Here is a 55,929-nt window from a genome sequence, read left to right as displayed (position 1 = left end):
GAGGCCGGCCACGCCGTGGTCGGCCTGGACAACTTCAACGACTACTACGACCCGCAGATCAAGCGCGACCGCGTGGCCGCGCTGTGCCCGACGCTGGACCTGCGCGCACTGGACCTGACCGACCGCGAGGGCCTGGCCGCGCTGTTCGACGAAGTGCAGCCGACCGCGGTGATCCACCTGGCCGCGCAGGCCGGCGTGCGCTATTCGCTGGAGAACCCGCAGGCCTACGTCGACAGCAACCTGGTCGGCTTCGTCAACATGCTCGAGCTGTGCCGCCACCGTGGCGTGCAGCACCTGGTGTATGCCTCCAGCAGCTCGGTCTACGGCGATTCGGCCACGCCGCCGTTCTCCGAGGACCAGCGCGTGGACCAACCGCGCTCGCTGTACGCGGCGACCAAGGCCGCCAACGAACTGATGGCCCATACCTACGCGCAGCTGTACGGCCTGCGCGCCACTGGCCTGCGCTTCTTCACCGTGTATGGACCGTGGGGCCGGCCGGACATGGCGCCGCTGCTGTTCTCGCGCGCGGTGCTGGCCGGGCGGCCGATCGACGTGTTCAACGAAGGCCGCATGCAGCGCGATTTCACACATGTTTCCGACATCGTATCCGGTATTCTCGGCGCCCTCGCGCATCCGGCCGACGGTCCGGTGCCGCACCGGGTGTTCAACCTCGGCAACCATACGCCGGTCGAGCTGGAACGCTTCATCAGCGTGATCGAGCAGGCCGCCGGCCGCCCCGCGCAGAAGGTCTACAAGCCCATGCAGCCCGGCGACATGGTGCGCACGATGGCCGACACACGGCGCGCACATGACGTTTTCGGCTTCGATGCGGTGACCCCGATCGAAGAAGGCCTGCCACCTGTGGTGCAGTGGTGCCGCGAGTATTTTGGCGATCGCGCCTGAGGATGGATCCTCACGCCGCGGGGTTCATCTTCGGATAACCTTGGTTTCGGAGAATGCGCGGTCTTTGTCCCCCCTTTGGCCGAGTGCCTTATGAGCCAACCCGAGCTTTCCGTCGTCGTCCCGGTATTCAACGAGCGCGACAATGTCGCCCCGCTGGTTGCCGAAATCACCGCTGCGCTGCGTGGGCGGTTGCCGTTCGAGATCGTCTACATCGACGATCACTCGCGCGATGACACCCTGGCGGTGCTGCAGGGCCTGAAGGCGACCACCCCGGAACTGCGCGTGCTGCACCATGTGAACCAGAGCGGGCAGAGCACCGCCGTGCGCACCGGCGTCAAGCACGCGCGCGCGCCGTGGATCGCGACCCTGGATGGCGATGGCCAGAACGATCCGGCCGATATCCCCAGGCTGCTCGCCGCGCGCGACGCCGCCGAGGCGCAGGTGAAGCTGTTCGCTGGCTGGCGCGTCAACCGCCAGGACAGCGGCAGCAAGCGCTGGGCCAGCAAGTGGGCCAACGCCATCCGCGCACGCATGCTGCGCGACGATACGCCCGACACCGGTTGCGGCATCAAGCTGTTCGAGCGCAGTGCGTTCCTCGATCTGCCGTACTTCGACCACATGCACCGCTACCTGCCGGCGCTGATGCAGCGTGCCGGCTGGAAGACCACCAGCGTGCCGGTCAACCATCGCCACCGTACCGCCGGTGTCTCCAAGTACAACAACCTGGGCCGCGCGCTGGTGGGCATCCGTGACCTGCGCGGCGTGGCCTGGCTGATCACCCGCAGCAAGCGCACCGCGGTGGAGGAGCGTTGATGGATCTGGAGCTGCACTGGCTCGACCAGCCGCTGACCTGGCTGTACTGGACCGGCCTGCATGTGACCGGCTGGAAGCTGATCGGCTACACCGGTGCGCTGATGTTCGGTGGCCGCTGGCTGGTCCAGTTCATTGCCTCCAAGCGTGCGGGCAAGCCGGTGATCCCGCGCCTGTTCTGGTACATGAGCGTGGTCGGCAGCCTGATGACGCTGAGCTACTTCCTGTTCTCGGCCAAGCAGGACTCTGTGGGCGTGCTGCAGAACCTGTTCCCGGCGTTCACCGCGCTGTACAGCCTGCACCTGGACATCAAGCACCGGGGCTGGAAGCGGGACAGGGCCAGCCACTAGGCGCCGGGGGCCCCATCCGGTAGCTGCCGACCTTGGTCGGCACATCTGTATCCCGGCCTGGCCCATCCACGCATGGCGTGGATCTACCGCATGCCCAGGCAGGACCTTCGTCCCATGCCACGGGCCGTGGGCGGTGCCATCATCGGGGTCTGCCTTCCCGGGAACCTGTGCTCGTGAAAACCCGTCTTGCCGTTGCCCTGCTGATCGCCCTGTCCGCCCCCGCCGTAGCCCTGGCCGCACCGCCCGCCGCCGCCGCGCCGGCCAGCGTGGCCACCGAATCGCCCGCCGACGCCGCCTTCCGCGCGCTGTACGAGAAGGAATGGAAGTGGCGCCAGCAAGGGGGCGGCGAGGCCAGCGAGGATGAGGACGCCCCTGCAAACGCCACCCGCATGCCCGACGTCGGCCCGGCCGCGCAGCAGGCGCGCCTGAAGGTGTGGGACGAGACCCTGGCTGCACTGAAGAAGATCGACCCGAAGACGCTGTCGCCCGACAACCAGATCAACTACGCGATCTACCACGACCAGGTGTTCAACCTGGCCGAAGCGACGCGCCTGCGTGGTTACGAGATGCCGTTCAACGCCGACTCCTCGTTCTGGTCCAACCTGTCCTTCATGGCCCGGCGCGAGATGAAGACCGTGCAGGACTACCAGAACTACATCGCACGCCTGAACGATGTGCCGCGCTACTTCGGCCAGCAGACCGAGAACATGCGCGCCGGCCTGAAGCGCGGCTTCAGCGTGCCGCGCGCGGTGCTCGATGGCCGCGAAGTGTCCATCGCCACCGTCGCCGAGCTGAAGGACCCGACCGATTCGCCGCTGTACGCGCCGTTCAAGAAGCTGCCCAACAGCATCCCGGCCGCAGAGCAGGCCAGGCTGCAGGCGCAGGCGCGTGAAGCGATCAGTGCCAAGGTAGTGCCGGCGTTCCAGCAACTGCGCACCTTCTTCGTCAACGAGTACGTGCCGCAGGCGCGTACCACCCTGGCCGCCGAAGCGATGCCGGACGGCAAGGCGTACTACAAGCAGCAGATCCACGAATACACCACGCTGGACCTGTCGCCGGACGAGATCCACCGCATCGGCCTGGATGAAGTCGCGCGCATCCAGAAGGAAATGAACGACATCATCAAGCAGGTGAAGTTCAAGGGCAGCTTCGCCGAGTTCCTGGCCTTCCTGCGCACCGATCCGCAGTTCTATGCGAAGACGCCGGAAGAGCTGCTGTCGCGTGCCGCGTGGATCTCCAAGCGGGCCGATGGCCAGCTCGGCAAATACATGACGCTGCCGCGCGCGCGCTTCACCATCGTGCCGGTGCCGCCGGACATCGCCCCGTTCTGGACCGCCGGCCGCGGTGGCATGGGTACCTACTGGCTCAACACCTACAACCTGCCGTCGCGCCCGTTGTACAACCTGCCGGCGCTGACCCTGCATGAATCCGACCCGGGCCACTCGCTGCAGGGGGCGATTGCCGCCGAGCAGAAGAACCTGCCCGAGTTCCGCCGCAACACCTACATCTCTGCCTATGGCGAAGGCTGGGCGCTGTACTGCGAGAAGCTGGGCGTGGAGATGGGCATCTACGAAACCCCTTACGAGGATTTCGGTCGCCTGACCTACGAAATGTGGCGTGCGGCGCGCCTGGTGATCGATACCGGCGTGCACAGCAAGGGCTGGACCCGCGAGCAGGCGCTGGCCTACCTGCGTGACCACACTGCGCTGAGCGAGCATGAAGTGACCACCGAAGTGGACCGTTACATTTCCTGGCCGGGCCAGGCGCTGAGCTACAAGCTGGGCGAGATCGCCATCGTGCGCCTGCGTGCGCAGGCAGAGAAGGAGCTGGGCGACAAGTTCGACATCAAGGGTTTCCACGACACCCTGCTCAAGCAGGGCTCGGTGCCGCTGCCGGTGCTGGAACAGCAGATCCAGGCGTACATCGCCGAACGCAAGAAGGCCTGACCGTTGTGTGATCGGGTCAGAGCCCCGCCCGTCGGGCGGGGATCCGACCCGCATGGGGTCGGATCCCTTTCCCACGGAAAGGGCTCCGACCCCGGCATCACATCATCCCACCGCCCGCGGCTTGGCCACCCGTGCCGCGAAGGTCGGCAGCACCAGCAGGGTCAACACGGTGGCGGTGATCAGGCCACCGATCACCACCGTGGCCAGTGGCTTCTGCACCTCCGCACCGGAACCGCTGGCGATCGCCATCGGAATGAAGCCGACGATGGCCACCAGCGCCGTGGTCAGCACCGCGCGGATGCGGCTGGAGGCGCCGTTGATCGCCGCCTGCAGCGGCAGGTCACCGGCATCCAGGCGCTCGCGGATCGCCTGCATCAGCACCAGGCCGTTCAAGGTGGCCACGCCGGAGACGGCGATGAAACCAACTGCCGCCGACACCGAAAACGGCATGCCACGCAGCAGCAGCGCGAGAATGCCGCCAACCAGCGCCAACGGCACGCAGCTGAACACCAGAATGGCTTCCTTGCCGCTGCGCAGCGCCATGAACAGCAGGCTGCCGATCAGCAGGAACACCACCGGCACCACCGTTGCCAGCCGCTTCTCGGCACGCTGCAGGTTCTCGAACTGGCCACCCCAGGTCAGGTAGGCGCCCGGCGGTAGTGCCACGTCGGCCACCGCCGCCTGCGCTTCACCCACGAAGCCGCCCAGGTCACGACCGCGCACGTTGGCCTGCACCACCACGCGGCGGCTGCCGTTGTTGCGGCTGATCTGGTTCGGCCCTTCGCTGACCGTGATGCGCGCGACCGACGACAGCGGAATCACCAACCCCGACGGCGTAGCGATCGGCAACGAAGCCAACTGGTCCGGATCGTTGCGCGAGGCATCGTCCAGGCGCACCACCACGTTGAAGCGGCGGTCGCCTTCGAAGATCTTGCCGGCCGCGGTACCACCAATACCAGTGGACAGTGCATCGCTCACGTCCGCCGCGGTCAGCCCATACTGCGCAGCCGCCACGTGGTCGATGGCCACGTTGAGCGTGGGCAGGCCGGAGATCTGCTCCACCCGCACGTCGGCCGCGCCATCCACTGCGCGCAGCTTCAGCGCTACCTGGTCGGCCACCTTCTGCAGCTGGCTGAAGTCATCGCCGAAGATCATCACCGCCAGGTCGGTACGCACGCCGGAAATCAGTTCGTTGAAGCGCAGCTCGATCGGCTGGCTGAACTCGAAACTGTTGCCCAGCTGCTGCCCGGCCAGCTTCTCGAAGCGTGCCACCAGTGCATCCTTGCCGAGCTTCGGATCCGGCCAGTCCTTGCGTGGCTTCAGCACGATCACGCTGTCGGAGATGTTGGTCGGCATCGGGTCGATCGCTGCCTCGGCGGTACCGGTACGCGAAAACACGGTTTCCACCTCCGGCTGTTTGGCAATCGCCTTTTCCAGTGCCAGCTGCATTGCCAGCGACTGCTCCAGCGACGTCGACGGCACGCGCAGGGCCTGCATCGCCACGTTGCCTTCGTCCAGCGTCGGCATGAACTCGCGGCCCAGCAGCGAGAACGAACCGATACCCACCACCACCATCATCACCGCACCGGCCAGCACCGTGCGCGGATGCGCCACGGCCTTGCGCACCACCGGTTCGATGCGCGCACGCAGCACGCGGATCAGTTTCGTCTCGTGCTCGCCATCATCGGCATGCGTATCACCGTCCTTCACCTTGGGCTCGCGCACCAGCAGCGCGGCCATCGCCGGCACGAAGGTGAAGGAGAAGATGAAGGCACCGACCAGGGCCAGCATGAAGGTGGCTGCCATCGGGTGGAAGGTCTTGCCCTCCACGCCTTCCAGGGTGAGGATCGGCGCGAACACCAGCAGGATGATCAGCTGGCCAAAGGCCGCGGGGCGCGCCATCTTCATCGCCGAATCGGCGGCCACGCGCAGGCGTTCCATCGCGGTCAACGCACGGCCCAGTTCGGCGCGGCGCTGGCCCAGCATCAGCAGCGTCGACTCGACCACGATCACAGCGCCGTCCACCAGGATGCCGAAGTCCAGCGCACCCAGGCTCATCAGGTTGCCGCTGATGCCGAAGCGGTTCATGCCGATCACCGCGAACAGGAACGACAGCGGAATCACCAGCGCGGTGATCGTCGCCGCACGCAGGTTGCCCAGCAGCAGGAACAGCACCACCACCACCAGCAGCGCGCCTTCGGTGAGGTTCCTGGCCACGGTCTTGATGGTGGAATTGACCAGCACGCTGCGGTCCAGCACCGGCGCGGCCACGATGTCGGCCGGCAGCGATTTGTTCACCTGCTCCAGGCGCGCCGCAGCTGCCTGGGCCACGGTGCGGCTGTTGCCGCCGGCAATCATCAGCGCGGTACCCAGCACGGCTTCATGGCCGTTGCGGCTGGCCGCACCCAGGCGCGGTGCGCGGCTCAGCTCGACCTCGGCCACATCGGCCACGCGTACCACCACGCCATTGCGGGTGGCTACCGGGGCCTGTGCCAGATCGTCGGTGGTCAGCGCCAGGCCGTCGGCACGTACCACCAGGCCCTCGCCGGCACGCTGCACGAAACCGGCACCGGCCTGCACGTTGGAACGCTGCAGGGCAGTGACCAGATCGGCCAGGCCGAGGCCGTGCGCGGCCAGCTTGGCACTGTCCGGATGCACGCCGTATTCCTTGACGTAGCCGCCGACCGTATCGACGCCGGCCAGCCCCGGGCTGGAACGCATCTGCGGCGCGATGATCCAGTCCTGCACGGTGCGCAGGTAGGTGGCACGTTCTTCCGGCGTGCGAAGCAGAGTGCCTTCCGGCGTGCGGTAGACCTCGCCGGCCTGCCAACCCGCTTCACCGGGCTTTGCCAGCCTGGCCGGATCGAACGCGGTGAAGTCCACCGTCCACATCAGCACCTCGCCGAGGCCGGTGGTGACCGGCGACAGCATCGGCGACGCGCCATCGGGCAGGTCTTCCGATGCCTCGCGCATGCGTTCGGCCACCTGCTGGCGGGCGAAGTAGATGTCGGTCGCATCGGTGAAGATCGCGGTGACCTGCGAGAAGCCATTGCGCGACAGCGAACGCGTGGTGGTCAGGCCGGGAATGCCGGCCAGCGCGGTTTCCAGCGGGTAGGTCACCTGCCGCTCGATCTGTTCCGGCGTCAGCGCCGGTGCCACCGTGTTGATCTGCACCTGGCGGTTGGTGATGTCCGGCACCGCGTCAATCGGCAGCTTGCCCAGCTGGAACAGGCCCACGGCGGCGATCAGCGCCGCCATGAACACCACCAGCCAGCGGTGGCGCACCGCTGTTTCAATGATCAGCTTGAACATGGTCGCCTCCTCAGTGGCCGTGCTCGGCTTCGCCCTTGGCCAGTTCGGCCTTGAGCAGGAAGGCGTTGGCACCGACGATGCGCTCGTTGCCGGTCAGGCCACCGAGGATCTCGATGCGGTCGCCGGCACGGCGCCCGGCCAGCACCGGCTGCGCCTTGAAGCCGCCATCGACGGCGACGAACACCGCGCTGCTGCCATCAACGTTCTGCACCGCATCGGCGGGCACGCTGAGCGAACCGTCCTGGCCTTCGGTGACCACCACCGCCGAAACCGGCGAACCGGCCGGCGGCAGCGAAGCGTCCACCGGCGCGGCGCGGATCACCGCGACGCCGCCCTGCTGGCGCACGTCGGCGGCCGAACCGGTAACGGTGGCGGTGAAACTGCCACCGGGCACGCTCACTTCCAGCTTCATGCCGGGCGTGACCTGTGCGGCCAGCGCGGGCGGCGCGGTGAACACCAGTTCGTTCATCGACGGGTCGGCGACATCGGCCACCGCACTGCCGGCGGCGACTACGCCGCCCGGGGTGACCTGCACGTTGCCGACGATGCCGGCCACCGGACTGGTGATGCGCACGCGGCCGTTGGCATCGGGTGCCCCGTTGGCAGCGGCCTGGGCCTGCGCGGCGGCGGCCTGGGCCTGTGCCGCCAGCGAGCGGGCGCGCGAGGCCTCCAGTTCCTGGCGGGCGACCACGCCCTGGTCGACCAGCGCCTTGTCGCGGCCATAGGCCAGGCGCGCGGCTTCGGCTTCGGCCGAGGCGGCCAGCGCATTGGCGCGGAACACCGCGGCCTCGCCACTGACCACGATGGCCAGCGCCTGGTTCTGCTTCACCGCGGTGCCCGGCGCGACCAGCACGCGCTCGACGCGACCGGTCACCGTGGAGGCGACCGAGGCGCGGGCGCCCACCGACGGTTCGACCCGGCCGGACAGGCGCGTGGAGCCACCGCCACCGCGACCGATCGCGACCACTTCGATACCGGACGCCTTGATCTGCTCAGGGGTCAACTGCACGACACCCTCATCCGCATCGGGGGGTGCCTTCGCGGATTCGGCCTTGGCTTCCTTGCTGTCGGTCGCGTGGCCATGGCCATCGTCGGCGCCCGCCTTGGCCGCGGCGGGGTCTTCATTTGCAGGTGTCTGCGCGTTGCCAGCGCAACCGGCCAACAGCACGGCCAGCAGCACGGCGCCGATCAGCGTGAAAGTACGGGAGAGAGTCATGGGGCCTCCACAAAAGGCGCGCGCCCTTCAAGGCGGGCAAGATCGATTTCCGCGCCGACGCGCGACAGGCGCGCGTCCACGGCAGTGCCGCGGGCGGCGATGAGGGCGCTGCGCGTGCTGCGCAGTTCCAGCTGCGAGATGCGTCCGGCGTCGAAGCCGACACGGGCCAGGCGATACGCCTCCTCGGCGGCGGCCACGCTTTCATCGGCGGCCCGGGTACGGCTGCCGGCGGCCTTCAGCCCGGCCACGGCGGCAAGGCGTGCGGCCTCGCTGTCGCGGCGCTGCTGGTCCAGGCGTGCCTCGGCCGCGCGCTGGTCGGCATTGGCGGCGCGGATGCCACCGCGGTTGCGGTCGAACAGCGGGATACTGAGGCTGACCCCGAGGGTGTAGGCACGCTCGCCGCCTTCGCGGAAGCGGGTCTGCGCGGCGGTGACGCTGAGATCGGGCAGGGCGCGCTTGCGCTCCACGTCGACCAGCTTGCCGGCCGCATCGGCTTCGGCTTCGGCGATGCGTACCGCCAGCGCCACATCGGTCGCACCCCGTGGCAGCGGCGGTGCACGGTCGAGCAGGCTGTTGTCGATCGACTGCACCGGCGTATCCAGCAGCGCGGCACCGACGAGGCGTGCCAGCGCGGCGTCGCGGAACGCCTGCGCCTCATCCAGCGCGGCGCTGGCGTTGGCCACTTCGCTCTGCGCCTGCACCGCGCGCAGTTGCGGTTCGCGCCCCTGCTTGACCATCGCGTTGACGGCGTTGGCGTCATCGCGGGTAAGGGTCAGCGCCTCTTCGGCCAGGGAATAGCGGCGCAGTGCACTTTCCGCCTGTGCGTAGACCACCGCCAGCTGGCTGGCCACGTCGCTGCGGCTTTGGGCACCACGCAGGTTGGCGGCCTGTGCCTCGGCACGGGCGGCACGGACACGCGCGCCACGCTGGCCCCAGACCTCCAGCGGCTGGGACAGGGTGAGTACGGTATCGGCCTTGCCCATGCCGCCATAGGAGCCGGTGCCCCAGGCGTTCTCGGCCGAGTAGGAGAGAGAAGGGTTGGGCAACGCACGGGCCTGGTCGGCGCGCGCGTCGGCCGCCTCGGCCAGCGCCGTACCGACGCGGGTGCCGGGCAGCTGGTCCAGGCGTTCAAGCAGGGTGTCGTAGGAAGGGGCGGCTTGCGCCATCACCGAAGCCGCCGGGGCCAGGCCCAGCAACACGGCGACGACCAGCCCGGCCGCGCGCGGCGACCGAGGTGTCAGGATCGACATAGGGGGATTCCGGTTGTGAGTGAAACGGGAGCCCGCGATTGCGGGACGCGCTCAACTCACGCCCGGGGGGGACGTGTCAATTCATCCTGGGCGACCGCATAGGTCGCCACGTCGCCGGCATTCATCCAGCGCGCCGGCAGTGGCGTACCGAAGACGGCGAAATCATTTGCTGGCAGGCTCAGCGTGGAGTGATGGCAGTGGTTATGCGTGCAGGCACCGGTGTGCTTGCTGTCGCTGTCGTCGCCTGCATCGTCCGCCAGGGACTCGACATGGGCGCTGCTGGCATGCGGTTCCACCGCACACACCAGTGCGTCGGCCACCGGCACGACCACGAATGCCGCCATCAGCAGCATCATCAGGTACGTACGCAGTTGGCGGGTGATCCGGCGCATGGAGGGGAGGCTAGCAAGCGGTTTTCGCCGGATACAATATCAATGGCCACCTCGGGAATCCGTCGGAATCTCCCGTTCAGGTGGGCGACTTGGGGGCCTCCTTCTGCCTTGGTGGGTGCTGAACTTCTGCTCTGGTGGGTGTCGACCTTGGTCGACACGCTTTTCGACCCCCGACACATCGCCGGCCAGCGGCCGGCACTACCGCCGGTCTGCGGGCAGCTTCGCGATCACCTTGATCTCGAACTGGAACCCATACAGCCAGGTCACGCCGATACCGGTCAGGGTCGGGTGCGGCGCCTCGCCCCAATACCCGGGCACGATCGCCCAGGCCTTCTCGAAGTTCGTTTCCGGATCGACCAGGAACACGGTCACGTCGACCACGTCATCGAAGGTGCAGCCGGCGGCGGCCAGCACCGCGTTGAGGTTCTCGAAGGCGCGGCGCACCTGGGTTTCGAAATCCGGCTCGGGCGAGCCGTCCTCGCGGCTGCCGACCTGGCCGGAAACGAACAGGAAGCCATTGGAACGGATCGCCGGCGAGTAGCGGTTGCGTTCGTACAGGGCCTGGCGCCCGGCGGGGAAAACGACATCTCGCTGTGACATGGGGAAGATCCCGTGGGAGAAAATGCCATCCTCCTCGTCGCCGCTGTCTGGATAAACCGCGATGATCGGCCTAGATTGATTGCCAATCCCAAACAATCATGGCCCGCCATGGACCGTTTCGAGGCGATGCGGGCCTTTGCCCGCGTGGTGGAAACCGGCAGCTTCACCCGCGCCGCGCAGACCCTGCAGATCAGCCGTACCACGGCAACCCAGCTGGTGCAGCAACTGGAGGCGCACCTGCGGCTGCGCCTGCTCAACCGCACCACCCGGCGGGTCAGCGTCACCGCCGACGGCGCGGCCTATTACCCACGCATCGCCCGCCTGCTGGCCGAGCTGGAAGAGGTGGAGGGCGGGCTGGGCGACGCGGCCACCCAACCGCGCGGACGCCTGCGCGTGGATGTGCCGGGGCCGTACGCGCGGTTGCGGCTGGTGCCGGCGTTGCCGGATTTCCAGGCGCGCTACCCGGAGATCCAGCTGGACATCGGCGTCAGCGACCGCGAGGTCGATGTCATCGCCGACAACGTCGACTGCGTGATCCGCGGCGGTACCCCGGCCGACCCGGCGCTGGTGGCACGGCCGTTGGCTGCGCTGCCGATCGGTTTCCACGCCAGCCCGGGCTATGTGCAGCGCTTCGGGTTGCCTGCCGACCCGCGCGCGCTGGACGGGCCCGATCACCACATGGTTGGCTTCCTCAGCCCGCGCAGTGGCCGGGCGCGGGTGTTCAGTGCGCAGCGCGGCGATGAGCGCACCGAGGTGCAGGGCCGCTACGCGGTCGGCTTCGATGATGGAAACGCTTATCTGGCCGCTGCGCTGGCCGGCCTGGGCGTGGTCGCGCTGCCCAGCTACATGGCCGATCCGCACGTGGCGCGCGGTGAGCTGCTGCCGGTGCTGCAGGACTGGCAGCTGCCGCCGATGCCGATGCACGTGATGTTCCCGCCGAACCGGCACATGAGCCAACGGCTGCGGGTGTTCATCGACTGGGCGGTGGAAACGCTGGGGTGAGTGCATCGGTCGCGTGCGAAAATCCGCGTGCACGTACTGGAGAACGCAGTCCCTGATGAGCCGCATCGTTGCACTGGATACCGAAACCACCGGCATCTCCTACCGCCTGGGGCACCGGGTCATCGAAATCGGTGCCGTCGAACTGATCGATGGCCAGCTCAGCGGCCGTCAGTTCCACACCTACCTGCAGCCGCAGCGCAAGGTCGACTGGGGCGCGCAGCGTGTGCATGGCATCAGCGATGCGATGCTGGTGGGCAAGCCACTGTTCTCCAGCAAGGCCGCTGAACTGCTGGATTTCCTGCGCGGCAGCGAGATGGTCGCGCACAACGCCACCTTCGATGTGGGCTTCCTGGACAACGAGCTGCGCCTGGCTGGTATCCCCGGCACGCTGGCCCAGCATTGCCGCATCACCTGCAGCCTGAAGCTGGCGCGCGGGCGCTGGCCGGGCCAGGGCAACAAGCTGGACGATGTGCTGCAGCGCCTGCGCATTCCCGGCAACCGGGGCCTGCACGGCGCGCTGAAGGATGCCCATCTGCTGGCCCAGGTGATTCCGCACCTGCGTTGAGGCCTGGCCGCTGTTACATCGGCCGCAACCAGCGCTCGATCATTGCCACGCCACCTGCCACCCCGTCCTCATCGCCCATCGCTACGCCCAGAGCCGCCGCGCGTGCGCGTGTTGCTTCGGTTTCAGCGAAGGCGATGGCTGCTGCCAGCGTTGCTGCATCCAGTCGTTTCGGTGACAACGGTGCCGGTGCCACGCCCAATCGATACAGGCGATCGGCCCAGAAGAACTGATCCGCGGCGAACGGCATCACCAGCGAGGGAATGCCGGCGCGGCAGGCCGAATGCGTAGTGCCGCTGCCACCATGGTGGATGGCGAGTGCGCAATGCGGGAACAGTGCTTCGTGTGGCGTCGGGCCGAGCACGAAGACCGAATCGGGCAAGGTCATCGCAGGCAGTCCCATCCAGCCGGGGAACAGCAGGACACGCCGCGGTGCCAGCGCCTGCAGCAAGGCCGGCAGCACGCGATCGCGATCAAAGCCGGTCATGCTGCCAAAACCCAGGTAGACCGGCGGCGGGCCGGCATCGAGGAAAGCCTGCAGGCCGGCCGGGGGTGTCCACGGGGCATCCGGAAGCCGCCATTGGCCACAGACGATGTGGTCGGCTGGCCAGTCCGCCGGTGGCGGCAGCAGCTGTGGCGAGATGCCATAGAGCATCGGCAGGCCGGACCACAGCGAGCGGCGCGGCGATTGCCCCAGCTGCTTGCGGGCCTCGTTGATCGGCCGGCGGAACTGTCGCCAGATCAGGCCGTTGACCAGACCGTAGCTGGCCCGGTTCAACCAGCCCGGCGATCGTCCAGGTGGCAGGAACGGGGAGCGGAAGGCACGCGTCGGGGTCAGCGGAATCATGCCGGTGCCGATCACCGGCAGACCCCGGTGTTCGCCCACGCTCATGCCGACAAAGGCCGCCAGCCCACCCGTCAGAATCGCGTCGCAACCCTCGGCCGCCGCATCCGCCTGGCGCATCCAGCCACTGACATGCTGCACCGCCATCCGTGCCAGGCCGGTACTGGCGGCGGCGACACCGTTGCCACGCGAGACCAGTGCGACCACTTCGTCATGGATGTCACCTTCCAGGGCCGCATGGGGCACATTCAGCGCCCGCGCGCTGCCCAGGGTGCCGCCGTCGGCCAGCAGTGTCACCTCGTGGCCTGCGCCAATCAGGCCATGGCAGAGCATGGCCAGGGGGCGTGTATCGCCTTCGGTTCCGTAGGTCAGGGCCAGCAGCCGCATGGAATGCTCCGCAGTGGACGGCGCCAGTATGGAGGCTGGCGAGAAGGGCTGGCACTGTCGCGTTCAGCCGCAGCCTGTGGGTAACTTGCGCAAGTGCTTGAACCCGTGCATAATGCGCGGCTCGCTGTGTCCGGTTTTCTACCGGGCGGCGCCCCCGGGAGCACGTCCCCGGCCGCCCAACGCCAGCGTAACCCTTTGATTCTCTTGACGTGTGGTGGGCAACCATCGAGGCCGCCGTCTCCCGGGCTACGGGCTGACAACTACTACTATCGAGGTGCGCAATGTCCCGCGTATGCCAGGTTTCCGGCAAGCGAGTGCAGACGGGTAACAACGTCTCGCACGCCAACAACAAGACCCGTCGTCGTTTCCTGCCGAATCTGCACGAGCGCCGTTTCTGGGTGGCCAGCGAGAACCGCTGGGTCAAGCTTCGTGTTTCCGCGCATGCACTGCGCACCATCGACAAGAACGGCATTGATTCCGTTCTGGCTGAGCTGCGTGCGCGCGGCGAAAAGGTCTGAGGAGTAAAGCATCATGGCAGGCAAGCGCGATAAGGTCCGTATGATTTCCTCGGCCGGTACCGGCCACTTCTACACCACGGACAAGAACAAGAAGAACACCCCGGGGAAGATGGAATTCCTGAAGTACGATCCGGTCGTGCGCAAGCACGTCCTGTACAAGGAAGGCAAGATCAAGTAATCCGCAAGGATGGCTGGTCCCCGCGAAGAAACCCGCCCTTGTGGCGGGTTTTTTCATGTCTGGCATCCGGATGGTGGGTGCCGACCGTGGTCGACACGCGGGTTCAAGGCAGTCGAGCGCGGCTCGACTCTACAAAGGCCGGTGGGCAGAATGGCCCATCACCTCCCGACGGGCGACACGATGCTGTTCGAGTGGTTGCTGGGTTCGTACCTGCTGCTGATCGACTGGCTGATCCGGCTGGTCGCGCTGTGCTGGATCCCCACCCGCACCACGCCTGGTGCGGCGCGCAGCTGGTTGCTGCTGGTCGGTTTCGTGCCGCTGCTGGGCCTGCCGCTGTACCTGTTGTTCGGCCACCCGTGGCTGTCGCGTGAGCGCATCCGCCGCCAGGCCGAGGCCTCGCAGGTCATCCGCGAGGAACAGGCGCTGCAGCATCGCCTGCGCTGGACCCCGCGGCCGGACACCGCCTGCGCCGAAATCGTGCCGCTGGTGCAGCGCCAAGGCGACTTCATGCCGGTGCATGGCAACGCGGTCGACCTGCTGACCGACTACGACGAATCACTGCACACGCTGATCGCCGACATCGATCAGGCCGAAGACCGCGTGCACCTGCTGTACTACCTGATGTTCGATGACGCGGTGGGCGAGGCGGTGGCCGAGGCATTGCAGCGTGCGGCCGCACGTGGCGTGCAGTGCCGCGTGCTGCTCGACGCGGTCGGTGCCAAGCGCGGCCTGCGCGCCTACCGCAAGCGCCTGCAAGCGCGCGACATCGAAGTGCGCGCGATGCTGCCCGGTGGCCTGCGCTGGCGCCGCAGCGGGCGCATGGACCTGCGCAACCACCGCAAGATCGCGGTGATCGACAACGAAGTGGCCTATGTCGGTTCGCAGAACCTGGCGGGCCCGCAGTTCGTGCCCGGCCACCCGAACCGCGAGCTGGTGGCGCGCGTGCGTGGCCCGGCGGTCGCGCATCTGGAGGCCGTATTTGCCAGCGACTGGTACATGGAAACCGGCCAGCGCCTGGACGTGATCGCCGATGTGCCCGAGTGGAGCGACGACATCGCCACCCAGCTGCTGCCCAGCGGCCCGGCCTATCCCTACAGCAACGCACGCGATGCGGTGGCGGCGCTGATCCACCTGGCACGGCGCCGGCTGGTGATGGTCACCCCGTACTTCGTGCCCGACGAAGCCACGCTGAGCGCCTTGCGCATTGCGGCGTTGTCCGGCGTGGACGTGCAGCTGATCCTGTCGGCCAGCAACAACCAGCGGCTGACTTCGTGGGCGCAGGAGGCGTACTACGACGAGCTGCTGCGCTGTGGTGTGCGCATCGCCCTGTACGAACCCCAGTTCCTGCACGCCAAGCACATGAGCGTGGACGAGGACATCGCCGTGCTCGGCTCGATCAACATGGATATCCGCTCGTTCGCGCTGAATGCCGAAATCGGCCTGATCTGCTACGACCGCGCGCTGGTCCAGCAGCTGTGCGCGATCGAGGACGGCTACCTGCGCGAGTCACGACAGCTGGACCTGCAGCAGTGGCGCAGCCGCCCCACGTGGCGGCGCAGCCGCGAAGGCATCGCACGCTTGGCCGATGCGTTGATGTGAGGCAAGGCCGGCCGCCCACTTCGGCAATCCGGCCTGTCATCGCCGATGACCTACAATCAGCACATGACTGATTCACCGCGTAATGGCGAACTGGACCTGGCGATCATCGGTGGCGGCGCGGCCGGGGTGCTGGTGGCGATCCAGGTGTTGCGCCAGGCCCAGGCGCCGTTGGTGCTGGCGATTTTTGAGCCGGCCTCGCAGCTGGCGCAGGGCATCGCCTATGCCACACCGTGGCCCGAGCACCTGCTGAACGTGCCGGCGGCGAAGATGAGTGCGTTTGCCGACCAGCCCGGCGATTTCCTCGACTACCTGATGGTTGCCAATGCCTACCCGGGCGAGGCGCGCGAGGTGCTGGGCGAGCGCTACGTGTGCCGGCACTATTTTGCGGCCTACCTGCAGCAGCGCCTGCAGGAGGCCGCCGCGGCCAGCCCGGCGCAGCTGCAGGTGATCGCGCAGCCAGTGCTGGGCCTGCAGCCGGATGACCGCGGCTACCGCCTGCAGCTGGGCGATGGCCACACGCTGCACGCTGCGCAGGCGGTGCTGGCCACGGGCAACAGCATGCGCCCGCTGCCGGTGGCCGGTGCCGATGCGCTGCCTGCCGACGATGTGATCGAGGCCTGGGACTACGACGGCGTGCGCACCCTGGCCGGCGAGCAGGCCGTGGCCATTGTCGGCTCCGGCCTGAGCATGGCCGACACCGTGCTGGCGCTGGTCGCCGCCGGCCACACCGGCCCGCTGCACGTGATCTCGCGCCATGGCCTGCTGCCGTTGCCGCATGCGCATGGCGGCCTGCCCACGTTCGACCCGGCCACGCTACTGCCGATGAACCTGCGCCAGCGCTTGCGCGCATTGCGCGGGTTCGCGCGTCAGGCGCAGGCCGACGGCCTGCCGTGGCAGGGCGTGATGGACCGCATCCGTCCGCACGGGCAGGCGCTGTGGTGCAGCCTCGATGAGGCCGACCAGCGCCGCTTCCTGCGCCATGTGGTGCGCTATTGGGACGTGCATCGCCACCGCATCGCCGAAGAGGTCGACGCGCAGCTGCAGTCCCTGCAGGACAGCGGCCAACTGCGTATCCATCGGTCCCGCCTGCAGCGCGTCTGCCGCGAAGGCGATGCCCTGCAACTGTCCGGCCGCGATGCCTCGGGCAATGAACAGCAGTGGACGATCGGCGGGGTGATCAACGCCACCGGCGTGGAAACCCGTGCCAGTGCCTTGCGCAATCCGTTGCTGCAGCAGCTGCAGGCTGATGGGCTGGCACGCTCCGGCCCGCACGGGCTGGGCCTGGACAGCACGGTGCCGGGCGACCGCCTGTGTGCCGCCGGTGGCCAGCCGCAGGCACGGCTGGGCGTGCTTGGCAGCCTGCGCATCGGCAGCCTGTGGGAAAGCCTGGCGGTGCCTGAACTGCGTCAGCAGGCGCAGGCACTGGCCACCCAGGTGGTCGCAGGAGCCGCGACGGCGATGCCGTAAAATGGGGGCATGGATGTCTCCCACCTGCTTGATGGCCTGAACCCGGCCCAGCGCGAAGCCGTCTCCGCTCCCCCTGGCCACCACCTGGTGCTGGCCGGTGCCGGTTCCGGCAAGACCCGCGTTCTCACCCACCGCATCGCCTGGCTGCATGAAGTCGATGGCGTGCCGACCCACGGCATTTTCGCGGTGACCTTCACCAACAAGGCGGCCGGCGAAATGCGCCACCGCATCGATGCCCAGCTGCCCAACGGCAGCCGTGGCATGTGGATCGGCACCTTCCACGGCCTGGCCAACCGCCTGCTGCGCCTGCACTGGCAGGACGCGAAGCTGCCCGAAGGCTTCCAGGTGATGGATTCGGACGACCAGCTGCGGTTGGTCAAGCGCGTGGTGCAGGCGCTGGAACTGGACGACGGCAAGTACCCGGCCAAGCAGATCGCGTGGTGGATCAACGCGCAGAAGGACGAGGGCCGTCGCCCGCAGCACATCCAGCCCGAGCCGCACGACGCCTGGCTGGAAACCATGCGCCAGGCCTACATCGAGTACCAGGCACGCTGCGACCGCGCCGGTCTGGTCGACTTCGCCGAGCTGCTGCTGCGCGCGCATGAACTGCTACGCGACAACCCGGCGCTGCTGGCGCACTACCGCGTCCGCTTCCGCGAAATCCTGGTGGACGAGTTCCAGGACACCAACGCCATCCAGTACGCCTTCGTGCGCGTACTGGCCGGTGATTCCGGCCACGTGTTCGTGGTCGGTGACGATGACCAGGCCATCTACGGCTGGCGCGGTGCCAAGGTCGAGAACGTGCAGGGCTTCCTGCGCGACTTCCCGGGCGCGCAGACCATCCGCCTGGAGCAGAACTACCGCTCCACCGCCAACATCCTCGGCGCCGCCAACGCGGTGATCGCGCACAACCCGGACCGCATCGGCAAGCAGCTGTGGACCGACAGCGGCGACGGCGAGCCGATCGACCTGTACGCGGCGTACAACGAGATGGACGAAGCGCGCTACATCGTCGAGCGTGCCCGCCAATGGGTGCGCGATGGGGGCAGCTACACCGAAGTGGCCGTGCTCTACCGCAGCAACGCGCAGTCGCGCGCGCTGGAAGAAGCGCTGCTGAGCGAACAGGTGCCGTACCGCGTGTACGGCGGCATGCGCTTCTTCGAGCGTGCCGAAATCAAGGATGCGCTGGCCTACCTGCGCCTGTTGTCCAACCGCAACGATGACGCCGCCTTCGAGCGCGCGGTCAACACGCCGACGCGTGGCATCGGCGACCGCACGCTGGACGAGGTGCGCCGCGAGGCGCGCGCGCAGGGCATCTCGCTGTGGGAAGCGACCATGCTGGTCACCCAGGGCAGCGCGCTGGCCGCACGTGCGCGCAATGCGCTGGCCGGCTTCCTGGTGCTGGTCAACGAGCTGCAGGCGCAGACCGTACACATGACCCTGGCTGAGCGCGTGGACCACGTGCTGGCCCGCTCGCAGCTGCGCGAGCACTGGAGCAAGGAAAGCCGCAACGCGCTGGACTCCGAATCGCGCACCGACAACCTCGACGAACTGGTCTCGGTGGCCTCGCGCTTCGTGCGCCGGGCAGATGATATCGAGGAAGTGGGCGAGGACATGGACGAGCTGGTCGCGTTCCTGGCCTATGCCGCGCTGGAGGCCGGCGAGGGCCAGGCGCAGGCGGGCGAGGACGGCGTGCAGCTGATGACCCTGCATTCGGCCAAGGGCCTGGAGTTCCCGCTGGTGTTCCTGGCCGGACTGGAGGAAGGCCTGTTCCCCAGCGCACGCTCGCTGGAGGAAAGTGGGCGGTTGGAAGAAGAGCGCCGCCTGGCCTACGTCGGCATCACCCGCGCGCGCCAGAAGCTGGTGCTGAGCTACGCCGAATCGCGCCGCATCCACGGCCAGGACAACTACAGCCTGCCGTCGCGCTTCCTGCGCGAGATCCCGCGCGAGCTGCTGCACGAAGTGCGCCCGAAGGTGCAGGTCTCGCGGCCGGCCTCGATGGGCGCCAGCCGGGTGATGGGCCACGCCTCGATCGAGGCACCGCCGATCAAGCTTGGCGCACTGGTCACCCATCCGAAGTTCGGCGAAGGCATGGTGACCGACTACGAAGGCAACGGCGCCCACGCCCGCGTGCAGGTCGAGTTCGCCGACGCCGGCAGCAAGTGGCTGGTGATGGCGTATGCCAACCTGACGGTGATCTGATCACCGTCGAGGGGCGGATCCCTCCCGCAGGGAGGGCTCTGACCCCGGTGCGGAAAACGCTGCCGAGCATGGTTCGGCTCTACAAAGGCGAGTATCCATGACCCGCAACGTGCTCTTCCTCTGCAGCCAGAACCGTCTGCGCAGCCCGACGGCCGAGCAGGTGTTTGCCGATTGGCCAGGCATCGAGACCGCCTCGGCCGGGTTGCTGGCCGATGCCGACGAAGTGCTCAGCCCCGAGCTGCTGCAGTGGGCCGACCTGGTGTTTGTGATGGAGAAGGCGCACCGCAACCGGCTGTCCAGCCGCTACAAGGCATGGCTGAACGGCAAGCGGGTGATCTGCCTGGATATTCCAGACGACTACGACTACATGGACCCGGTGCTGGTGGAGCTGCTGAAACGCAAGGTCACGCCGTTTCTGCGTTGACCGCGGTGTTGTACAGTCGAGCCCATGCTCGGTGGCTTCTGGTGGGAAAGGCAGTCGAGCATGGCTCGACTCTACAAAGGCAGTCGAGCAAGCTCGACTCTACAATGGGGCCTGACATCTTCCAGGAACGCCCCCATGACCGAACCCACGCTGCACGTCACCGTGAAATTGAACGCCCGGCTGCAGCCGGAGCATCGACACGAACTGTTCGAGGATCCGCTCGATGCGCTGCTGCAGGCGGCCCAGGTGGGCGAGCTGACCGGCGGCGGCACCGCGATCTCCGACCTGGGTGAAGTCGAGTACGGCGATATCGAAGTAGCGCTGGTCGATGCGGCCGGCGTGCCGAAGCTGATCGATCTGCTGGAACAGCTGGGTGCACCGAAGGGTTCGCAGCTGCAGGGTGCGGGCGAGGCCGACCGCAGCTTCGGCGTGACCGAGGGCCTGGGCATCTACCTGGACGGCCTGAACCTGCCGGACGACGTCTACGAACAGTGCGATTCCAACCACGTGTTCGAACAGCTGTCGGAGAACATCGACGGCCTGGGCGAGATCTGCAGCTGGTGGCAGGGCCCGACCGAGACCGCGCTGTACATGTATGGCGAATCGTTCGAGGCGATGCGTGATGCGATCGCTGAATTCGTCGGCAGCTACCCGCTGTGCCAGAACGCACGCGTGGTGCAGATCGCTTGAGGGCGGAAAATGTGGAGCCGAGCCATGCTCGGCTCATGCATCCGAAGCCGAGCATGGCTCGGCTCTATAGAAGCAGGTTATCGGCTGGCTGGCTGACTGTCGGGCGTTGTCGCGCTGGGCCAGATCCTTGCCCAGGTAATAGCCGCCGCAGAACAGTACGAAGGCGGCGATAAGGCTCCACAAGATGATCCTGAGCGTTCTTGGTGGTGTCGGCTTGCTGTCCTGCATGCGGGTTCTCCCAAGGCGGCGCGCCGCCGCCCACCCAGCCTGCGCCTCAGTGTTCGGGTACGCAAGCTGGTGGTGCGTACAGGCCGCTGCGCGGCGCCGGATTGATCCTGCTCAAGGCGCGCCCTGCACATCCGGTGTGCAATGGTGGTGTTCCCATCTGGCAGACCGCCACGGAGCCCCACCATGTACAAGCGCATCCTGATTGCCACCGACGGATCCGAGCTGGCCGACAAGGGCCTGGCCAAGGGCCTGGAGCTGGCCAAGGACCTCAATGCCGAGGTCGACATCGTGACCGTTTCCGAGCCGTGGGCCGTCGGCATGTACGACGCCATGGGCTGGAGCGTGGGCTACATGAACAGCCCTGAGTACAAGGCCGACCGCGAGGAAGGCGCGCAGAAGGTGCTGCAGCCGGCGCTGGCCAAGGCCGCCGAGCAGGGCATTACCGCCAACCCGGTGCACGTGCTGGACCGCTATGCGGCTGACGGCATCATCGAGACCGCCGGCGAGCGCAACAGCGACCTGATCGTGATGACCTCGCATGGCCGCCGTGGCGTGACCCGTGTGCTGCTGGGCAGCCAGACCGCCGAAGTGCTGGCACGCAGCACGCTGCCGGTGCTGGTCATCCGCTGATACAAGCGTTCCCGGGGAGGGGACCCGACGCCGGCCGCAGGATGCGCGCCGGCGTTGTTTTTTGTGGGGCCGGGGGGCATCCACGTATGGCGTGGATCTACTGGATCGCAGGGACCCGACCCCCGGTCACATCACCAGCTGTACAGCTTCCAGTACACCGGCGACACGCCGTCCTTGTCGTTGTCGAAACGGCCATCGCCGTTCTTGTCATACATGTAGAACGGCGCACCGCGCGATGGGGTCACCTTGACCATGCGCAGCTGGCCGGACACGCGGTATTCCTCGATCGTGTCACCGTTGTCCATGGTGCGCTTGGACACATCCGCGCCCTTGACGTCCACCGGGGGAGCGCCCGCGCCACCCATGCTGGCGCAGCCAGCGAGCAGGAGCAGGGAAGCCAGCATCAGGGTCTTCATCGGCGGCGCCTTTGCCTGGAAAGAGCCTTGATTATGCCCCATCGCCGGGTGCGCGCCGTGTCGTCGCGGTGCAGGCACGGGCGCGTAGAATCGGCGCATGAGCAGATTAGTCCTGATCGACGGGTCCAGTTACCTGTACCGCGCGTTCCACGCGCTGCCGCCCCTGTCCAATGCGCAGGGCGAACCCACCGGCGCGCTGTTCGGCGTGGTCAACATGCTGCGTTCCACGCTGAAGGAGCGCCCGGCCTACGTGGCGTTCGTGGTCGACGCGCCCGGCAAGACCTTCCGTGACGACCTGTACGACCAGTACAAGGCCAACCGCCCGCCGATGCCCGACGAGCTGCGCAGCCAGGTCGAGCCGATGTGCCGCATCGTCGAGGCGCTGGGCATCAGCATCCTGCGCATCCCCGGCGTGGAGGCCGACGATGTGATCGGCACGCTGGCGCTGCAGGGCCTGGCGCAGGACCTGAAGGTGACCATTTCCACCGGCGACAAGGACTTCGCCCAGCTGGTGCGCCCGGGCATCGAGCTGGTCAACACCATGACCGGCAGCCGCATGGATTCGGACGCGGCGGTGATGGACAAGTTCGGCGTGCGCGCCGACCAGATCATCGACCTGCTGGCGCTGATGGGCGACACCGTCGACAACGTGCCGGGCGTGGAGAAGTGCGGGCCGAAGACCGCCGCCAAGTGGCTGGCCGAGTACCAGCACCTGGAAGGCGTGATGGCGGCCGCGCCGACCATGAAGGGCAAGATCGGCGAGAACCTGCGCGCGGCGCTGGAGCGGCTGCCGCTGAACCGCGAGCTGGTGACCATCCGCACCGACGTGGCGCTGGACGCCAGCCCGACTACGCTGGCCCTGCGCGAGCAGGACGTACCGGAGCTGACCGAGCTGTATACGCGCTACGGCTTCACCCAGGCGCTGAAGGAACTGGGTGCGCCGCTGCCGGCACCGGCCGCCGCCAGCGAGGCCACCCCGAGCCTGCGCGGTACCGCCGCCGGCTTCGCCCGGGGCAGCGCCGAGGCACCGGCTGCCGGCACGCTGGATCCGGCGCTGGCCGCGCCGGGTGAGTACGAGACCGTGCTGACGGCCGAACAGTTGCAGGCCTGGGTCGAGCGCCTGCAGCAGGCGGACCTGATCAGCTTCGACACCGAAACCGATGCGCTGGACGCGATGCGTGCGCGCCTGGTCGGTATCAGCCTGGCGGTCGAGCCGGGCAAGGCGGCGTATATCCCGGTCGGCCACGATTACCCGGGCGCGCCGCCGCAGCTGCCGATGCAGCAGGTGCTGGATGCGCTGCGCCCGGTGCTGCAGGACCCGGCAAAGAAGAAGCTGGGCCAGCACGGCAAGTACGACCTGCATGTGCTGCGCCGCCACGGCGTGGACGTGCAGGGCTACCACGACGACACCATGCTCGAGAGCTTCGTGCTCAATTCCACCGCCACCCGCCACGACATGGATTCGCTGGCCCTGCGTTACCTGGGCTACAGCACCGTCAAGTTCGAGGACGTGGCCGGCAAGGGCGCCAAGCAGATTCCGTTCTCGCAGGTGGGCATCGACGAAGCCAGCCGCTACGCGGCCGAGGACGCCGACATCACCCTGCGCCTGCACCACGCGCTGCAGCCGCAGCTGCTGGCCGAGCCGGCACTGGACAGCGTGTATCGCGACATCGAAATGCCGCTGGTGCCGGTGCTGACCACGATCGAAGCCAACGGTGTGCGGATCGACACCGACGAGCTGCGCCGGCAGAGCCAGGACCTGTCCTCGCGCATGCTGGCCGCACAGCAGAAGGCCACCGAGCTGGCCGGGCGCAGCTTCAACCTGGATTCGCCCAAGCAGCTGCAGGCGGTGCTGTTCGACGAGCTGAAGCTGCCGGCGGTGGTGAAGACCCCGAAGGGCCAGCCCAGCACCAATGAAGAGGCACTGGAGGCGATTGCCGACCAGCACGAGCTGCCGCGGGTGATCCTGGATTACCGGGGCCTGGCCAAGCTGCGCAGCACCTACACCGACAAGCTGCCGGAGATGGTCAACCCGGACACCGGCCGGGTGCATACCAGCTACCACCAGTCCGGCGCTGCGACCGGCCGCCTGTCCTCGTCGGACCCGAACCTGCAGAACATCCCGATCCGCACCGAGGACGGCCGCCGCATCCGCCGCGCGTTCATCGCCCCGGAGGGCTTCCAGCTGCTGGCGGCCGACTATTCGCAGATCGAGCTGCGGATCATGGCCCACCTGTCGGAGGACCCGGGCCTGGTGCGTGCCTTCGAGCAGGGCGCCGACGTACACCGTGCCACCGCTGCCGAGGTGTTCGGGCGCACGCTGGAGGAGGTGACCCCGAACGAGCGCCGCGCCGCCAAGGCGATCAACTTCGGCCTGATGTACGGCATGAGCGCCTTCGGCCTGGCCCGCAACCTGGGCATCGACCGCGGCCAGGCGCAGGACTACGTGGCGCTGTACTTCAGCCGCTACCCGGGCGTGCGCGATTTCATGGAGCGGATGCGGCAGCAGGCCCGCGATCAGGGCTTTGTGGAGACCCTGTTCGGCCGCCGCCTGTACCTGAACGACATTCATGCACGTAACCAGGGCCTGCGCGCCGGTGCCGAGCGTGCCGCGATCAACGCACCGATGCAGGGCACCGCCGCCGACATCATCAAGCGCGCGATGGTGGAGGTGGACCAGTGGCTGCGTGACAGTGGTGCACCGGCGCGGATGATCCTGCAGGTGCACGATGAACTGGTATTCGAAACCGAAAGCAGTTTCGTCGAGGAGTTGCGTTTGCAGGTAGTCGAGCGCATGTCGCAAGCGGCCAAACTGCGGGTGCCACTGGTGGTTGATACGGGCGTCGGCAGCAACTGGGACGAAGCGCACTGACCGTGTTTCGGGCCGAAAACGACGTGAACCTATTCATTCATCAGATGTTTCTGACTCGATCATGAATGTTGCCCTGATTGAGGTTCATTAAATTGGGTCCCTTCACGAACCGTTAGTGTTCGGAGTGCTTCTATAACTCCCGACAGGCGCAATGCCTGTTGTGGATCTCTCCCATCCCCTGGAGCAGATCTCGGAACGGGGACTCCTCCCCAAGTGCCCGTTCCCCGGCCCCGTTGACCTCCCCCTGGTCAGCGGGGCTTTTTATTTGTGCCGCCGGAACATCTCCGATGGGGTCAGATCCCTTTGCCCACCGGGCAAAGGGATCTGACCCCAGGTGCTAGGCTGGGCCACTGTCCAGCAGGGGAACCCGCAATGCCCGACCTGTTCGCACTGGCCATGCCGTGGTGGGAGTTCATCCTGCGCGCGGTGGTGGTGTATGTCGTGGTGCTCGGCATGGTCCGGCTCGGTGGCAAGCGGGCTCTGGGACAGATCACGCCCTTCGACGTGCTGCTGATCGTGTTGCTGGGCAACGCGGTACAGAACGCGCTGCTGGGCACGGACACCTCGCTGGGCGGAGGCCTGCTGCTGGCGGCCACCCTGATCGTGCTGAATTACGGGGTGGGCTGGCTGACCACCCGGAATCGCCGCATGGAGCGGATGATCGAAGGAGAGCCCACCGTGATCGCGCGTGATGGCCGGCTGCTGGACGGTGTTCTCCGCCGCGAACTGATCAGCCCGGCCGATTTCGACGCCGCGCTGCGCCAGCAGGGCGGGCTGCGGATCGAAGACGTGCAGGTCGCGCTGCTGGAGACGACCGGGCACATCACGATCATCGCGCGGAAGCACACCTGATCTTGTAGCGCCGGGCCCAGGCTCGGCCGCCCTTCACCGCCTACGCGTGCCCACCAGGCCCTTGCCCAGCGCGACGACATCCATCAGAGCCAGTCGCGCGGCACCAGGTAATCGGCCAGGCGTGCCTCGGCGCTGCCCGCTTCCGGGTTGAAGCCGTACTCCCAACGCACCCGCGGCGGCAGGCTCATCAGGATGCTTTCGCTGCGGCCACCGCTCTGCAGCCCGAACAGGGTGCCGCGGTCGTAGACCAGGTTGAATTCCACGTAGCGGCCGCGGCGGTACAGCTGGAACTCGCGTTCGCGCTCGCCATGGGCGGCGTCCTTGCGCTGCTGCACGATCGGCAGGTAGGCGTCGAGGAAGCCATCACCGACCGCGCGCAGGTAATCGAAATCGCGCTCGAAGTCGCCATGCAGGTCGTCGAAGAACAGGCCACCGACGCCGCGCGTTTCATTGCGATGGCGCAGGAAGAAATACTCGTCGCACCAGCGCTTGTGCGCGGCGTAGCGCTCATCGCCGAACGGTGCGCACAGGTCGCGCGCAACCCGGTGCCAGTGCTGCACGTCCTCGTCGAACGGATAGAACGGGGTCAGGTCGAAACCGCCGCCGAACCAGCTGGCCACCACCTCGCCGTCGCGCTGCGCCTGGAAGAAGCGCACGTTGGCATGGGTCGTCGGCACGTAGGGGTTGAGCGGGTGGAACACCAGCGACACGCCGGTGGCGCGCCAGGAGGCGCCGGCCAGCTCCGGGCGGTTGGCCGAGGCCGACGGCGGCAGGCGGCTGCCGGCCACGTCGGAGAAGCCGATGCCGGCCTGCTCGAACACCGCACCGTCGCGCAGCACGCGGGTACGCCCGCCACCGCCCTCGGCCCGTTGCCACAGGTCTTCCTGGAAGCGGGCCTGGCCATCGACGGCCTCGATCGCCGTACAGATGCGGTCCTGCAGGTCGGTGAGGTAGGCGCGCACGCGCTCGAATTCGTTCATGGCGCGTACTTTACCGCAGGGCCCGCCCGAAGCTGCGGACAGGCCCTGGCGGGCTCAGCGCTTGCGGTTGGAGTTGCGCGGCGCCGGAGCGTCGTCCTCGGCCGCCTCGTCAACCGATTTCTGCAGCGCACCGCCCAGCGTGATCAGCGCCCAGTTCTGGGTGCCGAGCACGTCGCAGGCCACATGCAGGCCACTGCGGTCGGCCTTGCACAGCTGCTCCAGGGTTGCCCGTGCGTCCAGTTCCGCACCGTTGCCCTGCGCGGTCACCAGGTTCTCGCACCCTTCGCGCACGCCGGCGCGGCAGACCGTGGTGTAGTGCTCGGCGGCCTGCAGCCAGTTCCCGGACAGCGCAAGGCGGTTGCCGAGAATGTTGCAGCCCTGCAGCTTGCCCTGCGTGCAGCAGGCTTCGGCGCCGTCCTCGTTGGCCAGCGCCAGCGGGCAATCCTGTGGCAGTGGCAGCACGTTGAACTGCTTCGGCGCACTGCACCGGGCCGGGCCCTCGCCGGTGGGGGTGAACACCTGGAAGCGGGTCCAGGTATCCAGGCCCAGCAGCTGGCCGCCCGGCAGCGGGCGCAGCACGAAGTCGCCGCCCTTGTCGTGGCGGATGCGGATGTCGCCCGCATCGATACGCGCGCGAAGATGGCTGCCCCAGCCGACGCCGACCAGGCCGGCGTCACCGAAATCGAGCGTGTCCATCAGGCCGCCGTCGGCCCGGTAATTGCCGCAGGGCAGGGCCGTTGCCTGCTGCGGTTGCAACGATGCGCCCACCGCCTGCAATGCCGGCAGGCGCTCGCAGGTGGCGGTGTCATTGCCGGGGGGGCAGGCCGCAGCCAGGGCCTGCACTGCCTGCAGGGGATCTCCCGCCTCCCAGGACAGCTCAGCCACGCGGGTGCAGAAGCCGCCATGCGGTACCTCGCGGCACAGCCGCAACAACTGTTGCCGTCGCTCAGCCGGGATGACCACCGGCCCGGCTGGCGCCGTCATCGTCACCATCGCTTCGGTCATGGCCGCCGTCATCGCCGCCTTGGCCAGCTGCTCCTGCACTGCGGGGGCCGCCTCGAGTGCGGTGGCGCACGCCGGGGTTCCCTGTTCGAAGCCGCCGTTGTTGCAGGCGGCGGGGAGCGTGATGCCGGACAGGGCGGCGTCGAGCGCTGCCTTCGTCATGGCAGGATCGGCCCCGACCGTGGGCTTGGCTTCATCGTGCCAACGATCGGCCAGTTGCAGGCACATGCCGGGCACGCCTTCCCGGCACCCTGCTTCCAGTGCGGTCGGGGTCGCTTCGCGACGGTTGTCCAGGCACGCCGCCGCATCGGCCAGGCAGCTGCCTTCGGCCGGCGTGGCGGCTGCGGCGCACTGTGCGGGGGCTTGCAGGATGTAGACCGTGCCATCCACCTCAACCGTGCGGCCACGATCGCGCACCTGCAGCGCGCTGGGCAGGCCGTACTCCAGGTTCACCAGTTGCAGCGTTCCGTCGATCTGCTGGAACGCGACCGGAGACGGCGCACTGCCGAAGTGCTTCTGCTCGCCGCGGTTCGGTGAGTTGATGCGCAGCGTGCTGCTGCCTTCGTCGGCCTTGAACAGGCCACATTGGGGCGATTGCGCGACGGCCGTCGGTGCGGCCAGCAGCAAGGCCCAGGCCAGCCAGCGGCGGCGTGGTGCGGGTAAAAGCATGTCGTCTCCTTGACGATCGAACGGATAACTCCTGGCGCTACGGCGAACCACGGCCCTCGCGCGCGGTCACGCATTGTGCCGCGTCTGGAACGCGCTGGTAGCGCTGGTAACCGGTCTGCGAATCCATGCCGAGCAGGTCGCCATTGCCGAGCTGGCGCAGGACATGGGTTTCGCCGTTCTGCTGCAGCTGGACCGCACCTTCCTGCAGGCGGCCCCGCGTGCCATCACCGAAGTCGAGCATGTCGACCTGGCCACCCTCGGCCTGGTAGCGGCCACACGGCAGCTGCTGGAGCGGGACCAGGCGTAGATCGGCACCGAGTTCACGCAATGGCGCGGTACGTTCGCAGGCGCTGGCGCGGCCTGCGTCGCAGGCCACCTGCAGCGCCTGTACCGCCAGCGCGGGTTGCAGTGCTTTCAATTGCTGTTCGGCCACTTCGACACAGAAGCGGCCACCGCGGTGCTGCAGGCACAGTCGCTGCAGCTGTTGCAGTGCTGCCAGGGGTAACGGCGGTCCCTCCGGTGCCTTCTCGGCACGTTCCAGGCGCTGATCAACCCGTCGCATGGCGGCGGCCAGATCAGCGTCGGCCAGCGCTTCGCAGGCCTGCGGATCGTGGGTGGGGGTGTGCTCGCGGCAGGCCGGCGGGCGCTCGAAGCGCGCGGTGCCGGCGCCATCGGTCGCTGCCGCGGAGTTGCTTTCGAGCCTTTGCTGCAGCAGTGCCGAGCAACCCGCACCCACGCCCTCGTCGCAGGCGCGCCGGGCCTGGCCGGGTGAGGCCGTTGGCAGCTGCACCATGCAGTAGCTGCCAGCAGCGCGGCAGCTGCCGGCCACAGTGCTGGGCTCGAAAGCGCAGGCCCGGGGCTGGCGCAGGGTGTAGACCATGAGCACGTCGTCCTCGATGCGCCGCCCATCGGCGCTGATCCGGATCGGCTCCGCCACGCCATCGTCGAGCATGACCAGGCGGGTCTGTGCCGCACTGCGATCGACCCACAGCGGCTGCGGCTCACCGATGCCGTTGTGGCGGTAGCCGCTGCTGTGGGTGGTGAACACCAGTGCCATGCCGTCATCGACACTGCGGTACTCGCCGCAGTGCAGCGCGTCGGCGGAAGCAGGTAGTGCGGCGAACAGCAGCAGTGCTGGAAGAAGCGACGGCCAGCGCATGCGACGGTCCTTGTCGGGCAGGGATCGGTGGAACTCAGTGGAAGCGCGAGCGCACGTCGGGGCGCAGCAGGCGCCAGGCCAGCCAACCCTGCAGGCCGAGGAGCACGAACGACATGCCGACCACGGTCAGCGTGATCAGCCAGCGTTTCAGTTGCAGTTCCTGCAGCAGGGCCGGGTCATCGGCCAGGAACGGGATGAGGTCGCCCATGAACACATCCAGCCACCAGGCGACTGCGAAGTTGGTCAAGCCACTCAGCAGCAGCAACAGCACGAAGCTCCACAGGCCCCAGCGCCGTTCGCGCAACAGGCCCCAGCTGGACACGGTCGAGGCCAGGCACAACAGCGCGACGACCATCGACGCGGCCACCGGGTGCGCCAGCAGCCAGATCAGGCTGTGCAGCTGTTGGAGCTGCACTTCGCTTTCCACCAGGCGCCACAGCGCGAGGTTGTGCAGCGGCCACAGCACCAGGCCCTGCAGCACGAAGTAGATCGTCAGCAGCAGCGACAGCCAGAACGAGGCCTGGGCCACCGGGCGCACCCAGGCGTGATAGGCCGGGGAAGGCAGGGAGGGGATCGACGGGATCGACATTGACATCCGATGTCCTTGCAGTCGGCGCCCGCCTGCTCAGCGGGCCGTCACCCGGGTGGCGACCGCCGGCAGGATATGGTGTTCGCTCAAGGGTGCCAAGGGCAGGCCATGCGGTGGCCGCAGCGGAACCCAGGCCAGCTCGGCGATCTCGGCGCGTGCCTGCGGCGTGCCGACCACCTGCACCCACCATGCCTGCGCCTGCACGCGATGGCCGGGCTCGTTCACCGCCCAGTCTTCGAACGCGCCCAGCGCGAGGGCCGACGCGGTGCACAGCTGCACGCCCAGTTCCTCGCGCAGTTCGCGGGCCAACGCCTGCAACGGCGCCTCGCCGGGTTCGGGCTTGCCACCGGGCTGGATGAAGCGGCGGGCGCCGTGCTTGCGCACCACCAACGCCTGGCCGCGGCCATCCAGGATGACCGCAGCCACGATCCGGACCGTGGCTGCGGTGTTGCTCACTTCAGGTTCTGCTCGAACAGCTTGAGGATGCGCTTGTACTGGTCCAGCCAGGAATCAGCACGCACGTAGCCATGGCGTTCCAGCGGGTACGGGGCAATGGACCAGTTGTCCTTGTGCAGCTCAATCAGGCGCTGGGTGAGGTTCACCGAGTCCTGGAAGAACACGTTGTCATCCATCATGCCGTGGGCGATCAGCAGGTTGTCCTGCAGGTTCTGCGCGTACTCGATCGGCGAGGACACGCGGTACGCCTCCGGGTCGATGTCCGGGGTGTTGAGGATGTTGCTGGTGTAGCCGTGGTTGTAGTTGTGCCAGTCGACCACCGGGCGCAGCGCTGCGCCGGCCTTGAAGGTGCCCGGTGCACGGAACAGCGCCATGAAGGTCATGAAGCCACCGTAGGAACCGCCGTAGATGCCGGCGTGGTCACGGTCGCCCTGCTGGGTGTCGACCAGCCAGTCCAGGCCGTCCTTGTAGTCTTCCAGTTCCGGATGGCCCATGTTGCGGTAGATGGCCGTGCGCCAGTCGCGGCCGTAACCCTCGCTGCCGCGGTAGTCCATGTCCAGCACGATGTAGCCCTTCTGCACCAGCAGGTTGTGGAACATCTGCTCGCGGAAATAGGCCGGGTAGCGCTGGTGCACGTTCTGCAGGTAGCCGGCGCCATGCACGAACATCACGATCGGGTACTTCCTGCCCGGTTCCTTGTGTTCGGGTTCGTAGTACTTGGCCCAGACCACGCCGGCACCGTGCTTGGACGGCACCGCCACCAGCTTGGGCTGGATCCACTCACGCGCTTTGTAATCGGCGGTGCGGGTATCGGTCAGCATGCGTGCCTGGCCACCGGCGCTGGGCAGCACCGCCAGCTGCGGCGGCAGGTAGGCACCGGAGTAGCGCACCAGCAGCTGCTGGCCGTCCGGCGACAGCGAGAAGTCTTCCACGCCGTTGAGGCTGGTCAGTTCGCGCACCTGGCGGTTGCCGGTGTCGACCGCGCAGACTTCGTAGTCATGCGGCGCCTGCTGGTTGCACAGGAAATAGAAGCCCTTGCCATCGGCCGACGGCACCGGCGCCGAGGTTTCCCACTTGCCGCTGGTCAGCGCCTGTGGCTTGGCGGTGCCGGCCTGGGTGTACAGGTGCGAGAAGCCCGATTCCTCGGACAGCAGCCACAGCGTGCGGCCATCGGCCATCCAGCCGAAATCGTTGAAGCCCCAGTTGATCCAGGCGTTGTCGGTCAGGCGATGGCGGTTCTGCACGCGGCCATCGGCGGCGTTGACGCTGATGATCCAGCGGTCCTTGTTGTCGTTGGCACGCAGCATCACCGCGGCCTGCTGGCCGTCGGCGCTCCAGCGGATGCCGCCGCCCATGAAGTCGCTCATCACCTGCACGCTGCGCTCGCCCTTCAGCGCATCCTTGCCGGCCTTGCGGCGCAGCTCGGCCAGCGGGTCGGTGCTGATGCCCGGCAAGCCGGACAGCGAGACCTTCTCGGCCTTGCCGGTGCGCACGTCCACGTACCACAGGGTGTGCGGTTCGAAGCCGTTGCGGCCGACGCGCGTGCGGGTGTCCTCGGTTTCTTCGTAGCCCGATTCGGTCACGTACAGCGGCATCTTGCTGGTGCGGCCGTCGTCGAAGTCCTTCGGCTTGGTCACCACGATCAGGTGGGTCAGGTCGGGCGACAGCACGCTGTCACCGATTTCGACGTCGGCGCCCAGGTACACCGGGCCCGGCGCGCGGGTCGGGTCAGCCTGGCGCCAGCGCTGGTCCTGGTCCTTCAGCGCTTCGCGCTGGTCGCGGTCGCGGCGCAGGGTTTCCAGCGTGCGCAGCTGCTGGTCGCGCAGCACATCGGCCTTCGGCGCCGTACGCGGGTCCTTCTCGGCCTTCAGGCTGGCCACCTGCTGCACGCCGCTGGCGGCGGTCCAGTGGAACCAGTTCTGGCCGACACGCCAGATCACGCCGTTGTCGGCGGCGAAGTTCACGTTGCCCGCGCGCTCGTTGCTGCGGGTCAGCTGGGTCAGCGCGCCGCTGCGCAGGTCGCGCACGAACACATCGCCATTGCGGACGAAGGCGCTGCGGCTGCGGCTGCGGTCGTAGACCGGCTCGGCGACGTCCAGGGTGCCGCGCTGGTCATCGGCCACCTGTGCGGCCACGCCGCCGGCCACCGGCTGGCGGAACGTATCGCGTACCGGGCTGCCGTTGCGCTTGAGCTGGTACTCCACCTGCTGGCTGTTCCACGACCACCAGGCCTTCTCGACCGGCGGACCGATCCAGTCCGGGTCGGCCATGGCCTGTTCGATGGTGATCGGCGTCGGCGCGGCATGCGCAGCCGGTGCGGCCAGCACGGCCGACAGCAGGAGGGACAGGGGCAGCACTCGGGACATGGGCGGACGGCACCAGAAGAGGAAACCGGGCAAGCGTAGCAGCCGCAAGGACCCGGGGCAGGGGCCACAGGTCATGGCAGCGGAATCGGCAAAAGGCACCGCCCGAGTCGCTGCGGCGGCGTGTGCGGCATGATGGCCATTCCGTTCGGATGGGACCGGACGCCTGGTGCAACCGGTTGCCGTGGTCGCGCATCCATTCTCCTGAACCCGCATCATCCACCGAACAGGAGCCGACCATGCAGGAACTGATCCCGATCACCCTCTTCATCTGCATCGCCTACGCGATCCACGCCATTGCCGATGCCCGCGCGCGCAGCAAGCTGGTGGCCCCGCACGTGCCGGAGGAAGTGATCCGCTCGTTGGCCGTGCTGGAAGAAGAGCGCCGCCGCCAGGGCGCACTGCGCTGGGGCATCAGCCTGGTCTGCCTGGCCTTGGCCATGGCCCTGCTGGAAGCCATCGGTGCCCGTGACCTGACCTTCGGCGCCGCCGCCGCGCTGGTCGGCAGTGCTGGCCTGGGCCAGCTGCTGGCCTGGCACTTCACCCGTCCTGCCGCACGCAAGGGCTGAGCCAAGGACATGCCACGGGCACAGGGGGCGCCCCGCGCATGAGCCTGCTCGGCGAAGCATTGTCGGCACTGCGGGGCCGTCGTCGCGATGATGCAGCAGCGGCTGCACCGCCCGCCGAGCCGCTGGACGCGGACCAGGCCCTGGTGCGGGCGATCATCGATGGTTCGCAGGCGGCGTTTTCGCAGCTGGTCGAGACCCACCAGCGCACCTGCGCGCATGTGATCGGACGCATGGTCGGCGACCGCGACCAGGTCGCCGACCTGCTGCAGGAAACCTTCCTGGCCGTGTTCCGCCAGCTGCACCGGTTCCGCTTCGAATCCTCGCTGCGCACCTGGGTTTCGCGGGTGGCCTACACCACTGCGCTGCAGCACCTGCGCCGGCGGCGGCTGGAGGCGCAATGGATGGTGGCAGTGGAGGTACCCGAGGAACTGGGGATTGGCGATGAAGGCCCGGGGCCGGCCGAGTTGAGCGAGGCCCTGCAGGCCGGGCGCCAGCTGGGCGCGGCGCTGGAACGACTGAGCGCACCGCAGCGCCTGATCGTCGGCCTGCATTACCTGGAGGATTTCGACCTGGCCGAGATCGAACAGGTGACCGGGCTGGCACGCGGTACCATCAAGAGCCACCTGCACCGCGCGCGCCAGGTCCTGAAGCAGGAACTGACGCGGCATGCCACCGCCGGAGAGCTGCTGTGAACCCACCGACCGACCCTCGCGATGCGGAAGCGCGCGCGCTGGCACAGGCGCTGCGTGAACAGGCACGGCAGGAACAGACGCCGGATGTGAGCGAGGCGCTGCAGAAGCGCATTGCCGTTGAGTCGCGCGACGGTGGCGTGGGCTACGTGGTGGTGCAGGTGCTGTTGTTTGGCGCGCTGCTCGCTGCCGCAGCCTGGTACTTCTGGAACTGAGGCGCCCTCCGGGCGGTGGGCCGCTGCAGTCGCTGTTGGTAGATGCCGACCTTGGCCGGCGTCTGGGTGTGTGCGCCAACCAAGGTTGGCAGCTACCAAAGCGGTAAGTCCTTCGTGCCGCCCTGCGACAAAGTGAAGCAGCGCGTCACCCGGTCGCATCCCGGCTTAACGAAATCCTCCTAAAGTGGTCCGGTATCCCACCGGTCACAGGCAGGAGGCGTCCCTTGGACGCGTTGTTGTTGTCCCGGATCCAGTTCGGATTCGTCATCAGTTTCCACGTGCTGTTCCCCGCCTTCACCATCGGCACGGCCAGCTGGCTGGCCTTCATCGAGTGGCGCTGGCTGCGCACAAAGCTGCCCGTGTGGCGCGAGCTGTATTTCTTCTGGCAGAAGATCTTCGCCGTGTCGTTCGGCATGGGCGTGGTCAGCGGCATCGTCATGGCCTTCCAGTTCGGTACCAACTGGCCGCGGCTGAGCGAGGTGGCCGGCACGGTCATCGGCCCGCTGCTGACCTATGAAGTGCTGACCGCGTTCTTCCTGGAAGCCAGCTTCCTCGGCGTGATGATGTTCGGCTGGGGCCGGGTCTCGCCGCGCCTGCATTTCCTGTCCACCTGCATGGTGGCGCTGGGCACGTTGTTCTCTACGTTCTGGATCCTGTCGTCCAACAGCTGGCTGCATACCCCAGCCGGCTACGAGATGGTCAACGGCGTCGTGCATCCGGTGGACTGGTGGCAGGTGGTGTTCAATCCCTCGTTCCCGTACCGTCTGGCGCACATGGCGTTGGGCTCGTTCATCACCACCTGCTTCGTGATTGGTGGCATCGGCGCGTGGTACCTGCGCAAGGGCACGCACGTCGAAGCAGGCCGGCGCATGCTGGTCGCTGCCGTTGCATTCGCGGCATTGACCGTGCCGGTGCAGATCTTCGTCGGCGACATGCATGGCCTGAACACGCTCAAGCACCAGCCGATGAAGATCGCGGCGATGGAAGCGCACTGGCATGAAACCAGGGAAGGCGAGGGCGTGCCGCTGGTGGTGTTCGCACTGCCGAACGAGAAGGAAGAGCGCAACGATTTCGAAGTGGCCATCCCGAAGCTGGGCAGCGTGATCCTCACCCACAGCCTGGACGGCACCTTCGATCCGCTGACCTCGGTACCGGCCAGCGAACGGCCGCCGGTGACGCCGGTGTTCTTCGCCTTCCGCATCATGGTCGGGCTGGGCACGCTGATGCTGTTGCTGGCCTGGGTGTCAGCGTTCCAGCTGTGGCGCAGGAAGCTGCTGGATTCGCCGTGGCTGCTGCGCGGCTGGAACTGGATGCTGCCCAGCGGCTTCATCGCGCTGCTGTCGGGTTGGTTCGTCACCGAGATGGGGCGCCAGCCGTGGGTGGTGTATGGCGTACTGCGTACCGCTGATGCAGTGGGTCCGCAGAGCGCGTGGATGACCGCGCTGTCGCTGGGCGTCTACGTGGTTGGCTACGCCTTCGTGTTCGGCTGGGGCATCTGGTACCTGGTGAAGATCCTGCGCCACGGGCCGCAGCCGTATGCCGAGGGGCCGTCGCTGGACCATGGCAGCCATACCCCGGCGCGCCCGCTGTCGGCGGCCGACGAACCACTGGAGGAGCGCTGACATGGACCTGATGACCTGGCTGCCGGTGGCGTGGTTCGCGGTGATCGGCTTCGGCGTGCTGATGTACGTGGTGCTGGACGGCTTCGTGCTCGGCATCGGCATCCTTGCCCCGTTCGCCGAGGACGAGGAACAGCTGGACCTGATGATGAACACGGCCGCGCCGATCTGGGACGGCAACGAGACCTGGCTGGTGCTGGGCGGCGCTGGCCTGCTGGCGGCCTTCCCCAAGGCCTATGCGGTGCTGTTGTCGGCGCTGTACCTGCCGGTGCTGCTGCTGGTGGTGGCGTTGGTGTTCCGCGGCGTGGCGTTCGAGTTCCGCTTCAAGGCACATCGTTCGCGCCGGCTGTGGAGCGTGGCATTCGGCCTCGGTTCGCTGCTGGCGACCTTCGCCCAGGGCGTGATCCTGGGCACGCTGGTTCAGGGCATCCCGCTGGTCGACGGTGTCTACCAGGGCGGTGCATTCACCTGGTTCAGCCCGTTCGCGATGCTGACCGGTGCCGCCCTGGTGGCCGGCTATGCGTTGCTGGGCAGCACCTGGCTGATCCTGAAGACAGAGGGACGCGTGCAGGCGCTGGCGCGGCAGATGACGCGGCCGCTGGTGGTGGCGGTGATCGCGGCGATGGGCCTGGTCAGCAGCTGGCTGCCGTTCCTCGATTCGCGGTTGATGGATCGCTGGTTCAGCGACGGCAACTTCTGGTGGCTGTCACCGGTGCCGTTGCTGACCCTGGCAGTGGCTGCCGCGCTGTGGCGCAGCGCCACCCATCCGCGCCGCGACCTGCCGCCGTTCCTGCTCAGCCTGGCCCTGTTCGTGCTCGGCTTCCTCGGCCTGGTGCTGGGCATGTGGCCCTACCTGCTGCCGCCGTCGATGACCCTGTGGCAGGCCGCCGCGCCGGCCTCCTCGCTGGGCTTCACCCTGGTCGGGCTGGTCATTCTGCTGCCGGTCATCCTCGGCTACACGGCCTGGTCGTACCGGGTGTTCCGCGGCAAGGTGCACGCCGATACCGGTTACCACTGATCGATTGAATGCGGGGCCTGCCGGTGCCGGGTCCCGCGTTGGGGAATGTGAAACCTGCACACCCCGTGCAGGACGTGCTAGCGTGCGCTCCTTTCCGGCGGCCAGGGGGGCAGCCGGCGACGTCCTGGACGGACGCACGGCTGCAGGAATGGGGGGCCGCCGCGCGTCGCCGTAATGGCTCGTGCCTATCGTTCTCCCGTTGAAGCACCATCGCTAAATGATCGAATTCTCCATCGTCGACTGGGCCGCCTGGGCGCCCGGCCTGAGCGAGCGTAGCCAGTGGCTGGGCTGGGCCGATGCGCCGTATCCGCCGCAGGGCGAAGACACGCCGGCGCTGGCCGAGATACCGGCGATGCAGCGCCGCCGTATCGAGCGCCTGGGCCGGATGGCGATCCAGGCCGCGTGCTGGTGCGAGGACGGGCAGGGTGCCGACAGCCGGGTACCACTGGTGTTCGCCAGCCGCCATGGCGACGTGGCCCGTTCGATGGATCTGCTTGCGGCGCTGGCCGGCGAGCAGCCGCTGTCGCCGACCGGGTTCGGCCTGTCGGTGCACAACGCGATCGCGGCGCTGTATTCGATCGCCCGCGGCCACCGCGGCAACTACCTGGCGCTGGCCGCAGGCCAAGCCACGGTAGAGACCGCCTGCCTGGAGGCAGCCGGCCTGCTGGCCGATGGTGCCCGCGAAGTGCGGGTGGTGGTCTACGAATCGCCGCTTCCTGAAATTTACGCGACGTTCGCCGACGAACCCGACCCGTTCTTTGCCTGGTGCTGGCGCTTGACCGCGCCAACGCCGGGCCAGCCGACCCTCTCGCTGCAGTGGGAAGCGGCGCCGCATGCCGCGGCCACCGCACCGGGCATGCTGCCGCACGCGCTGGACCTCCACCGCTTCCTGCTCTCCGGCGCGCCGGCGCTGGAGCACGTGGCCCAGGGCCAGCGCTGGCGCTGGGGGCGCCGTGGCTGAGGCGCTGCGCCGCCTCGATCATGCCTGGCGGGTGCTCGGCACCGGCCTGAGCTTTGTCGCATTTGGCGTGGGCGGCCTGCTGCTGGGCGTGCTGGTGATGCCGGTGCTGCTGCTGATGCGCGATCCGGTGGCCCGCCGCCGCCGGGCCCGCCGCGTGGTCCAGGCTGCCTTTGCCAGCCACCTGCGCCTGATGCGTGCGCTGGGGGTGATGACCTACCAGATCGAGGGCGGGGAACGCCTGCAGCGCGACGGTTTGCTGGTTCTGGCCAATCACCCGACCCTGATCGACGTGGTCTGCCTGATCTCGCTGCTGCCCAACGCCGATTGCGTGGTGAAGCGGGCCGTGGCCTGCAACCCGTTCATGCGCGGCCCGGTGCGGGCGGCCGGCTACATCGCCAACGATGACGGGGCGGGCCTGGTTGACGACTGCGTGGCGGCGGTGCATGCCGGCGGTACCCTGGTGATCTTCCCGGAGGGCACCCGCAGCGTGCCGGGCCAGCCGCCACGGCTGCAGCGCGGGGCTGCCAACATCGCCGTCCGCGGCCGGCTGGACATCACCCCGGTGCGGATCACCTGCACCCCGCCCACGCTGACCAAGGGACAGAAGTGGTATCGTGTCCCCTCACGTCGCTTTCACGTTCGGCTGCAGATCGGCGAAGATATCCCGATCGCGCCCTTCCTGGCCGATGACGACTCGCCAAGGGGGGATGCCTTGGCAGCACGCCGCGTCACCGAGCACCTTTCTCGTTATTTCGACCTGTCTGGAGATCCGCCCCGTGCAAGCACTTGAGCACGAGATCAAGGAATTGATCATTTCCTCCCTTTCGCTGGAGGACATCACGCCGGAGGACATCGATCCGACCGCGCCGCTGTTCGTCGAGGGCCTTGGCCTGGATTCGATCGACGCGCTGGAGCTGGGCCTGGCGTTGCAGAAGAAGTACGGTGTCAGCCTCTCGGCCGATTCGGAAGAAACCCGTCGCCATTTCTCCAGCGTGCGCGCGCTCGGCGAGTTCGTCGCCGCCCGCCAGTCGTAACGGCGCCAGGAATTGCCATGACCAAGAATGAACTGTTCGAACGCATCGTCAGCATCCTGACCGACAGCTTCGAGATCGAAACCGCCCGGATCACACCCGAGGCCCGCCTGTACGACGACCTGGACATCGACAGCATTGATGCGGTCGACCTGATCGTGCAGCTCAAGCCGCTGCTCGGCCGCAATCTGCAGCCGGAGGCGTTCAAGGCCGTGCGCACCGTACAGGACATCGTCGATGTCGTGCACGGGCTGCTGCCGGACCAGGCAGCCGCCTGACCGCAGCGCCGGCGGCTTCGCCATGGCTCGCGCACGTACCGTCGTGGTGGCAGCGATTTCGCTGGCTTACCCGCTGCTGGTGTACCTGGCGATGGGCCGCTTCGAGCCGCGCTGGCTGTCGCTGCTGCTGTTCACCCTGGCCCTGCTGCGTGCGCTGAGCACGCGCCAGCCGTTGTGGTGGGCCGCCGCCGCCGGCACCGGCCTGCTGGCAGTGCTGGCCACCGTGCTGAACCAGGCCCTGCCGCTGAAGCTGTACCCGGCGCTGGTCAACGCGGTGATGCTGGTGGTGTTCGGCACCAGCCTGCGCTTCGGGCCGCCGCTGGTGGAGCGCCTGGCGCGGCTGCAGGAGCCGGACCTGCCGCCGTTCGCGGTGGCCTATACCCGCCGCGTCACCCAGGTGTGGTGCGGCTTCTTCGTTCTCAACGGCAGCCTGGCCCTGCTGACCGCGCTGTACGCGTCGGACCGGGTCTGGATGCTCTACAACGGATTGTTGGCGTACGTGATGATGGGCGTGTTGTTCGCGGGTGAGTGGCTGGTACGGCGGCGGGTGAAGGCGGCGCACGCGCATGGCTGACTGGATTGCCCTGGACCGGTTGCTGCTGGAGGCACGGCCGCAGCGCAGCGTCGGCCTCTGCGACGGGGAGGTGATTGACCACGCCGGCTTCCGCCAGCACGTACTGGCCTGGCGCGCCACCTTTGCGGCCGCCGAAGGCCGCGACTGGGCCCTGTACTTCGACGACGCCGTGGCCTTTGCCGCAGCGCTGTTCGGTGCCTGGCACGCCGGCAAGCGGGTGTTCCTGGCCGCCGACAACCTGCCGGCCACGCTGCAGGCGCTGCAGCCGCGGGTGAGCGGTTTCGCGGGCGATGTCTGCGCTGATTACCACCCGCTGGCGGTGCGGGACGCCGTGCTGGACGATGAACTGCAGGCGCTGGACGAGCGCGCCTGCGAACTGTGCGTGTTCACCTCCGGCAGCACCGGCCAGCCCAGTGCGATCGGCAAGCGCCTGGACCAGCTGGCGCGCGAGGTGGAGGCATTGCAGGCCGCGTTCGGTGCGCAGATGGAGGGTGTGCAGGTCCATGGCACGGTGTCCCACCAGCACATCTACGGGCTGCTGTTCCGCGTGTTGTGGCCGCTGGCCGCCGGCCGCCTGATCCATCCGCGCAGGTTCTTCCACGAAGACCTGGTGGGCGCGCTGGCTGGTGCCGACACAGTGCTGGTGGCGACGCCGGCCCACCTCAAGCGTCTGCCTGAGCAGCTCGACTGGGCCAGCCTGCATGGCCGCCTGCGCGCGGTGTTCTCTTCCGGCGGCCCGCTGCCGGAAGACGCGGCGCGGCAGGTACGGCAGTGGCTGGGCGTGGCCCCAACCGAGGTCTATGGCAGCAGCGAGACTGGCGGCATCGCCTGGCGCCGCTGGGACACCGACCTGCCGCCATGGCAGCCGCTGCCGGGCGTGCAGTGGCGGATCGGCGACGGCTGCCTGGCGGTGGCCTCGGCGCATCTGGAAACCCCCGACTGGTGGCGTACCCAGGACCGCGTTGAAGCGTTGGCCGATGGCCGCTTCCGCCTGCTGGGCCGCGCCGACCGCATCGTCAAGATCGAAGAACGCCGCGTGTCGCTGGATGCGCTGGAACGCGCGCTGCGCGAAGACGCCGAAGTGGATGACGCGCGCGTGCTGGTGCTGCCCGGGCAGCGCGAGCAGCTGGCCGCGGTGGTGGTACCGGCTGACCCGACGCTGCTGGAGGGCGGTGATGCCGCGCGCCGCGCGCTGGGCCAGCGCCTCGGCGCGCGTCTGGCGCATGCGCATGACGCGGTGACCCGGCCGCGCCGTTGGCGCCTGGTGCCGTCGCTGCCGATCAACGCGCAGGGCAAGGTGACCCAGGCCGCCCTGGCAGCGCTGTTCCAACCGCTGATGCCGGTGCCGTCATGGGACCGCCGCGATGCCGCCAGCGCCACCCTGCGCATGATCCTGGACCCGGCGCTGAGGCCGTTCCAGGGCCACTTCACGCAGGCGGCGATCCTGCCCGGCGTGGCGCAGCTGGACTGGGCGGTGCGTTTCGGCCGCCAGGCGTTTGCGATGCCGGCGGCGTTCCTGCGCATGGACGCAGTGAAGTTCCAGCACGTGGCCCGCCCGGGCGATGAGCTGACCCTGCAGCTGGACTGGGATGCCGCACGCAACGTGCTGGCCTTCCGCTACACCTCCAGCCACGGCGTGCATGCCAGCGGCAAGGTGGTTTTCGCTGATGCGGACTGACCCGGCCGTTGCCGGTGCCGCGTTCGCGCCACTGGTGGTGATTCCCGTCTACGACCACGAGCACGCCATCGCGGCGGTGGTCGACGGCGTGCAGGCCGCCGGCCTGCCCTGCCTGCTGGTCGACGATGGTTCGCGGGCCTCCTGCGCGGCGGTGCTGCGTTCGCTGGCACAGCGCCAAGGGGTCGACCTGCTGCGCCTGGACATCAACCAGGGCAAAGGTGGGGCGATGCTGGCCGGCTTTGCCGAGGCCGGTGCGCGTGGCTACAGCCACGTGCTGCAGATCGATGCCGACGGCCAGCACGACACCGGTGACCTGCCGCGCTTCATCGAGGCGGCGCAGGCGCAGCCGGATGCGGTGATCTGCGGCATTCCGGCCTACGATGCCAGTGTTCCGAAGACGCGTCTGTACGGCCGCTACGCGACCCATATCTGGGTCTGGATCAACACGCTGTCGCTGCACCTGCGCGACACCATGTGCGGCTTCCGCGTGTATCCGCTGCCGCCGGTACTGCGCCTGATCGGTGAAGAGACCATTGGCCGGCGCATGGATTTCGATACCGAAGTGATGGTGCGCCTGTATTGGCGGCAACTGCCGGTCGAGCATCTGGCCACGCGCGTGACCTATCCATCCGATGGCGTGTCGCACTTCGATGTGTGGCGTGACAACGTGCGCATCAGCCGGATGCATACCCGCCTGTTCTTCGGCATGCTCTGGCGCGCACCGCGCCTGCTGTGGCGCCGCCTGCTGTGGCGCCGCCTGCGGGGGCAGCGCTGAGATGGCGGCCGCGCAGGGTGCCCCGCACTGGGCCGACATCGGCGAATCCACCTCGGTGGCCGGCGTGCTGTTCCTGTGCTGGGTGCACCGCTGGTTCGGGCGCTGGCCGTTCCGCCTGTGCGTGTGGCCGGTGGTGGCCTGCCATTGGCTGGGCAACCGCGTTGGACGCCAGGCCTCGATGCAGTACCTGCAGCGTCTGCAGGCGCACAGTGGCGCGCTCGGCCGCACGCCGACCCGGCGTGACAGCCTGCGCCACTTCTTCGCGTTTGCCGACACGATGCTGGACAAGATCCTCGGGCTGGGCGGGCGTTATCCGGCCGGACGCATCCACCTGCATCGCGACCTGGTGCTGGAAAAGATCGCGCGCCGCGAAGGCGGGCTGATCCTCACCGCGCACATCGGCTGCCTGGAACTGTGCCAGGTGCTGGCCGAACAGGTGCCGGGGTTCCGCATCACCGTGCTGGTGCATACCGCGCACGCGCAGCGCTTCAACCGCCTGCTGCAGCGGCTGGACCCGCTGGCGGCGGTGGAACTGGTGCAGGTGACCGAAATGGGGCCGGCCACTGCGGTGATGCTGGCTGAGCGCGTGGCGGCGGGTGGCTTCGTCGCCATCGTTGGCGACCGCACGCCGGTACAGGGCGGCCGCAGCGTCACCGCTGAATTCCTTGGCCACCGCGCGCCGTTCCCGATCGGCGCCTATGTGCTCGCCGCCGCGCTCGGTTGCCCGGTCTACACCATGGCCTGCCTGCACCAGGGCGAGGGCTATCGCGTGGCATTTGAACAGTTCGCCGAGCGCATCGTGCTGCCGCGTGGCTCGCGCGACGCCGCACTGGCCGAACAGGCACAGCGCTTCGCGCGCTGGCTGGAACTCCAGGTCATCCAGTCCCCGTTGGACTGGTTCAATTTCTTCCCCTTCTGGGATCAGGCTCCGCATGACGACTGACGCCGTACCCGTGTGCCGCTTTGGCGATGCACCGTTGACCATTGAAGACGTGGTTGCCCTGGCCCAGCGCCAGTGCGAGGCCGCACTGAGCGACGCGCCGGCGTTCCGCGCGCACATCCAGCGCGGTGCCGATTTCCTCGACCGCCTGCTGCGCGAGGACGGCGTGATCTACGGTGTGACCACCGGCTACGGCGACTCGTGCACGGTGAACATCCCGCCGGCGCTGGTGGCGGAACTGCCGCACCACCTGTACACCTACCACGGCTGCGGCCTGGGCCGTTACCTGGACCCGGTCGAGACCCGCGCCGTGCTGGCCGCGCGCCTGGCGTCGCTGGTGCGCGGCATGTCCGGTGTCAGCGTGCCGCTGCTGGAAGGCTTGGCCACGCTGCTGCAGCACGACGTGCTGCCGATGATTCCGGCCGAAGGCTCGGTGGGTGCCAGCGGTGACCTGACGCCACTTTCATACGTGGCGGCGGTGCTGTGCGGTGAGCGCGAGGTGCTGCACGACGGTCGCGTGCAGCCGGCGGCGGAGGTGCTGGCGAAGATCGGCATGACCCCGCTGAAGCTGCGGCCGAAGGAAGGCCTGGCGATCATGAACGGCACCGCGGTGATGACCGGCCTGGCCTGCCTGGCCTGGCAGCGCGCCGATTACCTGGCGCGCATGGCGACACGCCTGACCGCGTTCAACGTGCTGGCCAGCGACGGCAACGCGCACCACTTCGACGAAACCCTGTTCGCGGCCAAGCCGCACCCGGGCCAGGGCCGCATCGCCGCGCGCCTGCGCAGCGACCTGCACAGCGAGCGTCCGCCGCGCAATGAACAGCGCCTGCAGGACCGCTACTCGCTGCGCTGCGCACCGCACGTGATCGGCGTGCTGGAGGACAGCCTGCCGTTCCTGCGCCAGCTGATCGAAACCGAGCTGAACAGCGCCAACGACAACCCGCTGATCGACGCCGATGGCGAGCGCATCCTGCACGGCGGCCATTTCTACGGCGGCCACATCGCGCTGGCGATGGACACCCTGAAGAACACCGTGGCCAACGTTGCCGATCTGCTCGACCGGCAGCTGGCACTGGTGGTTGATGCCCGCTACAACCACGGCCTGCCGGCCAACCTGTCGGCGGCCACCGGCCCGCGCGCAGCCATCAACCATGGCTTGAAGGCGCTGCAGATCAGTGTTTCGGCCTGGACTGCCGAAGCGCTCAAGCAGACCATGCCGGCCAGCGTGTTCTCGCGTTCCACCGAGTGCCACAACCAGGACAAGGTCAGCATGGGCACCATCGCCGCGCGCGACTGCCTGCGCGTGATCGAGCTGACTGAACAGGTGGTGGCCGCGATGCTGATCGCCGCCCGCCAGGGCCTGGCGCTGCGCGAACGGGTTGGCCTGAACGCGCAGCTGCATGGCAGTCTGGCCGACATGTACGCCGACCTCGGGCAGCGCATCGCCCTGGTTGAAGAAGACCGCGCGCTGGATCGCGAACTGCGGGAACTGCTGGTGGAGATCCGCGCGCAACGTTGGGAGCTGTATGCCGGTGAATGAGGCCATCGAACGGGTCGGCGAGATTGCGCTGACCCCTGCCTTCCATGACTGCGATCCGATGAACGTGGTCTGGCATGGCAACTACTTCAAGTACTTCGAGATCGCGCGCTGTGCGCTGCTCGGGCGCTACGACTACGATTACCCGCAGATGCTCGAATCGGGCTACCTGTGGCCGGTGGTCGATGCCCGGGTGAAGTACGTGCGCCCGTTGCTGTTCAACCAGGCGCTGCGCGTGATCGCGCGCATCGTGGAATGGGAGAACCGGCTGAAGATCGAGTACGAAATCGTCGATGCGCAGAGCGGCCAGGTGCTGACCCGCGCGATGACCATCCAGGTCGCGGTGGACGCGGCCAGCAAGGAAATGCTGTACCAGTGCCCGCCGGTACTGTGGGAACGCCTGGGAGTGCCTGCCCCGTGAACATGCTTGCCCGTCTTCCGAGCGTGCTGCTGTGCGCGCTGATGTTCGTTGCCGCACCGCAGGTGCAGGCGGCCGACCCCGCCATCGATGCGATCACCCAGGCGGTGGCGCGGCCGGACGTGCTGCGCGGCCAGTTCAGCCAGGAAAAGCAGGTCAGCGGCTTCAAGAACCCGTTGCGCTCGCAGGGCCGGTTCGTGGTCGCGCGCCAGCACGGCGTGATCTGGTCCACGCTCAAGCCGTTCCCCTCCGAGGTGGTGGTCACCGCCGACCGCATCCTCAGCCGCCAGCGCGATGGCAGCACCCGCGTCGAGCTCGATGCGCGGCAGCAGCCGGCGATGCGTTCGGTGAACGCGATCATGTTCGCGCTGATGAGCGGCGACGTGCAGGCGCTGTCCAGCCAGTTCAAGGTGGCGGCCAGCCGTGAAGGGCAGGGCTGGCGGCTGCGCCTGACGCCGAAGTCGGCGATGCTGGCCAAGGCTTTCGAATCGCTGACCCTGCAGGGCGACCGCTACGTGCGCCAGGTCGAGATCGTGGAGGCCAACAAGGACCGCACGCAGATCCAGTTCAGCGCATTGAGCGAGGCGCCGGCCACGCTCGATGCGGACGAGGCGCGCCGCTTTGAGTGAGGCCGTGGCATCGAATGCACCGGAGCGGTTGCGGCGCTGGTGGCACTGGCTGGGCATCGCCTGGCTGGTGCTGCTGCTGGTGCTGGGCGCACAGCAGTGGCAGCTGTGGAGCCAGCAATCGCGGATCGACACCGACATCCTCGCGCTGTTGCCGCAGGATGCGCATGACCGCCTGCTGAGCGACGTCACCCGGCGCATCGCAGATGGCAGCTCGCGGCAGGTGGTGGTGCTGCTCGGCAGCAAGGACGGCGCCGCCGCCAAGCGTGCGCAGGCCGCCTTTGCCGCGGCCATGGCCAAGGACGCCGACCACGCCTTGCTGGTGCCCAGCGGTTCGATCGAAGGCTGGTTCGATGAGGCGCGCGCGTTCTACGCGCCGTACCGCGACCGCCTGTTGACCCCCGCCCAGCGCGAGCAGCTGCAGGTCAGCGAGCCGGCCGCGTTGGCCGAGCAGGCCTTGGCTGCGCTGTACGGCCCGATGGGCGCCCCGCGCCTGACCGACTGGCGGCAAGACCCGTTGTCGCTGTGGCCGCAATGGTGGCAGCAGCAGGCACAGGGTTCAGGATTGCGGCTGGGGGACGACGGCCTGCTCGAGGCCGAAGGCAAGCATTGGGCCGCGCTGCAGTTCGACACGCCGGGTTCGGCGTTCCAGCTCGATGGTGAGCGCCATCTCGATGGCCTGCTGGAGCGCGCCGGGCAGGCCGCCAGGGCGGCGGCGCCCGAGCTGGAAATCCTGCATGCCGGCGTGCCGCTGCACGCCGAGGCGGCTGCGGTGCAGGCCAACCAGGAGATCAACACCATCGGCTGGGGCTCGCTGGCCGCGGTGCTGCTGCTGGTATGGCTGGCGTTCCGCTCGCTGCGGCCGATCCTGCTGGTCGCCGCATCGTTGCTGATTGGCTGTGGCGTGGCGCTGGCGGTGACGGTGCTGGTGTTCGGCAAGGTGCACGTGCTCACCCTCGTGTTCGGTGCCTCGCTGGTGGGCGTGGCCGAGGATTACGGCATCCACTGGTTTGCCTCGCGCCAGGCCGAGCCGGCCGATCGCCGCTGGAAACTGCTGCGTCACCTGTTGCCGGGCCTGTGGCTGGCCCTGCTGACCAGCGCGCTGGCCTACGTGGCACTGGGCCTGGCGCCGTTCCCGGGCCTGCGCCAGATGGCGCTGTTCTCGGTGGTCGGCCTGGCTGCCGCCTTCCTTACCGTGATCTTCTGGTTCCCGTGGCTGGATGGCGGCGAGATCCGCCAGACCCGTTTCTCGCAGTGGCTGGGCAACACGCTGGAGCGCTTCCCGCGCCTGCATGGCCGCCGCAGGGTGACGATGTTCCTGGTGATCACGCTGGCGCTGTCTGCCATCGGTATTGCCCGCCTGCAGAGCAATGACGACCTGCGCAGCCTGCAGTCCTCGCCGCCGGCATTGATGGCCCAGCAGATCCGCCTGAGCCAGCTGCTGGGCATGCCCAGCCCGGCGCAGTTCTACCTGGTGCAGGGCAGTGACGCCGCACAGCTGCTGCAGCGTGAGGAAGCGCTGACTGAACGCCTGCGTGTATTGGCCAATGAGAAGCGCATTGGTGGCTACCGCGCGATCAGCGACTGGTTGCCGTCGCCGGCGCGCCAGCAGGCCGACGCCGCGCTGACCGCGAAGGTGGAACCGGGCGTGCTGGCTGCGGTGTCCGATGCGGTCGGCGAACCCCTGCCGCGCCCGGACTTCGCCGCCACGCCGCTGACTGCCGAGGCGTTCCTGGCCTCGCCGGCCTCGCAGCCGTTCCGTCATCTGTGGGTAGGCAAGGTCGGTGGGCAGATGATCAGCGTGGTGATGGTCGATGACCTGTCGCGCGCCGATGCGCTGGCCACCCTGCGTGGGGCGGCCGAGGGCCTGGCGGGTGTGCGCTGGGTGGACCGCACCGCCGACTTCTCGCAGCTGCTGGGCCACTACCGCAAGCTGATGGGTGGGCTGCTGCTGGTCGGCATCGTGCTGGTGTTCGGTGCGCTGTGGCTGCGTTACCGCCACCAGGCCTGGCGCGTGTTCGCCCCGACCCTGGTTGCCGGCGCGCTGACCCTGGGCCTGCTGGGCCTGTTCGGCCAGCCGCTGCAACTGTTCAACGTGCTGGCACTGATGCTGCTGCTGGGCATGGGCATCGACTACGGCATCTTCCTGATCGAGCACCGCGGCGATGCCAGCGCGTGGCTGGCGGTGTGCGTGGGTGCCGCCAGTACCTGGCTGTCGTTCGGCCTGCTGGGACTGTCGCAGACGCCGGCGCTGCGCGCGTTCGGCCTGACCCTGCTGTTCGGCATTGGCCTGGTCTGGCTGATCTCGCCGTTGTTCCGGCCGCCGCCGCACGATCTGCCGCCGGCCTGAGCCGGTTCTCCGACCTCCTTACTTTCCACTTGATCGAGCAACAAGGACGCACCGATGAATACTGCTGTGGATGCTGTCGAACGTACTGAAATCCTGATCATCGGCGCCGGCCCGGCCGGCTCCGTGGCCGCGGCGATGCTGCGCCAGCAGGGCCGCCAGGTGCTGATGCTGGAGCGCCAGCAGTTCCCGCGCTTCTCCATCGGTGAAAGCCTGCTTCCGCAAAGCATGGAATACATCGAAGCCGCCGGGCTGTTGCAGGACGTGGTCGAAGCAGGTTTCCAGCACAAGAACGGCGCTGCCTTCGTGCATGGCGAGGCGCGCACCGCGTTCGACTTCAGGAAGAAGTTCTCGCCAGGCTGGGGCACCACCTACCAGGTGCAGCGCGCCGACTTCGACAACGTGCTGGCGCGCGGCGCCGAGCGCATGGGCACCACGCTGCGCTTCGGCGATGAAGTGCTTGCGGTCGAGCCGGGCGAGCAACCGGCGGTGACCGTGCGTCGCCCGGACGGCAGCGAGTACCGCATCGAGGCCGATTTCATCCTGGATGCGTCCGGTTTCGCGCGCCTGCTGCCGCGCCTGCTGCAGCTGGAATCGCCGTCCAATTTCCCGGTGCGTGGCGCGATCTTCTGCCACGTGCGCGACAACATTCCGGCTGAAGCGGACTTCGACCGCAACAAGATCCTGATCACCACCCACCCCGAGCACATCGACGTCTGGTACTGGACGATCCCGTTCTCCAACGGCTGCTGCTCGCTGGGCGTGGTTGCCGAACCGTCGTTCTTCGAACGCTACGAGGGCGACGACCTGCAGAAGCTGCAGGCCATCGTTGGCGAGGACCCCAACCTGACCCGCCTGCTGGCCAATGCCGAATGGGCGGTGCTGCCGGTACGCCGCATCACCGGCTACTCGGCCAATGTCAGCTCGCTGTGGGGCCCGGGCTACGCCCTGCTGGGCAATGCCGGCGAGTTCCTCGACCCGGTGTTCTCCTCCGGCGTCACCATCGCCTTCAAGTCGGCGCAGTTGGCCAGCGAATGCCTGGCGCGCCGTTATGCCGGTGAAACCATCGACTGGGAAGCCGAGTTCTCGATCCCGCTGCGTGCCGGTGTGAAGACCTTCCGCCGCTTCGTCGAAAGCTGGTACGAAGGCGGGTTCCAGAAGATCATCTACCACCCGCAGCAACAGCCCGAAGTGCGCGACATGATCAGTTCCATCCTGGCCGGCTACGCCTGGGACACCAACAATCCGTATGTGGCCGACGAAAGCGGCCGCCGCATGCGCGTGCTGGAGCAGCTGTGCAGCGCGTGATCGCCCGTACCGTGGCCGTGCTGTTGTGCCTGCTGCTGGTGGCCTGTGCCGGCCGCATGCCGAAGCCGCAGGTGGAACTGCCGCCGCTGCGCCTGTCGCCGGCCAGCCTGCCGTCGCCGTTGGCGCTGCAGCAACAGCTGCATTTCCGTTTCGGCAGCCATGAGCGCGACCTCGACGCCTTGCTGGAAGCCGACGCGCAGCAGGTGCGGCTGGCGGTGCAGGCGATGGGGCAGACCGGCGTGCGCCTGCAGTGGGACGGCCAGCAACTGACCCAGCAGCGCGCGCCGTGGCTGCCGCCACAGGTGCGTGCCGAACGTGTGCTGGATGACCTGCAGTTCGCGCTGTGGCCGACCGCGGCCATTGCCGCCGCGTTGCCAGCAGGTTGGAATGTCAGCGATGACGGTCATCAGCGCAGCCTGTCGCGCGACGGCACGGTGTGGCTGCAGCTGCAGCGCCTGGACGATGGCAGCGTGCAGCTGGACAACCGCGCCGAAGGCTACGCCCTGCGCATCGAGTCGATCGACATGGCCGGGCAGGACCCATGAGTGCACCGATCTACCTGAATGATCTGGGCGTGGTCTGTGCGCTCGGCGATGGCCGTGCCGCTGTGACGTCGGCACTGTTCGCCGACGCGCCGGGCGGGCTCAGTGACAACGACAGCCTGTTGCCGGGACGTACCCTGGCGCTGGGAGAAGTCCGCACGCCGCTGCCGACGCTGGATGACCTGCCGGTGGCCCTGCGCGGGCGCAACAACGCCCTGCTGGACGTGGCACTGGCGCAGATCGCACCGGCAGTGGCCGCCGCGATTGCCCGCCATGGCGCCGAGCGCGTGGCGGTGGTGCTGGGTACCAGCACCTCCGGCATCGGTGAATCCGAGCAGGCCCTGCGCAGCCACGCCGAACAGGGCCAGTGGCCGCAGGGCTTCGACTACGCCCAGCAGGAAATGGGCACTGCCGCGCAGTTCGTGCGCCAGCGCAGTGGCGCGCAGGGGCCGGCATGGACCCTGTCCACCGCCTGCTCGTCCAGCGCCAAAGCGCTGATGTCGGCCGCGCGCATGCTGCGCGCCGGCATCGTCGATGCGGTGATCGCCGGGGGCGCCGATTCGCTGTGCCGTTTCACCGTGGCCGGCTTCAGCGCGCTGGAATCGGTATCGGCATTGCGCTGCAATCCGTTCTCGCAGCATCGCGCCGGCATCAACATCGGCGAGGGGGCGGCGTTGTTCCTGCTCACCCGCGAGCCCGGCCCGGTATGCCTGGCCGGGTGGGGCGAGTCGGCCGATGCGCACCACATGTCGGCCCCCGATCCGCAGGGGCTGGGCGCCATCGATGCCCTGCAGCAGGCGCTGCTGCGTGCCGGCTGGGCGGCCGACGAAGTGGACTACGTGAACCTGCATGGCACCGCCACCGGCCACAACGATGCGATGGAAAGCCTGGCGGTCTCGCAGGTGCTGGGCAACAGCGTGCCGGCCAGTTCGACCAAGCCATTGACCGGCCATACGCTGGGCGCCTCGGGTGCGATCGAGGCGGCACTATGCTGGATCCTGCTGGCCGAGAACCCACAGCAGCTGCTGCCGCCCCACTGGTGGGACGGCGTGGCCGATCCCGCATTGCCGGTGCTGCCGCTGGTCGTGCCGGGCTTCCGCCTGGCGCACCCCCCGCGGCGGGTGCTGAGCAATTCGTTCGCCTTCGGCGGCAGCAATGCCGTGCTGGCGCTGGAGCGCCGATGAACACGCTGTACGCGATCGAAGACGTGGTCCCGCACCGCCAGGACATGTGCCTGCTGGAGCGCATCACGCGGTGGGACCAGGACGCCATCGAGGCCGAACTGGTGGTGCCCGAGGCCGGCCTGTTCGTGGAGAACGGCGAGGTGCCGGCGTGGGTCGGCATCGAATACATGGCGCAGGCCATCGCGGCCTGGGCCGGCTGCCGAGCGCGTGCGGCCGGCAAGCCACCGCAGCTCGGCTTCCTGCTCGGCAGCCGGCGCTACAGCAGCCGCTGCAGCGGCTTTCCCAGTGGCACCCGGCTGCGCGTACAGGCGCGCTGCGAGCTGTTGGGTGACAATGGATTGGGGATGTTCGCCTGCCGCATCCTGGCGGGCGAGGACGAATGGGCGACAGCCAACGTATCGGTGTTCGAACCGGCCGATGCGATGGCCTATCTGGAGAGTGGACAGGCATGACAGGGAATCGAAGCGTGCTGGTGACCGGCGCCAGCCGGGGTATCGGCCGGGCCATCGCGCTGCGCATCGCGCGTGATGGCTTCGACGTGGTGGTGCATTGCCGCAGCCGCGTGGAAGAGGCACAGGCCGTGGTGGCCGAGATCCAGGCCCTGGGCCGGCAGGCCCGCGTGCTGGCGTTCGACGTAGCCGACCGCGAGGCCGCACGCGCTGCGCTGGAGGCCGATGTCGAAGCACACGGCGCGTACTACGGCGTGGTCTGCAATGCCGGCATCGCCCGCGATGGCGCCTTCCCGGCGCTGTCGGCGGAGGATTGGGACCAGGTCATCCACACCAACCTGGATGGCTTCTACAACGTGCTGCATCCGCTGATCATGCCGATGGTGCGGCGGCGCAAGCCGGGCCGCATCGTCACCCTGTCGTCGGTGTCCGGGCTGGCCGGCAACCGCGGCCAGGTCAACTACAGCGCGGCCAAGGCCGGCATCATCGGTGCCACCAAGGCACTGGCGCTGGAACTGGCCAGCCGCCAGATCACCGTCAACTGCGTGGCCCCGGGCCTGATCGAGACCGAAATGCTCAACGATGAAGTGATCGAACATGCGCTCAAGCTGATTCCCGCCGGCCGTGTCGGTCGGCCGGAGGAAGTGGCAGCCACGGTTGCCTTCCTGCTGTCCGAACCGGCCGGCTACATCACCCGCCAGGTGATCTCGGTGAACGGGGGCATGCTCTGATGGCCGCCGATCGTCGCGTGGTGGTTACCGGTGCCGCCGCCATCAGTCCGCTCGGCCACGACTGGCCCACCATCGAGGCGCACCTGCGCAGCTGCCGCAATGCCGTGCGCACGATGCCCGAATGGGACGTCTATGCCGGGCTGAACACCAAGCTGGCCGCGCCGGCGCAGGACTTCGAGCTGCCGCCGAACTACAACCGCAAGACCACCCGCTCGATGGGCAAGGTCGCGATCATGTCGGTGCGCGCCACCGAGGTGGCGCTGCGCGAAGCCGGCCTGCACGAGCACCCGGTACTGCGCAGCGGCCGCACCGGCGTGGCCTACGGCTCGTCCTCGGGCAGCCATGAGGCTACCGGCGAATTCGGTCGCATGCTCAACGAATTCACCACCGACGGCATCAGCGCCACCACCTACCTGAAGATGATGAGCCACACGGCGCCGGTCAACATCGGCGTGTTCTTCGGGTTGTCCGGGCGCGTCTACACCACCTCCAGTGCCTGCACTTCCGGCAGCCAGGGCGTGGGCGCGGCCTATGAAGCGATCCGCAGTGGCAAGCAGACGGTGATGGTGGCCGGCGGCGCCGAGCAGCTCGATGCCACCGCAGCAGCGGTGTTCGACACGTTGTTCGCCACCAGCGTGCGCAATGACGCACCGCAGACCACCCCGCGCCCGTTCGATGCCGGTCGTGACGGCCTGGTGCTGGGCGAGGGCGCCTGCACATTGATCCTGGAAGACCTGGAGCACGCGCAGGCACGCGGCGCCACCATCCTTGCCGAGGTGGTCGGCTACGGCACCAACAGCGATGGCCAGCACGTCACCCAGCCCAGCGCCGACACCATGGCCCAGGCCATGCGCCTGGCGCTGGAGGATGCCGGCCTGGAGCCGGCGCAGATCGACTACGTCAACGCGCACGGCACTGCCACCGACCACGGTGACATCGCCGAAACCCAGGCGACCGCGCAGGTGTTCGGCAGCCGCGTGCCGATCAGCTCGCTGAAGAGCTACGTCGGCCACATGCTGGGTGCATGTGGTGCGTTCGAGGCCTGGCTGAGCATCGAGATGATGCGCGCCGGCTGGTTCGCGCCGACCCTGAACCTGGCCGAGGTCGATCCGCGCTGTGGCCAGCTCGACTTCATCACCGGACAGGGCCGCGAACTGCAGGCCGAGTACGTGATGAGCAACAACTTCGCCTTCGGCGGCATCAACACCTCGCTGGTGTTCCGCCGATGGCGCGAGTGATCCACCGCCGCTGATCCACCACCCACCGCACTGTTTCCGCTACCCACCCGCACCTTCGACAAGGAGATGTTCCGATGCGCCGCACTCTCATGATCGCCACCGCCACCGCGCTGCTGGCCCTGTCCTCCACCGCTTCTGCCCGCGATACCCGCGTGGAGCAGTCCCTGCAGGAACTGGTCAATTCGCAGGCCGCCAAGGACGCCGGCATCGACGGCAGCGTCCGCTTCTACCTGGCCGGCCAGCCGGTCAGCGTGCAGCAGCGCCTGGGCGAGGACGTGACCAACAAGAAGACCAACGCCGCCAACAAGAGCGATGCCGAGGCCTGCCGCTGGGTCGCACTGTCGGCGCTGCGCGCATTGCAGGACGGTGCCAAGTCGCGCGGCGCCAACGCCGTGGTCGACATCGTCAGCTACTACAAGAAGAACGAGTTCAAGAGCAGCACCAACTACGAGTGCTACGCCGGCGCCATCCTGGCCGGCGTTGCGCTGAAGGGCACCTACGCCAAGGTCAAGTAAGCGCCCGTGCGGCGGCGGTGCTGGCTGAACGCCGCCGCCACATTGCTGAACCCCGCTGGGGAAACGCCGTCGATCACGCCGCCATCGTCGGCTGACGGCTTTCCCCGGTGTCGGCTTTCCGACACAATCATGGCTCTTCCCGGGTTATCGTCCCGCGGACATGCACGCCTACGTCTATAAAAGCCAACTCAAGCCGGACACCTACGTCTACGTTCCCCGACGCGATGATTTCAGCACGCTGCCCGCGCCGCTGCTCACCTCGCTGGGGTCGCTCACCTTCGTCCTGGAGGTGGCCCTGGATGCCCAGCGCCGCCTGGCCCAGGCCGATCCTGAAAAGGTCCGCAGCGAAATGAGCGAACGTGGGTTCTACCTGCAGGTGCCGCCGTCGGTGGCCAGCCTGATGCCGCGGCACTATGACTGACGCCTCCCGTCCACGCGTCCTGTCGATCGCGTTCGCCGTGGGTGCCGTGCTGGCGCTGGGCGCCGCCGTGGGCGGCGTCCCGGGTGCCATCCTTGCCGCGCTGGCGCAGCCAGCGTTCGCGCTGGGTGTGTCGTGGTGGCGTCGCAGCCGCGCGCTGCTGCCGCTGAAGGTGGTCGCACGCCAGGACCTGCCCGCGCTGCTGGCGCTGTGGACCGCCGCACCGCTGCTGCTGGCGCTGCTGCTGGCCTGGCCACTGGCGGCGCTGCGCGACAGCGGCAGCCTGGCGGCGGTGCTGGGCCTGAGCGTACTGGTCAGTGCCGGCCTGCTGGCGGCTTGGCGCACCTGGCCGTTGTGGAATGACGTTGAACGCCTCGATGGCAGCCTGGCCCAGCACTGGCAGGCGCTGGCCGGGCGCGACCTGACCGCTTGGCGTGGTCTCGGTGTCGCGGCGCTGGTGATCGCGCTGGCCGCGCTGGTGGTGCTGCCGGCCTGGCCGGGCCTGTTGCCGGAAAGCGCGCGCTGGCCCGCCGCACTGGCGGTCGTGCTGCTGTCGCCTGTGCTGCACCTGATGCTGCAGCGGGTCGCGCCGGCGCCGCTGGTGTCGCTGCGCCCCAGTGCAGCGGCCAGCAGTGAACACGAACCGATGTTCCCCGCTGCGGCCGAAACCGCGCCGCTGGAGGCCATGGCGCCACAGGAACTGACACCGGCATTGTATGAAGCCGCCCGCCATGGCCGCATCGACCGTGCCCTGCAGCTGCTGCAGGCCGGTGCCGATCCCTATGCGCTGCCGGACCCGAACTGGCGCGACCAGCGCAGCCTGGCAGTACTGGCCGCAGTGCTGCCGGACCTGCGCCTGCTGCGCGAATTGATTGCCCGCGGTGTCGATGTGAACGGTCCGCACCGGGGCATGACCCCGCTGCTGGCCGCGACCCGCGACAGCTGGCATGGCCGCCCCGAAGCGGTGATGACCCTGCTCGCCAACGGCGCCGATTCGCGCGCGACCGATAGCGACGGCAACACCCCCTTGCACCATGCAGCCCGCAGTTCCGACCCGGGCGTGGCCGCGCTGCTGCGCGATGCCGCCGCCGAAGTCGATGCGCTGAACCGCGATGGCTGGTCGCCGCTGGCGGTGGCCTGCCAGGTGGGCAACTGGCGCCTGGCGCGCTTCCTGCTCGAGCGGGGTGCGCGCAGTGAACCGGCCGAAGGCACGCCGGTGCTGCTGGCCGCCGCCGCCACCGAAGACGACGATCCGGCCGGTGTGCAGCTGCTGCTCAAGCACAAGGCACGGGCCGACGCGCGTGATCGCCAGCGTCGCAGTGCGCTGCACGAGGCGGCGCTGGCCGGCCACGTGGAGATCATCGGCGTGCTGCTGGGCGCCGGTGCCAATCTGGAGGC

General features: G+C 68.2%; 56 protein-coding genes (2 of these 56 cut by a window edge). 42 read left to right on the top strand and 14 right to left on the bottom strand.

Annotated elements, in window-relative coordinates; genetic code table 11:
- The 4 genes from B9Y82_RS18325 to B9Y82_RS18310 all read left to right on the top strand — a co-directional run.
- Positions 1-903: the 3' portion of an NAD-dependent epimerase/dehydratase family protein gene (locus tag B9Y82_RS18325; RefSeq protein WP_100474809.1), read on the top strand. 63 nt of this gene lie to the left of the window's left edge; the window shows 903 of its 966 coding nt (coding positions 64-966); the start codon falls outside the window, past its left edge; it ends in the stop codon at positions 901-903.
- 90 nt (positions 904-993) lie between these two features.
- On the top strand, positions 994-1,716 hold the full coding sequence (locus B9Y82_RS18320; protein ID WP_100474808.1) for a glycosyltransferase family 2 protein: 723 nt from the start codon (positions 994-996) through the stop codon (positions 1,714-1,716).
- Positions 1,716-2,063 (top strand): lipid-A-disaccharide synthase N-terminal domain-containing protein, encoded by a 348-nt coding sequence (locus B9Y82_RS18315; RefSeq protein WP_162292089.1) that lies wholly within the window; start codon positions 1,716-1,718, stop codon positions 2,061-2,063. The genes B9Y82_RS18320 and B9Y82_RS18315 overlap by 1 nt, the downstream gene beginning before the upstream one ends.
- 173 nt (positions 2,064-2,236) lie before the next feature.
- A complete protein-coding gene (locus B9Y82_RS18310) occupies positions 2,237-4,009 on the top strand; it encodes a DUF885 domain-containing protein (protein ID WP_100474804.1) in 1,773 nt (590 codons plus the stop codon).
- A gap of 102 nt (positions 4,010-4,111) precedes the next feature.
- Here B9Y82_RS18310 and B9Y82_RS18305 read toward each other — a convergent pair whose 3' ends face one another.
- The 5 genes from B9Y82_RS18305 to B9Y82_RS18285 all read right to left on the bottom strand — a co-directional run bounded on the left by B9Y82_RS18305 (position 4,112) and on the right by B9Y82_RS18285 (position 10,779).
- Positions 4,112-7,321 carry an efflux RND transporter permease subunit gene (locus tag B9Y82_RS18305; RefSeq protein WP_100474802.1) on the bottom strand — a complete coding sequence of 1,070 codons (3,210 nt, stop codon included), beginning with the start codon at positions 7,319-7,321 and terminating at the stop codon, positions 4,112-4,114.
- A gap of 10 nt (positions 7,322-7,331) precedes the next feature.
- On the bottom strand, positions 7,332-8,537 hold the full coding sequence (locus tag B9Y82_RS18300) for an efflux RND transporter periplasmic adaptor subunit (RefSeq protein ID WP_100474797.1): 1,206 nt from the start codon (positions 8,535-8,537) through the stop codon (positions 7,332-7,334).
- On the bottom strand, positions 8,534-9,787 hold the full coding sequence (locus B9Y82_RS18295; protein ID WP_100474796.1) for a TolC family protein: 1,254 nt from the start codon (positions 9,785-9,787) through the stop codon (positions 8,534-8,536). The genes B9Y82_RS18300 and B9Y82_RS18295 overlap by 4 nt, the downstream gene beginning before the upstream one ends.
- A 56-nt stretch (positions 9,788-9,843) precedes the next feature.
- Entirely contained in the window at positions 9,844-10,179 is a 336-nt protein-coding gene (locus B9Y82_RS18290; protein WP_100474792.1) for a hypothetical protein, read from the bottom strand.
- A 198-nt stretch (positions 10,180-10,377) separates the two neighbouring features.
- Complete coding sequence (locus B9Y82_RS18285) at positions 10,378-10,779, bottom strand: RidA family protein (RefSeq protein WP_100474789.1); 402 nt, start codon at positions 10,777-10,779, stop codon at positions 10,378-10,380.
- Between the two features lie 108 nt (positions 10,780-10,887).
- On the opposite strand from B9Y82_RS18285, the gene B9Y82_RS18280 reads away from it, so the two are divergent.
- On the top strand, positions 10,888-11,781 hold the full coding sequence (locus tag B9Y82_RS18280) for a LysR family transcriptional regulator (protein ID WP_100474786.1): 894 nt from the start codon (positions 10,888-10,890) through the stop codon (positions 11,779-11,781).
- A gap of 55 nt (positions 11,782-11,836) precedes the next feature.
- Positions 11,837-12,346, top strand: coding sequence for a DNA polymerase III subunit epsilon (locus B9Y82_RS18275; protein ID WP_100474782.1), 510 nt, complete (start codon positions 11,837-11,839; stop codon positions 12,344-12,346).
- A 13-nt stretch (positions 12,347-12,359) separates the two neighbouring features.
- Here the strand turns inward: B9Y82_RS18275 and B9Y82_RS18270 are convergent, their stop codons facing one another.
- Entirely contained in the window at positions 12,360-13,574 is a 1,215-nt protein-coding gene (locus tag B9Y82_RS18270) for a glycosyltransferase (protein ID WP_100474779.1), read from the bottom strand.
- 281 nt (positions 13,575-13,855) lie between these two features.
- Here B9Y82_RS18270 and rpmB point away from each other — a divergent pair, with 281 nt between their 5' ends.
- The 7 genes from rpmB (at position 13,856) to B9Y82_RS18235 (ending at position 20,652) form a co-directional block, all read left to right on the top strand.
- Complete coding sequence (gene rpmB / locus B9Y82_RS18265) at positions 13,856-14,092, top strand: 50S ribosomal protein L28 (protein ID WP_005411638.1); 237 nt, start codon at positions 13,856-13,858, stop codon at positions 14,090-14,092.
- 10 nt (positions 14,093-14,102) lie between these two features.
- Positions 14,103-14,270 carry a 50S ribosomal protein L33 gene (gene rpmG, locus B9Y82_RS18260; protein ID WP_169411268.1) on the top strand — a complete coding sequence of 56 codons (168 nt, stop codon included), beginning with the start codon at positions 14,103-14,105 and terminating at the stop codon, positions 14,268-14,270.
- 180 nt (positions 14,271-14,450) lie between these two features.
- Positions 14,451-15,869, top strand: a complete 1,419-nt coding sequence (gene cls / locus B9Y82_RS18255; RefSeq protein WP_100474775.1) for a cardiolipin synthase — start codon at positions 14,451-14,453, stop codon at positions 15,867-15,869.
- Positions 15,870-15,914: 45 nt separating this feature from the next.
- Complete coding sequence (locus B9Y82_RS18250; protein ID WP_100474772.1) at positions 15,915-17,336, top strand: FAD/NAD(P)-binding protein; 1,422 nt, start codon at positions 15,915-15,917, stop codon at positions 17,334-17,336.
- Between the two features lie 9 nt (positions 17,337-17,345).
- Complete coding sequence (gene uvrD, locus B9Y82_RS18245; protein ID WP_100474768.1) at positions 17,346-19,538, top strand: DNA helicase II; 2,193 nt, start codon at positions 17,346-17,348, stop codon at positions 19,536-19,538.
- Positions 19,539-19,635: 97 nt separating this feature from the next.
- Positions 19,636-19,962 carry a low molecular weight protein tyrosine phosphatase family protein gene (locus B9Y82_RS18240; protein ID WP_100474765.1) on the top strand — a complete coding sequence of 109 codons (327 nt, stop codon included), beginning with the start codon at positions 19,636-19,638 and terminating at the stop codon, positions 19,960-19,962.
- A gap of 135 nt (positions 19,963-20,097) precedes the next feature.
- Positions 20,098-20,652 (top strand): hypothetical protein, encoded by a 555-nt coding sequence (locus B9Y82_RS18235; protein WP_100474762.1) that lies wholly within the window; start codon positions 20,098-20,100, stop codon positions 20,650-20,652.
- Between the two features lie 33 nt (positions 20,653-20,685).
- Here B9Y82_RS18235 and B9Y82_RS18230 read toward each other — a convergent pair whose 3' ends face one another.
- Positions 20,686-20,880: a hypothetical protein gene (locus tag B9Y82_RS18230; RefSeq protein WP_100474759.1), complete on the bottom strand. Its 195-nt coding sequence runs from the start codon at positions 20,878-20,880 to the stop codon at positions 20,686-20,688.
- 183 nt (positions 20,881-21,063) lie between these two features.
- On the opposite strand from B9Y82_RS18230, the gene B9Y82_RS18225 reads away from it, so the two are divergent.
- The gene (locus tag B9Y82_RS18225) at positions 21,064-21,510 is read left to right on the top strand and encodes a universal stress protein (RefSeq protein WP_005411629.1); all 447 of its coding nucleotides are present in this window, start codon (positions 21,064-21,066) and stop codon (positions 21,508-21,510) included.
- A 131-nt stretch (positions 21,511-21,641) separates the two neighbouring features.
- On the opposite strand, the gene B9Y82_RS18220 is transcribed toward B9Y82_RS18225, so the two are convergent.
- Complete coding sequence (locus tag B9Y82_RS18220) at positions 21,642-21,926, bottom strand: DUF2782 domain-containing protein (RefSeq protein ID WP_100474755.1); 285 nt, start codon at positions 21,924-21,926, stop codon at positions 21,642-21,644.
- A 97-nt stretch (positions 21,927-22,023) separates the two neighbouring features.
- Here B9Y82_RS18220 and polA point away from each other — a divergent pair, with 97 nt between their 5' ends.
- Both polA and B9Y82_RS18210 read left to right on the top strand, forming a co-directional pair.
- Positions 22,024-24,798 carry a DNA polymerase I gene (polA, locus tag B9Y82_RS18215; RefSeq protein WP_100474751.1) on the top strand — a complete coding sequence of 925 codons (2,775 nt, stop codon included), beginning with the start codon at positions 22,024-22,026 and terminating at the stop codon, positions 24,796-24,798.
- Positions 24,799-25,170: 372 nt separating this feature from the next.
- A complete protein-coding gene (locus B9Y82_RS18210; protein ID WP_100474748.1) occupies positions 25,171-25,650 on the top strand; it encodes a DUF421 domain-containing protein in 480 nt (159 codons plus the stop codon).
- Between the two features lie 83 nt (positions 25,651-25,733).
- On the opposite strand, the gene hemF is transcribed toward B9Y82_RS18210, so the two are convergent.
- From hemF to B9Y82_RS18180, 6 genes are read right to left on the bottom strand one after another with little or no spacing between them, the layout of a single operon-like run.
- The gene (gene hemF / locus B9Y82_RS18205) at positions 25,734-26,630 is read right to left on the bottom strand and encodes an oxygen-dependent coproporphyrinogen oxidase (protein WP_100474745.1); all 897 of its coding nucleotides are present in this window, start codon (positions 26,628-26,630) and stop codon (positions 25,734-25,736) included.
- 54 nt (positions 26,631-26,684) lie between these two features.
- The gene (locus B9Y82_RS18200; protein ID WP_100474742.1) at positions 26,685-28,301 is read right to left on the bottom strand and encodes a hypothetical protein; all 1,617 of its coding nucleotides are present in this window, start codon (positions 28,299-28,301) and stop codon (positions 26,685-26,687) included.
- A gap of 37 nt (positions 28,302-28,338) precedes the next feature.
- On the bottom strand, positions 28,339-29,460 hold the full coding sequence (locus B9Y82_RS18195) for a hypothetical protein (protein ID WP_100474737.1): 1,122 nt from the start codon (positions 29,458-29,460) through the stop codon (positions 28,339-28,341).
- 34 nt (positions 29,461-29,494) lie between these two features.
- Positions 29,495-30,055 carry a hypothetical protein gene (locus tag B9Y82_RS18190; RefSeq protein ID WP_100474733.1) on the bottom strand — a complete coding sequence of 187 codons (561 nt, stop codon included), beginning with the start codon at positions 30,053-30,055 and terminating at the stop codon, positions 29,495-29,497.
- Between the two features lie 30 nt (positions 30,056-30,085).
- Entirely contained in the window at positions 30,086-30,505 is a 420-nt protein-coding gene (locus B9Y82_RS18185; protein WP_100474730.1) for an NUDIX hydrolase, read from the bottom strand.
- On the bottom strand, positions 30,502-32,871 hold the full coding sequence (locus B9Y82_RS18180; RefSeq protein WP_100474727.1) for a S9 family peptidase: 2,370 nt from the start codon (positions 32,869-32,871) through the stop codon (positions 30,502-30,504). The genes B9Y82_RS18185 and B9Y82_RS18180 overlap by 4 nt, the downstream gene beginning before the upstream one ends.
- A gap of 236 nt (positions 32,872-33,107) precedes the next feature.
- Here B9Y82_RS18180 and B9Y82_RS18175 point away from each other — a divergent pair, with 236 nt between their 5' ends.
- From B9Y82_RS18175 to B9Y82_RS18050, 26 genes are all read left to right on the top strand, one after another.
- Entirely contained in the window at positions 33,108-33,437 is a 330-nt protein-coding gene (locus B9Y82_RS18175) for a hypothetical protein (protein ID WP_005414880.1), read from the top strand.
- A gap of 38 nt (positions 33,438-33,475) precedes the next feature.
- Complete coding sequence (locus B9Y82_RS18170) at positions 33,476-34,129, top strand: RNA polymerase sigma factor (RefSeq protein WP_100474723.1); 654 nt, start codon at positions 33,476-33,478, stop codon at positions 34,127-34,129.
- Positions 34,126-34,341, top strand: a complete 216-nt coding sequence (locus B9Y82_RS18165) for a hypothetical protein (RefSeq protein ID WP_100474721.1) — start codon at positions 34,126-34,128, stop codon at positions 34,339-34,341. The genes B9Y82_RS18170 and B9Y82_RS18165 overlap by 4 nt, the downstream gene beginning before the upstream one ends.
- A gap of 224 nt (positions 34,342-34,565) precedes the next feature.
- Positions 34,566-35,963, top strand: coding sequence for a cytochrome ubiquinol oxidase subunit I (locus tag B9Y82_RS18160; protein WP_100474718.1), 1,398 nt, complete (start codon positions 34,566-34,568; stop codon positions 35,961-35,963).
- Between the two features lies 1 nt (position 35,964).
- The gene (cydB, locus tag B9Y82_RS18155) at positions 35,965-36,978 is read left to right on the top strand and encodes a cytochrome d ubiquinol oxidase subunit II (RefSeq protein WP_100474715.1); all 1,014 of its coding nucleotides are present in this window, start codon (positions 35,965-35,967) and stop codon (positions 36,976-36,978) included.
- Positions 36,979-37,195: 217 nt separating this feature from the next.
- Positions 37,196-37,939, top strand: coding sequence for a beta-ketoacyl synthase chain length factor (locus B9Y82_RS18150; protein WP_100474710.1), 744 nt, complete (start codon positions 37,196-37,198; stop codon positions 37,937-37,939).
- Positions 37,932-38,729 (top strand): lysophospholipid acyltransferase family protein, encoded by a 798-nt coding sequence (locus tag B9Y82_RS18145; RefSeq protein ID WP_100474707.1) that lies wholly within the window; start codon positions 37,932-37,934, stop codon positions 38,727-38,729. Before B9Y82_RS18150 ends, B9Y82_RS18145 begins: the two co-directional genes overlap by 8 nt.
- On the top strand, positions 38,716-38,973 hold the full coding sequence (locus tag B9Y82_RS18140) for a phosphopantetheine-binding protein (protein WP_005411610.1): 258 nt from the start codon (positions 38,716-38,718) through the stop codon (positions 38,971-38,973). Before B9Y82_RS18145 ends, B9Y82_RS18140 begins: the two co-directional genes overlap by 14 nt.
- Before the next feature lie 17 nt (positions 38,974-38,990).
- The gene (locus B9Y82_RS18135; protein WP_005411609.1) at positions 38,991-39,248 is read left to right on the top strand and encodes an acyl carrier protein; all 258 of its coding nucleotides are present in this window, start codon (positions 38,991-38,993) and stop codon (positions 39,246-39,248) included.
- Between the two features lie 22 nt (positions 39,249-39,270).
- Positions 39,271-39,822: a hypothetical protein gene (locus B9Y82_RS18130; protein WP_100474704.1), complete on the top strand. Its 552-nt coding sequence runs from the start codon at positions 39,271-39,273 to the stop codon at positions 39,820-39,822.
- Positions 39,815-41,500: an AMP-binding protein gene (locus B9Y82_RS18125; protein ID WP_100474701.1), complete on the top strand. Its 1,686-nt coding sequence runs from the start codon at positions 39,815-39,817 to the stop codon at positions 41,498-41,500. The genes B9Y82_RS18130 and B9Y82_RS18125 overlap by 8 nt, the downstream gene beginning before the upstream one ends.
- Positions 41,490-42,275 carry a glycosyltransferase family 2 protein gene (locus tag B9Y82_RS18120; RefSeq protein ID WP_100474698.1) on the top strand — a complete coding sequence of 262 codons (786 nt, stop codon included), beginning with the start codon at positions 41,490-41,492 and terminating at the stop codon, positions 42,273-42,275. The genes B9Y82_RS18125 and B9Y82_RS18120 overlap by 11 nt, the downstream gene beginning before the upstream one ends.
- Before the next feature lies 1 nt (position 42,276).
- A complete protein-coding gene (locus B9Y82_RS18115; RefSeq protein WP_100474695.1) occupies positions 42,277-43,218 on the top strand; it encodes an acyltransferase in 942 nt (313 codons plus the stop codon).
- Entirely contained in the window at positions 43,208-44,758 is a 1,551-nt protein-coding gene (locus tag B9Y82_RS18110) for an HAL/PAL/TAL family ammonia-lyase (RefSeq protein ID WP_032960620.1), read from the top strand. The genes B9Y82_RS18115 and B9Y82_RS18110 overlap by 11 nt, the downstream gene beginning before the upstream one ends.
- Positions 44,745-45,176, top strand: coding sequence for an acyl-CoA thioesterase (locus tag B9Y82_RS18105; RefSeq protein WP_014038931.1), 432 nt, complete (start codon positions 44,745-44,747; stop codon positions 45,174-45,176). Before B9Y82_RS18110 ends, B9Y82_RS18105 begins: the two co-directional genes overlap by 14 nt.
- A 2-nt stretch (positions 45,177-45,178) precedes the next feature.
- Positions 45,179-45,802 (top strand): LolA family protein, encoded by a 624-nt coding sequence (locus B9Y82_RS18100; protein ID WP_202908164.1) that lies wholly within the window; start codon positions 45,179-45,181, stop codon positions 45,800-45,802.
- Entirely contained in the window at positions 45,774-48,149 is a 2,376-nt protein-coding gene (locus tag B9Y82_RS18095) for an MMPL family transporter (protein WP_100474689.1), read from the top strand. The genes B9Y82_RS18100 and B9Y82_RS18095 overlap by 29 nt, the downstream gene beginning before the upstream one ends.
- A 54-nt stretch (positions 48,150-48,203) precedes the next feature.
- Positions 48,204-49,454, top strand: a complete 1,251-nt coding sequence (locus tag B9Y82_RS18090; RefSeq protein WP_100474686.1) for an NAD(P)/FAD-dependent oxidoreductase — start codon at positions 48,204-48,206, stop codon at positions 49,452-49,454.
- Positions 49,442-49,999, top strand: a complete 558-nt coding sequence (locus B9Y82_RS18085) for a DUF3261 domain-containing protein (RefSeq protein WP_100474683.1) — start codon at positions 49,442-49,444, stop codon at positions 49,997-49,999. The genes B9Y82_RS18090 and B9Y82_RS18085 overlap by 13 nt, the downstream gene beginning before the upstream one ends.
- Positions 49,996-51,180 (top strand): beta-ketoacyl-ACP synthase, encoded by a 1,185-nt coding sequence (locus tag B9Y82_RS18080; protein ID WP_100474681.1) that lies wholly within the window; start codon positions 49,996-49,998, stop codon positions 51,178-51,180. The genes B9Y82_RS18085 and B9Y82_RS18080 overlap by 4 nt, the downstream gene beginning before the upstream one ends.
- Positions 51,177-51,632, top strand: coding sequence for a hotdog family protein (locus tag B9Y82_RS18075; RefSeq protein WP_100474678.1), 456 nt, complete (start codon positions 51,177-51,179; stop codon positions 51,630-51,632). The genes B9Y82_RS18080 and B9Y82_RS18075 overlap by 4 nt, the downstream gene beginning before the upstream one ends.
- On the top strand, positions 51,629-52,360 hold the full coding sequence (locus B9Y82_RS18070; protein ID WP_100474675.1) for a 3-ketoacyl-ACP reductase FabG2: 732 nt from the start codon (positions 51,629-51,631) through the stop codon (positions 52,358-52,360). Before B9Y82_RS18075 ends, B9Y82_RS18070 begins: the two co-directional genes overlap by 4 nt.
- Entirely contained in the window at positions 52,360-53,598 is a 1,239-nt protein-coding gene (locus tag B9Y82_RS18065) for a beta-ketoacyl-ACP synthase (RefSeq protein WP_100474672.1), read from the top strand. The genes B9Y82_RS18070 and B9Y82_RS18065 overlap by 1 nt, the downstream gene beginning before the upstream one ends.
- Before the next feature lie 74 nt (positions 53,599-53,672).
- Positions 53,673-54,113 (top strand): excinuclease ATPase subunit, encoded by a 441-nt coding sequence (locus tag B9Y82_RS18060; RefSeq protein WP_100474669.1) that lies wholly within the window; start codon positions 53,673-53,675, stop codon positions 54,111-54,113.
- Positions 54,114-54,273: 160 nt separating this feature from the next.
- Entirely contained in the window at positions 54,274-54,534 is a 261-nt protein-coding gene (locus tag B9Y82_RS18055; protein ID WP_100474666.1) for a YcgL domain-containing protein, read from the top strand.
- Positions 54,527-55,929, top strand: partial view of an ankyrin repeat domain-containing protein gene (locus tag B9Y82_RS18050; RefSeq protein ID WP_100474663.1) — the 5' end (the start) only. It continues 1,930 nt past the right edge of the window; 1,403 of the gene's 3,333 nt are visible here — the first part of the coding sequence; the start codon lies at positions 54,527-54,529; its stop codon lies beyond the right edge, outside the window. Before B9Y82_RS18055 ends, B9Y82_RS18050 begins: the two co-directional genes overlap by 8 nt.

The sequence above is a fragment of the Stenotrophomonas maltophilia genome (assembly GCF_002799155.1).
GTDB classification, from domain to species: Bacteria; Pseudomonadota; Gammaproteobacteria; order Xanthomonadales; family Xanthomonadaceae; genus Stenotrophomonas; species Stenotrophomonas maltophilia_R.
The sequence above is the reverse complement of the archived record's forward strand: the minus strand, read 5'-3'. Positions and strand labels throughout refer to the sequence as shown.

Coding starts and splice junctions, on each gene's coding strand:
- B9Y82_RS18320 (WP_100474808.1), top strand. CDS start 994: ATGAGCCAACCCGAGCTTTCCGTCGTCGTCCCGGTATTCAACGAGCGC.
- B9Y82_RS18315 (WP_162292089.1), top strand. CDS start 1,716: ATGGATCTGGAGCTGCACTGGCTCGACCAGCCGCTGACCTGGCTGTAC.
- B9Y82_RS18305 (WP_100474802.1), bottom strand. CDS start 7,321: ATGTTCAAGCTGATCATTGAAACAGCGGTGCGCCACCGCTGGCTGGTG.
- B9Y82_RS18300 (WP_100474797.1), bottom strand. CDS start 8,537: ATGACTCTCTCCCGTACTTTCACGCTGATCGGCGCCGTGCTGCTGGCC.
- B9Y82_RS18295 (WP_100474796.1), bottom strand. CDS start 9,787: ATGTCGATCCTGACACCTCGGTCGCCGCGCGCGGCCGGGCTGGTCGTC.
- B9Y82_RS18290 (WP_100474792.1), bottom strand. CDS start 10,179: ATGCGCCGGATCACCCGCCAACTGCGTACGTACCTGATGATGCTGCTG.
- B9Y82_RS18285 (WP_100474789.1), bottom strand. CDS start 10,779: ATGTCACAGCGAGATGTCGTTTTCCCCGCCGGGCGCCAGGCCCTGTAC.
- B9Y82_RS18280 (WP_100474786.1), top strand. CDS start 10,888: ATGGACCGTTTCGAGGCGATGCGGGCCTTTGCCCGCGTGGTGGAAACC.
- B9Y82_RS18275 (WP_100474782.1), top strand. CDS start 11,837: ATGAGCCGCATCGTTGCACTGGATACCGAAACCACCGGCATCTCCTAC.
- B9Y82_RS18270 (WP_100474779.1), bottom strand. CDS start 13,574: ATGCGGCTGCTGGCCCTGACCTACGGAACCGAAGGCGATACACGCCCC.
- rpmB (WP_005411638.1), top strand. CDS start 13,856: ATGTCCCGCGTATGCCAGGTTTCCGGCAAGCGAGTGCAGACGGGTAAC.
- cls (WP_100474775.1), top strand. CDS start 14,451: ATGCTGTTCGAGTGGTTGCTGGGTTCGTACCTGCTGCTGATCGACTGG.
- B9Y82_RS18250 (WP_100474772.1), top strand. CDS start 15,915: ATGACCTACAATCAGCACATGACTGATTCACCGCGTAATGGCGAACTG.
- uvrD (WP_100474768.1), top strand. CDS start 17,346: ATGGATGTCTCCCACCTGCTTGATGGCCTGAACCCGGCCCAGCGCGAA.
- B9Y82_RS18240 (WP_100474765.1), top strand. CDS start 19,636: ATGACCCGCAACGTGCTCTTCCTCTGCAGCCAGAACCGTCTGCGCAGC.
- B9Y82_RS18235 (WP_100474762.1), top strand. CDS start 20,098: ATGACCGAACCCACGCTGCACGTCACCGTGAAATTGAACGCCCGGCTG.
- B9Y82_RS18230 (WP_100474759.1), bottom strand. CDS start 20,880: ATGCAGGACAGCAAGCCGACACCACCAAGAACGCTCAGGATCATCTTG.
- B9Y82_RS18225 (WP_005411629.1), top strand. CDS start 21,064: ATGTACAAGCGCATCCTGATTGCCACCGACGGATCCGAGCTGGCCGAC.
- B9Y82_RS18220 (WP_100474755.1), bottom strand. CDS start 21,926: ATGAAGACCCTGATGCTGGCTTCCCTGCTCCTGCTCGCTGGCTGCGCC.
- polA (WP_100474751.1), top strand. CDS start 22,024: ATGAGCAGATTAGTCCTGATCGACGGGTCCAGTTACCTGTACCGCGCG.
- B9Y82_RS18210 (WP_100474748.1), top strand. CDS start 25,171: ATGCCCGACCTGTTCGCACTGGCCATGCCGTGGTGGGAGTTCATCCTG.
- hemF (WP_100474745.1), bottom strand. CDS start 26,630: ATGAACGAATTCGAGCGCGTGCGCGCCTACCTCACCGACCTGCAGGAC.
- B9Y82_RS18200 (WP_100474742.1), bottom strand. CDS start 28,301: ATGCTTTTACCCGCACCACGCCGCCGCTGGCTGGCCTGGGCCTTGCTG.
- B9Y82_RS18195 (WP_100474737.1), bottom strand. CDS start 29,460: ATGCGCTGGCCGTCGCTTCTTCCAGCACTGCTGCTGTTCGCCGCACTA.
- B9Y82_RS18190 (WP_100474733.1), bottom strand. CDS start 30,055: ATGTCAATGTCGATCCCGTCGATCCCCTCCCTGCCTTCCCCGGCCTAT.
- B9Y82_RS18180 (WP_100474727.1), bottom strand. CDS start 32,871: ATGTCCCGAGTGCTGCCCCTGTCCCTCCTGCTGTCGGCCGTGCTGGCC.
- B9Y82_RS18175 (WP_005414880.1), top strand. CDS start 33,108: ATGCAGGAACTGATCCCGATCACCCTCTTCATCTGCATCGCCTACGCG.
- B9Y82_RS18170 (WP_100474723.1), top strand. CDS start 33,476: ATGAGCCTGCTCGGCGAAGCATTGTCGGCACTGCGGGGCCGTCGTCGC.
- cydB (WP_100474715.1), top strand. CDS start 35,965: ATGGACCTGATGACCTGGCTGCCGGTGGCGTGGTTCGCGGTGATCGGC.
- B9Y82_RS18150 (WP_100474710.1), top strand. CDS start 37,196: ATGATCGAATTCTCCATCGTCGACTGGGCCGCCTGGGCGCCCGGCCTG.
- B9Y82_RS18135 (WP_005411609.1), top strand. CDS start 38,991: ATGACCAAGAATGAACTGTTCGAACGCATCGTCAGCATCCTGACCGAC.
- B9Y82_RS18130 (WP_100474704.1), top strand. CDS start 39,271: ATGGCTCGCGCACGTACCGTCGTGGTGGCAGCGATTTCGCTGGCTTAC.
- B9Y82_RS18125 (WP_100474701.1), top strand. CDS start 39,815: ATGGCTGACTGGATTGCCCTGGACCGGTTGCTGCTGGAGGCACGGCCG.
- B9Y82_RS18120 (WP_100474698.1), top strand. CDS start 41,490: ATGCGGACTGACCCGGCCGTTGCCGGTGCCGCGTTCGCGCCACTGGTG.
- B9Y82_RS18115 (WP_100474695.1), top strand. CDS start 42,277: ATGGCGGCCGCGCAGGGTGCCCCGCACTGGGCCGACATCGGCGAATCC.
- B9Y82_RS18110 (WP_032960620.1), top strand. CDS start 43,208: ATGACGACTGACGCCGTACCCGTGTGCCGCTTTGGCGATGCACCGTTG.
- B9Y82_RS18105 (WP_014038931.1), top strand. CDS start 44,745: ATGCCGGTGAATGAGGCCATCGAACGGGTCGGCGAGATTGCGCTGACC.
- B9Y82_RS18100 (WP_202908164.1), top strand. CDS start 45,179: ATGCTTGCCCGTCTTCCGAGCGTGCTGCTGTGCGCGCTGATGTTCGTT.
- B9Y82_RS18095 (WP_100474689.1), top strand. CDS start 45,774: ATGCGGACGAGGCGCGCCGCTTTGAGTGAGGCCGTGGCATCGAATGCA.
- B9Y82_RS18090 (WP_100474686.1), top strand. CDS start 48,204: ATGAATACTGCTGTGGATGCTGTCGAACGTACTGAAATCCTGATCATC.
- B9Y82_RS18080 (WP_100474681.1), top strand. CDS start 49,996: ATGAGTGCACCGATCTACCTGAATGATCTGGGCGTGGTCTGTGCGCTC.
- B9Y82_RS18075 (WP_100474678.1), top strand. CDS start 51,177: ATGAACACGCTGTACGCGATCGAAGACGTGGTCCCGCACCGCCAGGAC.
- B9Y82_RS18070 (WP_100474675.1), top strand. CDS start 51,629: ATGACAGGGAATCGAAGCGTGCTGGTGACCGGCGCCAGCCGGGGTATC.
- B9Y82_RS18065 (WP_100474672.1), top strand. CDS start 52,360: ATGGCCGCCGATCGTCGCGTGGTGGTTACCGGTGCCGCCGCCATCAGT.
- B9Y82_RS18060 (WP_100474669.1), top strand. CDS start 53,673: ATGCGCCGCACTCTCATGATCGCCACCGCCACCGCGCTGCTGGCCCTG.
- B9Y82_RS18055 (WP_100474666.1), top strand. CDS start 54,274: ATGCACGCCTACGTCTATAAAAGCCAACTCAAGCCGGACACCTACGTC.